This window comes from Solirubrobacter soli DSM 22325, assembly GCF_000423665.1.
In the GTDB taxonomy this organism is placed as follows: Bacteria; Actinomycetota; Thermoleophilia; order Solirubrobacterales; family Solirubrobacteraceae; genus Solirubrobacter; species Solirubrobacter soli.
The window spans coordinates 224000-281163 of the sequence record NZ_KE384069.1; the positions used below are offsets into that span (position 1 = coordinate 224000).

55 protein-coding genes and 1 tRNA gene (2 of these 56 running past the window's edge) are annotated in these 57164 nt (G+C 71.9%); 45 read left to right on the plus strand and 11 right to left on the minus strand.

Annotation, left to right across the window (positions count from 1 at the left end; all coding sequences use genetic code 11):
• The 3 genes in view from G569_RS0130590 to rsfS are tightly spaced (each overlapping or abutting the next) and all read left to right on the plus strand, a layout consistent with a single transcriptional unit that may run on beyond the window.
• Positions 1–565, plus strand: partial view of a glutamate-5-semialdehyde dehydrogenase gene (locus tag G569_RS0130590; RefSeq protein ID WP_028066240.1) — the final stretch only. It extends 698 nt beyond the left edge of the window; only the last 565 of its 1263 coding nucleotides appear in the window; the start codon falls outside the window, past its left edge; it ends in the stop codon at positions 563–565.
• Entirely contained in the window at positions 562–1155 is a 594-nt protein-coding gene (gene nadD, locus G569_RS0130595; RefSeq protein WP_028066241.1) for a nicotinate-nucleotide adenylyltransferase, read from the plus strand. Before G569_RS0130590 ends, nadD begins: the two co-directional genes overlap by 4 nt.
• Positions 1152–1514, plus strand: a complete 363-nt coding sequence (rsfS, locus tag G569_RS0130600) for a ribosome silencing factor (protein ID WP_037500316.1) — start codon at positions 1152–1154, stop codon at positions 1512–1514. Before nadD ends, rsfS begins: the two co-directional genes overlap by 4 nt.
• A gap of 176 nt (positions 1515–1690) precedes the next feature.
• On the opposite strand, the gene G569_RS0130605 is transcribed toward rsfS, so the two are convergent.
• Positions 1691–1763, minus strand: a tRNA-Ala gene (locus tag G569_RS0130605).
• Positions 1764–1831: 68 nt separating this feature from the next.
• Between G569_RS0130605 and leuS the strand changes: the two genes are divergently transcribed.
• The 4 genes from leuS to G569_RS0130625 all read left to right on the plus strand — a co-directional run bounded on the left by leuS (position 1832) and on the right by G569_RS0130625 (position 10927).
• Positions 1832–4282 (plus strand): leucine--tRNA ligase, encoded by a 2451-nt coding sequence (gene leuS / locus G569_RS0130610; RefSeq protein ID WP_028066243.1) that lies wholly within the window; start codon positions 1832–1834, stop codon positions 4280–4282.
• Positions 4283–4762: 480 nt separating this feature from the next.
• Positions 4763–5368 (plus strand): helix-hairpin-helix domain-containing protein, encoded by a 606-nt coding sequence (locus G569_RS0130615; protein WP_053227206.1) that lies wholly within the window; start codon positions 4763–4765, stop codon positions 5366–5368.
• Positions 5369–5538: 170 nt separating this feature from the next.
• Positions 5539–8031 carry a ComEC/Rec2 family competence protein gene (locus tag G569_RS0130620; RefSeq protein ID WP_028066245.1) on the plus strand — a complete coding sequence of 831 codons (2493 nt, stop codon included), beginning with the start codon at positions 5539–5541 and terminating at the stop codon, positions 8029–8031.
• 202 nt (positions 8032–8233) lie between these two features.
• Complete coding sequence (locus G569_RS0130625) at positions 8234–10927, plus strand: endonuclease/exonuclease/phosphatase family protein (protein WP_157592431.1); 2694 nt, start codon at positions 8234–8236, stop codon at positions 10925–10927.
• Positions 10928–11001: 74 nt separating this feature from the next.
• Here the strand turns inward: G569_RS0130625 and G569_RS52925 are convergent, their stop codons facing one another.
• Positions 11002–12363, minus strand: coding sequence for a cation:dicarboxylate symporter family transporter (locus G569_RS52925; RefSeq protein ID WP_037500319.1), 1362 nt, complete (start codon positions 12361–12363; stop codon positions 11002–11004).
• A 134-nt stretch (positions 12364–12497) separates the two neighbouring features.
• Here G569_RS52925 and G569_RS0130635 point away from each other — a divergent pair, with 134 nt between their 5' ends.
• Genes G569_RS0130635 through G569_RS52930 form a run of 4 tightly spaced genes read left to right on the plus strand, consistent with a single transcriptional unit; the run spans position 12498 to position 17613 of the window.
• A complete protein-coding gene (locus G569_RS0130635; protein WP_028066247.1) occupies positions 12498–14009 on the plus strand; it encodes an ATP-binding protein in 1512 nt (503 codons plus the stop codon).
• Positions 14006–14680: a response regulator gene (locus tag G569_RS0130640; protein ID WP_028066248.1), complete on the plus strand. Its 675-nt coding sequence runs from the start codon at positions 14006–14008 to the stop codon at positions 14678–14680. The genes G569_RS0130635 and G569_RS0130640 overlap by 4 nt, the downstream gene beginning before the upstream one ends.
• 11 nt (positions 14681–14691) lie before the next feature.
• The gene (gene holA, locus G569_RS0130645; RefSeq protein WP_028066249.1) at positions 14692–15657 is read left to right on the plus strand and encodes a DNA polymerase III subunit delta; all 966 of its coding nucleotides are present in this window, start codon (positions 14692–14694) and stop codon (positions 15655–15657) included.
• Between the two features lie 27 nt (positions 15658–15684).
• Positions 15685–17613 (plus strand): glycoside hydrolase family 15 protein, encoded by a 1929-nt coding sequence (locus tag G569_RS52930; RefSeq protein WP_064750489.1) that lies wholly within the window; start codon positions 15685–15687, stop codon positions 17611–17613.
• 51 nt (positions 17614–17664) lie between these two features.
• Here G569_RS52930 and rpsT read toward each other — a convergent pair whose 3' ends face one another.
• On the minus strand, positions 17665–17934 hold the full coding sequence (gene rpsT, locus G569_RS0130655; RefSeq protein ID WP_028066250.1) for a 30S ribosomal protein S20: 270 nt from the start codon (positions 17932–17934) through the stop codon (positions 17665–17667).
• 51 nt (positions 17935–17985) lie between these two features.
• Here rpsT and murJ point away from each other — a divergent pair, with 51 nt between their 5' ends.
• The 10 genes from murJ to G569_RS0130705 all read left to right on the plus strand — a co-directional run bounded on the left by murJ (position 17986) and on the right by G569_RS0130705 (position 28236).
• Positions 17986–19584: a murein biosynthesis integral membrane protein MurJ gene (gene murJ / locus G569_RS0130660; RefSeq protein WP_028066251.1), complete on the plus strand. Its 1599-nt coding sequence runs from the start codon at positions 17986–17988 to the stop codon at positions 19582–19584.
• A gap of 54 nt (positions 19585–19638) precedes the next feature.
• Positions 19639–21447 carry a translation elongation factor 4 gene (lepA, locus tag G569_RS0130665; RefSeq protein WP_028066252.1) on the plus strand — a complete coding sequence of 603 codons (1809 nt, stop codon included), beginning with the start codon at positions 19639–19641 and terminating at the stop codon, positions 21445–21447.
• Entirely contained in the window at positions 21437–21835 is a 399-nt protein-coding gene (locus G569_RS52935; RefSeq protein ID WP_053227207.1) for an FAS1-like dehydratase domain-containing protein, read from the plus strand. Before lepA ends, G569_RS52935 begins: the two co-directional genes overlap by 11 nt.
• Positions 21814–22173 (plus strand): MaoC/PaaZ C-terminal domain-containing protein, encoded by a 360-nt coding sequence (locus G569_RS0130675; RefSeq protein WP_053227332.1) that lies wholly within the window; start codon positions 21814–21816, stop codon positions 22171–22173. The genes G569_RS52935 and G569_RS0130675 overlap by 22 nt, the downstream gene beginning before the upstream one ends.
• A 3-nt stretch (positions 22174–22176) precedes the next feature.
• On the plus strand, positions 22177–23181 hold the full coding sequence (hrcA, locus tag G569_RS0130680; RefSeq protein ID WP_028066254.1) for a heat-inducible transcriptional repressor HrcA: 1005 nt from the start codon (positions 22177–22179) through the stop codon (positions 23179–23181).
• The gene (dnaJ, locus tag G569_RS0130685; RefSeq protein WP_028066255.1) at positions 23181–24314 is read left to right on the plus strand and encodes a molecular chaperone DnaJ; all 1134 of its coding nucleotides are present in this window, start codon (positions 23181–23183) and stop codon (positions 24312–24314) included. The genes hrcA and dnaJ overlap by 1 nt, the downstream gene beginning before the upstream one ends.
• Positions 24311–25294 (plus strand): 50S ribosomal protein L11 methyltransferase, encoded by a 984-nt coding sequence (locus G569_RS64850; protein WP_053227208.1) that lies wholly within the window; start codon positions 24311–24313, stop codon positions 25292–25294. The genes dnaJ and G569_RS64850 overlap by 4 nt, the downstream gene beginning before the upstream one ends.
• Positions 25291–26094 (plus strand): 50S ribosomal protein L11 methyltransferase, encoded by an 804-nt coding sequence (locus G569_RS0130695; RefSeq protein ID WP_028066256.1) that lies wholly within the window; start codon positions 25291–25293, stop codon positions 26092–26094. The genes G569_RS64850 and G569_RS0130695 overlap by 4 nt, the downstream gene beginning before the upstream one ends.
• Complete coding sequence (locus G569_RS0130700) at positions 26091–27044, plus strand: pyridoxal-phosphate dependent enzyme (protein ID WP_028066257.1); 954 nt, start codon at positions 26091–26093, stop codon at positions 27042–27044. Before G569_RS0130695 ends, G569_RS0130700 begins: the two co-directional genes overlap by 4 nt.
• Before the next feature lie 388 nt (positions 27045–27432).
• On the plus strand, positions 27433–28236 hold the full coding sequence (locus G569_RS0130705) for an EamA family transporter (RefSeq protein ID WP_169542281.1): 804 nt from the start codon (positions 27433–27435) through the stop codon (positions 28234–28236).
• Positions 28237–28331: 95 nt separating this feature from the next.
• Here the strand turns inward: G569_RS0130705 and G569_RS0130710 are convergent, their stop codons facing one another.
• The 3 genes from G569_RS0130710 to G569_RS0130720 form a co-directional block, all read right to left on the minus strand.
• A complete protein-coding gene (locus G569_RS0130710; RefSeq protein WP_037500323.1) occupies positions 28332–29024 on the minus strand; it encodes a hypothetical protein in 693 nt (230 codons plus the stop codon).
• 117 nt (positions 29025–29141) lie between these two features.
• Positions 29142–29516 (minus strand): DUF192 domain-containing protein, encoded by a 375-nt coding sequence (locus tag G569_RS0130715; RefSeq protein ID WP_306765295.1) that lies wholly within the window; start codon positions 29514–29516, stop codon positions 29142–29144.
• Entirely contained in the window at positions 29491–30771 is a 1281-nt protein-coding gene (locus tag G569_RS0130720) for a hypothetical protein (RefSeq protein WP_157592432.1), read from the minus strand. Before G569_RS0130720 ends, G569_RS0130715 begins: the two co-directional genes overlap by 26 nt.
• A gap of 77 nt (positions 30772–30848) precedes the next feature.
• Here G569_RS0130720 and G569_RS59335 point away from each other — a divergent pair, with 77 nt between their 5' ends.
• Positions 30849–31790 carry a hypothetical protein gene (locus G569_RS59335; RefSeq protein WP_157592433.1) on the plus strand — a complete coding sequence of 314 codons (942 nt, stop codon included), beginning with the start codon at positions 30849–30851 and terminating at the stop codon, positions 31788–31790.
• On the opposite strand, the gene G569_RS59340 is transcribed toward G569_RS59335, so the two are convergent.
• Together G569_RS59340 and G569_RS59345 are read right to left on the minus strand one after the other, a co-directional pair.
• Positions 31769–32269 (minus strand): hypothetical protein, encoded by a 501-nt coding sequence (locus tag G569_RS59340; protein ID WP_157592434.1) that lies wholly within the window; start codon positions 32267–32269, stop codon positions 31769–31771. The genes G569_RS59335 and G569_RS59340 overlap by 22 nt on opposite strands.
• Complete coding sequence (locus tag G569_RS59345) at positions 32266–33639, minus strand: pilus assembly protein TadG-related protein (RefSeq protein WP_053227211.1); 1374 nt, start codon at positions 33637–33639, stop codon at positions 32266–32268. The genes G569_RS59340 and G569_RS59345 overlap by 4 nt, the downstream gene beginning before the upstream one ends.
• 205 nt (positions 33640–33844) lie before the next feature.
• On the opposite strand from G569_RS59345, the gene cpaB reads away from it, so the two are divergent.
• The 17 genes from cpaB to G569_RS0130830 all read left to right on the plus strand — a co-directional run bounded on the left by cpaB (position 33845) and on the right by G569_RS0130830 (position 49183).
• Positions 33845–34570, plus strand: coding sequence for a Flp pilus assembly protein CpaB (gene cpaB, locus G569_RS52950; protein ID WP_169542282.1), 726 nt, complete (start codon positions 33845–33847; stop codon positions 34568–34570).
• Positions 34571–34780: 210 nt separating this feature from the next.
• Entirely contained in the window at positions 34781–36439 is a 1659-nt protein-coding gene (locus G569_RS52955) for a CpaE/TadZ family protein (RefSeq protein ID WP_053227213.1), read from the plus strand.
• Positions 36439–36783, plus strand: a complete 345-nt coding sequence (locus G569_RS0130760; RefSeq protein WP_037500327.1) for a hypothetical protein — start codon at positions 36439–36441, stop codon at positions 36781–36783. The genes G569_RS52955 and G569_RS0130760 overlap by 1 nt, the downstream gene beginning before the upstream one ends.
• 1 nt (position 36784) lies before the next feature.
• A complete protein-coding gene (locus G569_RS0130765; protein ID WP_028066265.1) occupies positions 36785–38119 on the plus strand; it encodes a TadA family conjugal transfer-associated ATPase in 1335 nt (444 codons plus the stop codon).
• 67 nt (positions 38120–38186) lie between these two features.
• Positions 38187–39119 carry a type II secretion system F family protein gene (locus G569_RS0130770; protein WP_028066266.1) on the plus strand — a complete coding sequence of 311 codons (933 nt, stop codon included), beginning with the start codon at positions 38187–38189 and terminating at the stop codon, positions 39117–39119.
• Positions 39119–40018 carry a type II secretion system F family protein gene (locus tag G569_RS52960; protein WP_053227214.1) on the plus strand — a complete coding sequence of 300 codons (900 nt, stop codon included), beginning with the start codon at positions 39119–39121 and terminating at the stop codon, positions 40016–40018. Before G569_RS0130770 ends, G569_RS52960 begins: the two co-directional genes overlap by 1 nt.
• Positions 40019–40028: 10 nt before the next feature.
• The gene (locus G569_RS66135; RefSeq protein WP_053227215.1) at positions 40029–41297 is read left to right on the plus strand and encodes a sensor histidine kinase; all 1269 of its coding nucleotides are present in this window, start codon (positions 40029–40031) and stop codon (positions 41295–41297) included.
• 14 nt (positions 41298–41311) lie between these two features.
• Positions 41312–41935 (plus strand): LuxR C-terminal-related transcriptional regulator, encoded by a 624-nt coding sequence (locus G569_RS0130785; RefSeq protein ID WP_211233137.1) that lies wholly within the window; start codon positions 41312–41314, stop codon positions 41933–41935.
• A gap of 137 nt (positions 41936–42072) precedes the next feature.
• Entirely contained in the window at positions 42073–42360 is a 288-nt protein-coding gene (locus tag G569_RS52970; RefSeq protein WP_037500330.1) for a hypothetical protein, read from the plus strand.
• Between the two features lie 138 nt (positions 42361–42498).
• Entirely contained in the window at positions 42499–42696 is a 198-nt protein-coding gene (locus G569_RS52975; protein WP_037500333.1) for a hypothetical protein, read from the plus strand.
• A gap of 9 nt (positions 42697–42705) precedes the next feature.
• Positions 42706–44004 (plus strand): vWA domain-containing protein, encoded by a 1299-nt coding sequence (locus tag G569_RS59355; RefSeq protein ID WP_157592435.1) that lies wholly within the window; start codon positions 42706–42708, stop codon positions 44002–44004.
• Entirely contained in the window at positions 44001–44708 is a 708-nt protein-coding gene (locus tag G569_RS0130805; protein WP_028066269.1) for a hypothetical protein, read from the plus strand. The genes G569_RS59355 and G569_RS0130805 overlap by 4 nt, the downstream gene beginning before the upstream one ends.
• A gap of 63 nt (positions 44709–44771) precedes the next feature.
• Positions 44772–45200, plus strand: coding sequence for a GatB/YqeY domain-containing protein (locus G569_RS0130810; RefSeq protein ID WP_028066270.1), 429 nt, complete (start codon positions 44772–44774; stop codon positions 45198–45200).
• A complete protein-coding gene (locus G569_RS0130815) occupies positions 45201–46193 on the plus strand; it encodes a PhoH family protein (protein WP_028066271.1) in 993 nt (330 codons plus the stop codon).
• 168 nt (positions 46194–46361) lie between these two features.
• Positions 46362–46742, plus strand: a complete 381-nt coding sequence (gene ybeY, locus G569_RS0130820) for an rRNA maturation RNase YbeY (protein WP_037500337.1) — start codon at positions 46362–46364, stop codon at positions 46740–46742.
• A complete protein-coding gene (gene era, locus G569_RS0130825) occupies positions 46739–47626 on the plus strand; it encodes a GTPase Era (RefSeq protein ID WP_037500340.1) in 888 nt (295 codons plus the stop codon). The genes ybeY and era overlap by 4 nt, the downstream gene beginning before the upstream one ends.
• An 81-nt stretch (positions 47627–47707) precedes the next feature.
• On the plus strand, positions 47708–49183 hold the full coding sequence (locus G569_RS0130830) for a MopE-related protein (protein ID WP_028066274.1): 1476 nt from the start codon (positions 47708–47710) through the stop codon (positions 49181–49183).
• A gap of 39 nt (positions 49184–49222) precedes the next feature.
• Here G569_RS0130830 and G569_RS0130835 read toward each other — a convergent pair whose 3' ends face one another.
• The 3 genes from G569_RS0130835 to G569_RS52985 are packed head-to-tail and all read right to left on the minus strand — an operon-like array spanning position 49223 to position 52006.
• Positions 49223–50614: a PH domain-containing protein gene (locus tag G569_RS0130835; protein WP_028066275.1), complete on the minus strand. Its 1392-nt coding sequence runs from the start codon at positions 50612–50614 to the stop codon at positions 49223–49225.
• Complete coding sequence (locus G569_RS0130840) at positions 50595–51080, minus strand: PH domain-containing protein (protein ID WP_028066276.1); 486 nt, start codon at positions 51078–51080, stop codon at positions 50595–50597. Before G569_RS0130840 ends, G569_RS0130835 begins: the two co-directional genes overlap by 20 nt.
• Complete coding sequence (locus G569_RS52985) at positions 51077–52006, minus strand: ArsA family ATPase (protein WP_053227216.1); 930 nt, start codon at positions 52004–52006, stop codon at positions 51077–51079. The genes G569_RS0130840 and G569_RS52985 overlap by 4 nt, the downstream gene beginning before the upstream one ends.
• Before the next feature lie 20 nt (positions 52007–52026).
• Here G569_RS52985 and G569_RS52990 point away from each other — a divergent pair, with 20 nt between their 5' ends.
• The 6 genes from G569_RS52990 to trpE all read left to right on the plus strand — a co-directional run.
• On the plus strand, positions 52027–52878 hold the full coding sequence (locus G569_RS52990) for a phytoene/squalene synthase family protein (protein WP_053227217.1): 852 nt from the start codon (positions 52027–52029) through the stop codon (positions 52876–52878).
• Positions 52875–53951 (plus strand): NAD(P)/FAD-dependent oxidoreductase, encoded by a 1077-nt coding sequence (locus G569_RS52995; protein WP_037500676.1) that lies wholly within the window; start codon positions 52875–52877, stop codon positions 53949–53951. Before G569_RS52990 ends, G569_RS52995 begins: the two co-directional genes overlap by 4 nt.
• Before the next feature lie 62 nt (positions 53952–54013).
• Positions 54014–55390, plus strand: coding sequence for a putative bifunctional diguanylate cyclase/phosphodiesterase (locus G569_RS53000; RefSeq protein WP_053227219.1), 1377 nt, complete (start codon positions 54014–54016; stop codon positions 55388–55390).
• Positions 55387–56148, plus strand: coding sequence for a hypothetical protein (locus tag G569_RS0130865; RefSeq protein WP_028066277.1), 762 nt, complete (start codon positions 55387–55389; stop codon positions 56146–56148). Before G569_RS53000 ends, G569_RS0130865 begins: the two co-directional genes overlap by 4 nt.
• A gap of 17 nt (positions 56149–56165) precedes the next feature.
• Entirely contained in the window at positions 56166–56762 is a 597-nt protein-coding gene (hisIE, locus tag G569_RS0130870) for a bifunctional phosphoribosyl-AMP cyclohydrolase/phosphoribosyl-ATP diphosphatase HisIE (protein ID WP_028066278.1), read from the plus strand.
• Positions 56746–57164, plus strand: the beginning of a protein-coding gene (gene trpE, locus G569_RS0130875) for an anthranilate synthase component I (protein ID WP_028066279.1). 1039 nt of this gene lie beyond the right edge of the window; 419 of the gene's 1458 nt are visible here — the first part of the coding sequence; its start codon is at positions 56746–56748; the stop codon falls past the right edge of the window. Before hisIE ends, trpE begins: the two co-directional genes overlap by 17 nt.

The following is a 57164-nucleotide window of genomic DNA, read 5'->3' on the forward strand; positions in this document are numbered from 1 at the left end:
CCACGTCTACGTGGATGCGTCGGCCGACCTGGAGATGGCGACGCGGATCATCGTCAACGCGAAGGTCCAGCGCCCGGGCGTGTGCAACGCGGCGGAGACGCTGTTGGTGCACTCGTCGGTGGCGTCAGCGTTCCTCCCGGGTGCCTTGGAGGAGCTGCGCTCGCGTGGCGTCGAGTTGCGCGGCGACGAGCGCGTCGCCGCGCTCGCGTCGGTCGCGCCGGCCTCCGAGTCCGACTGGGCGGAGGAGTTCCTCGCCTTGATCCTGGCCGTGCGGGTCGTCGACTCGGTGGACGAGGCGATCGACCACATCAACCGCTACGGCACGGGCCATTCCGAGGCGATCGTCACCCGCGACCGCGACGCCGCCCGGGCCTTCCAGCTCGGGATCGACTCGGCCTGCATCTACGTCAACGCCTCGACGCGGTTCACGGACGGCGGCGAGTTCGGGATGGGCGCCGAGATCGGCAATTCCACCCAGAAGCTCCACGCCCGCGGCCCGATCGGCCTGCGCGAGCTCTGCTCGACCCGCTACCTGGTCGACGGCGAGGGCCAAGTCCGAGGATGAAGGTCGGCCTCCTCGGAGGCACGTTCAACCCTCCGCACCTCGGTCACCTCGTGTGCGCCCAGGAGGCGCACGCGCAGCTGGGGTTGGACCGTGTCGTGTTCATGCCCGTCCACTCGCCCCCGCACAAGGAGGTCGAGCAGGACCCGGGCGTCGAGCACCGCGTGGCGCTCTGCGAGTTGGCCGTGGCCGACGATCCACGGTTCGAGGTCTCTCGGTTGGAGGCCGACACGCCGGGTCGGTCCTTCACGGTCGATACCCTCAAACGGCTGCATGAGTCCAGTCCAGAGGACGAGCTGACGTTCATCATGGGAGGCGACATGGCCTACAGCCTGTCGACCTGGCATGAGCCGGAGGCCGTCCTGTCGCTCGCGACGCTCGGCGTCGCCGAGCGCGAGGGCGTCGGCCGCGCCGACATCACGGAACACATCTCCGGGCTCGCCGGCGCCCACCGCATCCGCTTCTTCGACATGCCCCGCCTCGACATCTCCTCATCCCTGATCCGCCGCCGCGCCGCCGCCGGCCAGCCACTGCGCTACTTCGTGCCGGACGCCGTCGCCGAATACATCGTCTCCGAAGGGCTGTACCGATGAGCGCCGCACCCGAACTCGAACCGGCCCGCCTCGCCGACCTCGTCGCCGGCTACGCCTCGGACGTCAAGGCCCAGGAGATCGTCGAGCTCGACCTCCGCGGCGTCCTCGGCTACACCGACTACTTCGTGATCGCCACCGGCGGCACCGACCGCCAGGTCAAGGCCGTCCACGACCGCATCCACGAGAACATGAAGCGCGAGCACGGCCTCCTGCCCCGCCGCGTGGAAGGCGTCTCCGAGTCCCGCTGGATCCTCATGGACTACCTCGACGTGATCGTCCACATCTTCACCCCCGAGGCGCGCGAGTTCTACCGCCTCGAGCAGCTCTGGGGCGAAGCCCCGAAGCGCATCATCGAGTAGCGCGCCGCCCGCCGCACCGCGTCTCGTCGCGCCCGTCCGCGCGGGGCCGCCCCGCGCGCCACCTCTCGCCGCGCACCCGTACGGGTGCGGTCGCTCGGCGTCCCCACAGGGCGCCTTCTGACCTGACCCGTCCGAGAAACGCGAAAGGGCCGCCCTGAGGCGACCCTTTCGTGAAGTGGAGCTAGCCGGGCTCGAACCGGCGACCTCGTGACTGCCAGTCACGCGCTCTCCCAGCTGAGCTATAGCCCCTGGGAAACGCCAGTCTAGCGCCTCGCTCGGAAGGCTGGGCCCGCGCCGGACGCTAACCTCCGCGCCCAATGGCCGAGCATCGTTACGAGCCTCACGAGATCGAACGCAAGTGGCAGGCGATCTGGGAGAGCGAGCGCACCTGGGAAGTTCCGAACGAGGATGACGGGACGCCGCGCTCCTATGTGCTCGAGATGCTCCCGTACCCATCCGGCGAGCCCCACATGGGGCACCTCAAGAACTACTCGGTGGGTGACGCGGTCGCCCACTTCCGCCGCCGCAACGGCATGCGTGTGCTGCACCCGATGGGCTACGACGCGTTCGGCCTGCCCGCCGAGAACAACGCGATCAAGACCGGCAAGCACCCGCGGATCGCCACCGAGGAGTCGATCGAGTCCTTCCAGCGCCAGTTCCGCTCCTGGGGCATCTCGATCGACTGGTCGCGCGAGTTCGGCACCCACGAGCCCCGCTACTACCGCTGGACGCAGTGGATCTTCCTCAAGCTCTTCGAGCGCGGGCTGGCCTACCGCAAGGAGGCCGCGGTCAACTGGTGTCCCAAGGACGCCACGGTGCTGGCCAACGAGCAGGTCATCGACGGCCATTGCGAGCGCTGCGGCACGCTGGTCGAGCTGCGCCAGCTCGAGCAGTGGTTCTTCCGCATCACCGACTACGCGGACCGCCTGCTCGACGACCTCGAGACGATCGACTGGCCGCACCACGTCAAGACGATGCAGAAGAACTGGATCGGTCGCTCCGAGGGCGCCGAGGTCACGTTCTCCTCGCCCGAGACCGGCGTCGACTACTCCGTCTTCACCACCCGCCCGGACACGCTGTTCGGCGCGACGTTCTTTGTGATGGCGCCCGAGCACCCCGACGTGCTGCGCCTGGCCGCCGGAACCGAGCACGAGGCGGCCGTCCGCGACTACGTCAACGGCGTCCTGAGCGAGAACCGCGAGGACCGCGCCGACACCGAGCGCACGAAGACCGGCGTCCCGCTCGGCCGGACCGTGATCAACCCGGTCAACGGCGAAGCGATCCCGATGTACGTCGCCGACTACGTCCTCATGGAGTACGGCACCGGCGCCATCATGGCGGTGCCCGGCCACGACGAGCGCGACTTCGACTTCGCGACGCAGTTCGGCCTGCCGATCCGCCGCGTGGTCGAGGGCGGCGAGGAGCTCCCGTACAGCGGCGACGGCCCACTGGTCAATTCCTCGCCCCAGTTCGACGGCAAGAACAACCGGGCGGCGCTGGAGGAGATCGTCGACTGGCTCGACCGCGAGGGCAAGGGCCACCGCTCGATCAACTACCGCCTGCGCGACTGGCTGCTCTCGCGCCAGCGCTATTGGGGCGCGCCGATCCCGATCGTCTACTGCGACGAGCACGGCATCGTGCCCGTTCCGGAGTCCGACCTGCCGGTGCTGCTGCCGGACGTCGAGGAGTACGCGCCGCAGGGCCGCTCGCCCCTGGCCGCCGCCGAGGACTGGGTCAACACGACCTGCCCGATCTGCGGAGCTCCCGCCCGCCGCGAGACCGACACGATGGACACGTTCGTCGACTCCTCGTGGTACTTCCTGCGCTACGCCGACGCCAACAACGACGACGCCGCGTGGGACCCGAAGGTGCTCGAGCTGTGGGCGCCGGCCGACCAGTACATCGGCGGCGTCGAGCACGCGATCCTGCACCTGATGTACGCCCGCTTCTTCGTGAAGGCGCTGGCGGACCTCGAACTGCTCGACCACCAGGAGCCCTTCAAGGCGCTCTTCACCCAGGGCATGATCACCCGCGACGGGGCGAAGATGTCCAAGTCCAAGGGCAACATGATCAGCCCGGTGCAGTACGTCGAGCGCTACGGCGCGGACACCGCCCGCTCCTACATCCTCTTCATCGGCCCGCCCGACCAGGACGCCGACTGGAGCGACGAGGGCGTCGAAGGCGTCCACCGTTTCCTGGCCCGCCTGTGGCGCCTGGGCATGGACGTCGCCGAGACGACCGGCCGGCAGCCGCTGCTCGGCCCGCTGGAGCCGCCCGAGGGCGACGACCTCGAGCTGATGCGCAAGGCCCACTGGGCGATCGACAAGGTCACCAACGACATGGCCGGCCGCTTCGCGTTCAACACCGCGATCGCCGCCGTCATGGAGCTCGTCAACGAGGCCTACCGCCGCCGCGACGCCGTCCGCCCCGCGACCCTGCACTTCGCCACGGCCACCGCCGCCTCCCTGATCTTCCCGTTCGCCCCGCACACCGGCGCCGAGGTCTTCGAGGCGTTGACCGGCGAGCGCGTGTGGGAGACCGAGTGGCCCGACGCCGACCTCTCCCTGCTCGAGCGCGACGTCGTCGAGATCGTCGTCCAGGTCAACGGCAAGGTCCGCGACCGCGTCCAGGCCCCGGCCTCCTCCTCCCGCGAAGAGCTCGAGTCCCTCGCCCGCGAACGCCCCAACGTCGTCGCCCACATCGACGGCAAGCAAGTCGTCAAGGTCGTCGTCGTCCCGTCGAAGCTCGTCAACTTCGTCGTCCGCTGACCGCGCCGGGCGGGGCAACCCGCCCGCGGTCGCCTAGCCACGCGACGCGCCCTCCAGCGCGACCCCGCTTCGCGTCGCGCTGCCGCTCCGCGCGGCCCCGCTTCGCGTCGCGCTGCCGCTGCGCGCGGCCCCGTTTCGCGTCGCGTCGCCGCTGCGCGCGGCCCCGCTTCGCGTCGCGCTGCCGCTGCGCGCGGCCCCGCTTCGCGTCGCGCCGCCGCTGCGCGCGGCCCCGCTTCGCGTCGCGCCGCCGCTCCGCGCGGCCCCGCTTCGCGTCGCGCCGCCGCCTCGCGCGGCCCTGCTTCGCGTCGCGTCGCCGCTCCGCGCGACCCCGCTTCGCGTCGCGCCGCCGCTCCGCGCGGCACGCCTTCGCGGCGCGCCGCCGCTCCGCGCGGCCCCGCGCGACCGCGCCTCCGCAAACTTGTCGCACTTCCGCGCGCCTTTTGGCACACCCCGCGACAGACACGTAACACGATCGAACCTATGTTCGATCCCATGCTCAACCTCGATCCCCGCAGGGCGGCCGCCTGGGTCGCCGCTGCAGTCCTCCTGGCGCTCCTTTCGGCCTGGTATCTGGCCCGTTCGCGACCCTCGGCGAGCGCCACCCCACCGCCGATCGCCACGATCTCGGTCCGCGACGACGCCGATGACGGCGGCGGGAACGTCACCGTCGACGTCGCAGGCGCGGTCAAGAAGCCAGGCGTCTACCACCTCTCGTCCTCGCAGCGGGTCGAGGATGCCCTGCGCCGAGCCGGCGGCCCGACCCGCCGCGCCGACCTGAGCCAACTCAACCGCGCCGCCAAGCTCGAGGACGGCCGCCAGATCCTCGTCCCGGTCCGGGCATCGAGGACGCGCGTCGCGACCACCACCGCGTCCCCGGCCAAGACCGCCCCCGACCAGCCGATCAACCTCAACACCGCCACCCTCGAGCAACTCGACACCCTCGACGGCGTCGGCCCCGCCACCGCCCAGAAGATCCTCGACTACCGAGCCGAGCACGGCGGCTTCGGGTCCGTCGACGAGCTCGACCAGATCTCCGGCATCGGCGAAAAGCGCCTCGCCGCCCTCCGCGACCACGTCCGGGTCTGACCATGCCGCGCGGCAGGGGAGGGTGGCCAGGATTTCCGTCCCCAGAGGACGGTTTTCCTGGCCACCCCCACCCACCAACGCCGCCCGACCCGCGCCCCACGGCGCCGCCGGCGCCGCCCGGCCCGCACCGCGACGACGAGCGCCCACCGCGTGCCTCGACGGCCCGGAGCGTGCGGCGCGCCGTCGCCGCCCTTCGCGCCCACCCGCGCCACGTCATCCTCGCCGCGGTCGTCGCGGGTCTCCTCACGGCCACGATCGGCGACGCGGCCGTCCTCGCGGCGGCCGCCCTCGCGACGGTCCTCCTCGCGAGCCCGGTCCGCCCGGACACAGCGCCGGGCCGCCACGGCCCGGGCGCCGAGAACGCGTCGCACCATGTCGCCGCCGCGCCGTTCGTCGGCGCCGCGCACCCACCCGGCGCCACACGCCCGCCCGCCGCCCCGCAGCCGCCCGGCGCCCCGCACCCACCCGGCGTCGCGGCCCGCCGCGCACACGCCTCGCCGCTCCTCCTCGCCCTCACTCTCGTCGCCCTCGTGGCGGGCGCGTGCTTCACCCACGCACGCCTCGACGCGCTGGACGCCGGCGTCCTCGAGACCTCGACCGGACACGCGATCGACGGCCGCGCCGTCGTCCTCGAGCCCGTGCGCGAAAGGAAGGTCGGGCCGACCGTGGCTCGCGTACGTCTCCTCGACGGCGTCGGCGCGAAGGAGCAGGCCGTGCTCCGGTTCCAACGGACGATGCGGCCGTGGCCCGAGGTGGGGGACATCGTGGCCGTGCGCGGCACCGTCGCACCGCTCGGTTTCGCCGACGCCTACCAGCGCCGGCGCAACGCCCACGCGGCCATCGCGGCGACCCAGGTCGACAAGACCGGCACGCGCAGGGGCGGGATCGCGGGCACGCTCGACACAGTCCGGCGCCGCGCGGAACATGGGCTCGCGCAAGGTCTCGCCCCGCCCGAGGCCGCGCTGCTGCGCGGAATGGTCCTCGGCGAGGACGAGCGCCTCGCCGACGACGTCCGCGACGACTTCCAGAACTCGGGCCTCGCCCACATCCTCGCGGTCAGCGGCCAGAACGTCGTGCTGCTGATCGTGCTCGTGCTGGCGGCGTGCGCGCTCTTCGGCGTCCCGCTCCGCGCGAGACTGTTGCTCGCGACCGCGGTGGTCGCCCTGTATGTCCCACTCGCGGGAGGCGGCCCCTCGATCCAGCGGGCGGGCGTGATGGGCGTCGCGGGTCTGGTCGCCGCGCTCGCGGGCCGCCCGGCGCAGCGCTGGTACGCATTGCTGCTCGCGGCCGCAGCCACGCTCACCCTCAACCCGCGAACGGCGGGCGAGCCCGGGTGGCAGCTCTCGTTCGCGGCCGTGATCGCCCTGCTCCTCGGCGCCACGCCGCTCAAGCGGACCCTCGCGCGACGCATGCCGGACCCGCTCGCCGAGGCGACGGCGATCACGGTCGCCGCGACCGCCGGAACCGCCCCGCTGATGGCGCTCCACTTCCAGCAGCTCTCGCTCGCCTCGCTGCCCGCGAACCTCCTCGCCGCGCCCGCGATCGCCCCGGTCATGTGGCTCGGCGTCCTCGCCGCCGCCGCCGCGCAGCTCGCGCCCGCACTCGCCCTCCCGTTCACGACCCTGACGGCGCCGCTGCTGGTCTACCTCCAGCAGGTCGCGCACCACACCGCCGCGACGCCGATCTCGACGATCGAACTCCACGCCTCACCCGCGGCGATCGCCGTCGCGACGGCGGCCCTGCTCGCCGCGACGGCCACGGCCACCCGCATGGTCCGCCGCGCACGAGCCCGGGGGACGACCTGGCCGGCCGGCGCGAACACGCGCGGCGCCGCGCCAGGCCGCCGCGCCCGCCGCCTCGCCGTGGCCGCGGCCGCCGCCGCCGCCACCGCGGGAGCGATCGTCGTCGCCGCGACCCTGCACGGAGCACAAGCGGCACCACGCCCCGGCGAGCTCGTCGTCTCCTTTCTCGACGTCGGCCAGGGCGACGCCACCCTGATCCAGCTCGGCGCGACCGCCGTGCTGGTCGACACCGGCCCACCGGACGGCCCGATCCTCAAACGGCTTCGCGAGGCGCGTGTGAAGCGCCTCGACGCGCTCTTCCTCACCCACGCCGAGGCCGACCACGAAGGCGCGGCGCCGCAGGTGATCACCAATTACAAGCCGCGCATGATCGTCGACGGCGGCGCCGGCTGGGAATCGCCCGTTCAACGCGCGCTCAGAACCACACCAACAATCCCACCGAGAGCGGGCCAGCGGATCGACGTCGGCGACCTCCGGTTCCAGATCCTCTGGCCGACACGCGACGACGAACACGAAGGCAACCCGAACGACCACGCGATCGTCGCCCGCCTCACCCACGGCCAGTTCTCGCTGCTGCTCACCGCCGACGCGGAGAGCAACGTCACGAACCCGCTGAACCTCCAACCGGTCGACGTCCTCAAGGTCGCCCACCACGGCAGCGCCGACCCCGGGCTGCCACAGCTCCTCGAGCGCATCAAGCCCCGCGTCGCGGCGATCGAGGTCGGCCGCCACAACCGCTACGGGCACCCCGCGCCGACCACGCTCAAGGCCCTGCAACACGTTCCCACCGTGATCCGTACCGACCAGGACGGCACGGTCCGCCTGCGGGTCGACCACGATCGGATCACCGTCCAGCGATGACGTCCGCAAGCGGACACGCCGGGAACGCACGACGCCCCTCGTTTACGCGGCGGTCACGGAACTGTCACGCCTCAGTCCGCCGCGACGATAGTTTTGCGGCCGTCTTTCAGTCGGATTCCCTCGCGGAAAGGACTCCTGAACCGTGAAATTGCGCGTTCGAGCGGCCGTGGCCGCCGTCGTACTGGCAGTCGGAGCGTTGGTCGTGGCACCGGCCGCGCACGCGGCGACCGGAGTGGTGATGTCGCAGGTGGCCTTCGGCGGCACGGGTGGTGGCAACGACGAAGTGGTCGAGATCCGCAACACCACCGCGGCGACGATCGACATCAGCGGCTGGGCGCTCTGGGGCGTCAACAGCGCCGGCACATCGAGCGCCCGCGCGAACGTGCCCGCCAACACGACGCTGCCCGCCGGCCAGACGTACGTGTTCGCCAACTCCGCGGGCACCTTCACCGCGCAGGCCGACGTGCTCTACGGCACGGGCATCGCCAACACCGGCGGCGCGCAGATCCGCGACGCCAGCGGCGCGGTCCGGGACGCCTTCGGCTCGACGAGCGCGCCCACCGGCTGGCGCGAGGGCCTCGGCATCGCGCAGCCGTCGAGCGGCAACGGCGGGTTCGCCCGCAAGAACGGCGGCACGCAGGACACCGACGACAACGTGGCGGACTTCAACGGCCCGCTGCTGCCGACGCCGACCAAGTGCGGCACGACGTGCTCCGGCCCGGTCGGTCCGGTGCCGTGCCAGGCGGACGCGAACGGCTTCGTGGCGATCACGAGCATCCAGACGCTCGGCCCCAACGCCGCGTGCAATGGCACGACGGTCAAGGTGCGCGGCATCGTCACCGGCATCGACGACCTCTACGGCTCGACGTTCGACGCGATCTATAAGGCCGACTCGGGCATCTGGATCCAGGAGGCGACCCGCGACGCGAATGCCACGACGTCGAACGCGCTGTTCGTCTCGGGAATCCGCCGCAACGCGCTCAACCCGGCCGGCGTGATCGGCTCGGACATCACCATCACCGGCCGCGTCGAGACCAAGTTCGGCCAGGTCGGCATCGTGCCGCCGGGCGTCGGCAACACGAGCAGCCCCGCGGCGCAGGAGGTCGACCTGGCGAGCGTCGCGACGATCAACTCGACCGGCAACGCGCTGCCGGCGCCTGTCGTCCTGGACCGCGCGAGGTCCGAGACGCAGGGCCTGGATCGCGCCTACTACCGCAGCCTTCAGGGCATGCGGGTGCAACTGCCGGAGGGCATCGCCACCGGCGGCGGCACCACGAAGTTCCACGACGTGTTCCTCGAGCCGGGCACGACGGCCCAGCGGCTGTTCCGCAAGAACGACCCCGCCGCGAACGACACGCCGTGGCACGACAAGCCCGCCGAGCTCGGCATCGCGCCTGACGGCGGCGCCGGCAACCCGGCCGATCCGCGCCTGCCGTGGACGAGCACGACGCAGGTCGATCTCGACCTCTTCGACATCGCCCGCAACGTCGTCGGGCCGTTCAGCTACAGCTTCAGCTACTACAAGATCATGCCGCAGATCGGCGGCCCCGCCGTCAGCATCGAGCGCGGCCCGATCAACGCCGCCGCGCCGCCCACGGCCCCGGCGCAGCCCGCCAACTCGCTGCGCGTGGCGAGCTTCAACGTCGAGAACTTCTTCCCGGTCGGGAAGGAGAACGACGGCCACGTCATCACGCAGGCCGAGTACGACGAGAAGACGAACGCGATCGTGAAGGCGATCAAGGACCGCCTGGCGGCGCCCGACGTGGTCGCCGTGCAGGAGGTCGCCGTGTTCGCCGACGGCGCCAACGCTCTGACGGGCCTGGCGCAGGCGCTCGGCAACTACACGCCGTACATCACGACCAACAACGACGGCCGCGGGATCGCGACCGGCTTCCTGGTCAAGGACGGCACGACCGCCACCAACGGGCGCCTGATCGGCAACACGGTCAACGGCCCGTGGGCGAACGCGGGCGTGTGCGACCTCTTCCCGGGCAAGCTGTTCGACCGCGCGCCGTATGCGCTGGACCTCAAGAAGGGCGACCTGTCCTTCACGGCGCTGAGCAATCACTTCGCGTCGCAGTCGCATCAGACGCAGTGCCGCATCGACGAGGCGGCCTACGTCCGCGACGCCGCCGCGCAGTTGCAGCAGGACGGCAAGAACGTCCTCGTGGCGGGTGACCTCAACGACTTCGAGTTCTCCACGCCGCTGGCGACGCTGACCCAGGGCAACGTCCTGGCCAACCTCTGGAACGACGTCCCCGCCGGCCAGGCCTACTCCTACAAGTTCAACGGCCACCTGCAGACGCTCGACCACATCCTCGTCACCGCGGGGATGAAGACGCGCCTGACCGACGTCCGCTACATCCACCTCGATAACGACGTCTACGAGCGGATCCCGAGTAACGGCACGGGTCTCTCGGACCACGACCCGCCGCTGGCGACGTTCAAGCTCGCCGAGGGCGCGAGCACGAGCACGACGGGCGACGTGTCGGGCAACGTGCAGGCGACGCTGGCGCTGACGCTCGGTCCGCCGGCCACGTTCGGGAACTTCATCCCGGGCGTGACGCAGGACTACAGCGCGGCCACGACCGCGCAGGTCACGTCGACCGGCGGCGACGCGGCGCTGAGCGTCCTCGACGCGAGCTCGACCGCGACCGGCCGGCTCACCAACGGCACCTACGCGCTGACCGACCCGCTGCAGATCGCGGCCAACAGCGGGACGTTCGCGCCGCTGCGGACCGATAACGGCCCGCTGTCGCTGCTGACCTGGAACACCCCGATCAGCGCGACCAGCGTCGCGCTGAACTTCAAGCAGCACGTCAACGCCACCGAGGGTCTCCGCACCGGGACCTACTCGAAGACGCTGACGTTCACGCTCTCGACGACCACGCCGTAGAGCGAGACGGGCGCCGCGATGAGCGGCGCCCCGAAGCCGCGCCCGCCCGACCCGGGCGGGCGCGGAGCGGTCGCTCAGGCCAGCGCCGGAACCGGCTCACGGTCGAAGCGCCCGCTCTCCGGCGCGGCGGGCGGCTCCTCGTCGAGCACGTCCGGATCGGCCAGCGACGGGTCGTCCAACACGGCGGCGAACCGCTCGTCGTCACGCTCGCCCTGCCACTTGGCGATGACCATCGTCGCCACGCCGTTGCCGATGCAGTTCGTCAGCGCGCGGCCCTCGCTCATGATCCGGTCGATGCCGACCACCAGGGCGATGCCCACGGCGATCGACTCGGGCGAGAAGAACGTCCCGCCGAACGCCTGCAGCGACGCGGTCAACGTCACGAGCCCGGCGCCGGTGATGCCGGCGGCGCCCTTGGACGTCAGGACCATCAGCGCGCACAGCGCGATCTGCTCGCCGATCGACATCGACTGCCCCGCCGCCTGCGTGATGAACAGCGCGCCGAGCGTGAGGTAGATGCACGTGCCGTCGAGGTTGAACGAGTAGCCCGTCGGCAGCACGACGCCCACGGTCTGCTTCGACGCGCCGGCCTTCTGCAGCTTGGCCAGCAGCCGCGGCAGCACGGTCTCCGACGAGGAGGTGCCGACGATGATCAGCAGCTCGTCCTTCAAGAGCCGCACGAACTTGAAGATGTTGAACCCGCTCCAGCGGGCGACCAGCCCGAGCACGCCGAACACGAACACCGCGCAGGTGCCCCAGAAGGTGACCATCAGCAACGCCAGGTTCGACAGCGCGCCGCCGCCGAACTGCGCGACCGTGTACGCCATGCCGCCGAAGGCGCCCAGCGGCGCGGCCCACATGATCATGCGGATGATCGCGAACAAGATCTTGGAGACGACTTCGAAGACCGCCAGCACCTGCTCGCGCTGGCGCTTCGCCAGCACGGAGACGCCGGCAGCGACGAAGATCGCGATCACCAGCACGCGCAGGATCTCGTTCTCGACGAACGGCTGCAGGAACGAGGTCGGCAGCAGGTCGTCGGTGATGAACCCGGTGAATCCGGTCCCCGAGCCGGCGGCCTCGGCGATCTTCTCCTTCGCCGCCTCGGTGCCGGACGCTGTCGCGGCGCCGTTGAAGCCCGCGCCGGGCTGGATCAGGTTGCCCGCGATCAGGCCGATCGCCAGCGCGACGACGGTCGCGCACAGGAAGTAGCCGAGCGCCCGCAGCGCGAGTCCACCCGCGCGGGCCATGTCGCCCAGCGAGGCGATGCCGATCACGACCGTGACGAAGATCACCGGCGCCGTGACGGTCTTGATGAGTTGCAGGAAGGCGTCCGCGAGCCATTTGGAATCGGTCGCCGGACCCGGGGCGACCAGGCCGAACACGATGCCCGCGGCGATCGCCACGAGCACCCAGAACCACAGCTGCCGCTTCATGGAAGGGTCTCCTCTCTCCTGCCCGCGGCCTCTTCCGCGAACAGTCGCGACGCTAGGAGCGCCGAGACGCCCTGTCTCGGTTGTGGTCGTATTGGTCGAAGACGTCGTTCTGGTCGCGTGAGAACATGCGGCGCATGCGGGTGAAAAGCCTCGCCGGGCGCCTGCTGATCCTGCAGCTGACAGTGGTCGCCGTCACGGTCGCCGCGGGCGCGCTGATCACGGTCCTCGTCGCTCGCGAGCGCACCGAGACCGCCGCGCGCGACCGCAGCCTCACGGTGGCCCGCACCGTCGCCGCGCTGCCCGATCTGCCGCGGGCGCTCCAGAGCAGCGACCCGACGGCGACACTGCAGCCGCTCGCCGAGCGCGTGCGCAAGGTCGCGCACGTCGACTTCATCACGATCATGCGCCCCGACGGCACCCGCTACACCCACCCGAACCCGAAGCTGATCGGCCGCCACTTCGTCGGCACCTACGAGCCGGCGGCGCAGGGCCACACGATCACCGAGACGACCAAGGGGACCCTGGGCAAGTCCGTGCGCGCCGTCGTGCCGGTCGAGGAGAACGGCCGCGTCGTCGCCCTCGTCGCCGTCGGCGTCCTCACCGACGCGATCGGCCAGGAGGTCGCCGCGCTCCTGCCCGGCCTGCTGGGCCTCGCGGCGATCATCCTCGCGATCGGCTGCCTGCTCAGCCTGCTGCTCGCCAGGCGCGTCAAACGCCAGACGCTCGGCCTGGAGCCACAGGAGATCACGACCCTCTACGCCCACCACGACGCGACCCTGCACGCGCTGCGCGAGGGGGTCGTCGTCTTCGACGAGCTCGGCCGCCCCGCGCTCGTCAACGACCACGCGAGACGCCTGCTGGGGGATGAGATCCCGCCGCCCGGGGAACTCAAGGACGACGTGCCGATCATCGCCGGCGACCGCGTCCTGCTCGCATCCTCCCGCGCCGTCGAGCGCGACGGCCGCCGGGTGGGCACCGTGATGACGCTCAGGGACCGCACCGAGGTCGAGACGCTCGCGCGCGAGCTCGGCGCCACCAAGGCGCTCGCCGACGCCCTGCGCGCCCAGACCCACGAGGCCGCCAACCGGCTGCACGTGATCGCCGGCCTCGTCGAGCTCGGGCGTAGCGAGGAGGCGATCGAGCTGGCGGGCAGCGAGGCCGCCAACGCCCAGGACCTGCTCGGCCGCTTGGGGGAGGGGATCGAGGAGCCGGTGCTGGTCGCGCTCCTGCTCGGCAAGACCGCGACCGCCCGCGAGCGCGGCGTCACGCTCACCGTCGAGCCCGGGGCGCGCCTGTGCGCCGGGTTCCCGCCCACCGAGCTGACCACGATCGTCGGCAACCTCGTCGACAACGCCCTGGAGGCGCTCGGCCCTGACCGCGAGGGTCACGTCACCGTCACCCTCGTCGACGACGGCGAGAACGCGACGATCGAGGTCCGCGACGACGGCCCGGGCTTTCCGGACGACGCCGACATCTTCGCCGCCGGCGTGACCACGAAGCCGGCCGGACCGGTGGGGAGAGGCCTCGGCCTGACGCTGGTCAGACGCGCCGTGACCGCGCTGGACGGCACGGTCACCGCGCGCAACGACAACGGCGCCGTGTTCACCGTGACGCTGCCGCACGCCGACCAACCGGCTCTCGCATGACCGTCCGGACCCTCATCGTCGACGACGACGCCCGCGTCGCCGACATCCATAAGAGCTACACGGAGCAGGTGGAGGGGTTCGTCGTCACCGGCGTCGCCAACCGCGGGACCGAGGCACTCAGGCGCGTCCTTGAGGACCAGCCCGACCTCGTGCTGCTCGACATCTACCTCCCGGACCTGAGCGGCCTCGAGGTCTGCCGAAGGCTCAGAGCCGCCAACAACCTCGTGGACGTGATCGCGGTCACCGCCGCCCGCGACGTCGACACGGTCAGGGGCGCGGTCGGCCTCGGCGTCGCCCAGTACCTCGTCAAGCCGTTCACGTTCGCGACCTTCCGCGACAAGCTCGAGCGCTACGCGGCCTACCGCGCGCTCACGCAGCGCAGCGGCGACGCCGAGCAGCAGGAGATCGACGCGATGCTCTCAGAGCTCCGCACCCCCGGTGCCACGCCGCTTCCCAAGGGCCTGAGCAAGGAGACGCTGGACCTGGTGGCGCGGGCGCTGAAGGAGGGAGAGACGCAGAGCGCCGTCGAGGTCGCCGATCGCGCCGGCCTGAGCCGCGTCACCGCCCGCCGCTACCTCGAGCACCTGGTCTCGAGCGACCAGGCCGAGCTCGAGCTCCGCTACGGCGGCAGCGGGCGGCCGGAGCACCGGTACCGCTGGGTCGCCCGATAGCCTCAATCGTCGTGCCCTTCCATCCCGCGTACCTGATCCACGGCGACGACCACGGCCGCATCGCGGAGCGCCGCGCGAGCCTGCGCGCCAAGGCCGAGTCCGAAGCCGGAACGGCCGGGGTGGAGGTCTACGAGGGCGATCAGTGCACGCCCGACGCCATCGCTGGCGCGCTGAGCGCGATGACGTTCGCGATGGGCCGCCGGTTCGTGATCGCCGACGGCGTCGAGCGCTGGAAGGAGTCCGAGGTCGAGCCGGTCGCGAGCGCCCTCAAGAGCGCCGACCCCGAGACGCTGACCGTGGCGTTCTTCGCCCGCGAGGAGGGCCGGTACAAGGCGCCCAACAAGCTCCACGACGCGGTGACGAAGGCGGGCGGCAAGGTCGCGGCCGAGATGAACGTCAAGGGCAAGGAGCTGCCGGCGTGGGTGATCGACCACGCCAAGACCGAGGGCCTCAAGCTCGACCGCAACGCCGCCCGCGCGCTGATCGCCCAGGTGGGTGACCGCCAGCAGCGCCTCACCCGCGAGCTGGAGAAGCTCGCGCTCGAGCACGGCAAGGGCGCGTCGATCACCGCCGACGACATCGAGGAGTCGTGCGCGACGTCCGCCGAGCGCAAGGTGTGGACACTGGCCGACGCGCTGGTCGACGGCGACCGCAAGACCGCGCTCGCGACGCTGCTCGAATTGCGCCAACAAGGCGAGCGCATCACCGGCCTCACCTACCGGATGGCCGGCAAGCTGCGCGAGGCCGCGATGGTCGCCGATGCTCTGGCCGCCGGTCAATCGAAGGCCCAGGCCAAGAAACTGCTCAAGGGCGCGCCGTGGGCGGCCGATCGGACGATCGCGGCGATCGAGAAACGTGACGCGGAGGCACTCAGGCGCGCGGTGGCGGCGATCGCCGACCTCGAGGTCGAGACCCGCGGCGGCGAGCTCAGCGAGGACACCGAGGCGGTTCGGGCGGTACTGATAGCGACCCGTTAGCGGCGGTTTTGAGAGGATCCCGCCTCCATGTCGCTCGAGAACCCCGATCCTCCGCTCGTCTCGCCGTTCCCGCCGATCGCGGACTACGGCTTCCTGTCGGACTGCGAGACGTGCGCGCTCGTCGCTCCGAGCGGCGCCATCGAATGGATGTGCCTGCCGCGTTATGACGGCCCGAGCGTGTTCGGCGCGCTCCTGGACCGCGACGCAGGCACGTTCAGGCTCGGCCCCGCGGACACGATGGTCCCCGCCGCCCGCCGCTACCTGCCCGGCACGATGATCCTCGAGACCTCGTGGGGCACCGACCGCGGGTGGGTGATCGTCCGCGACGTCCTGCTCGTCGGCCCCTGGCACGACACCGAGGAGCGTTCGACGACCCACCGCCGCGCGCCCACGGACTACGACGCCGACCACGTCCTCCTGCGCACCGTGCGCTGCGTCAACGGCAGCGTCGAGGTCCAGCTCGAGTGCGACCCGATCTTCGACTACGGCCGCCGCTACGCGCACTGGGAGTACGTCGGCGACGGCTACGGCGAGGCGGTCGCGACGGCGGACGGCTGGCCGACCAAGCTGACGCTGACGACCGACCTGCGCGTGGGCTTCGAGGGCTCCCGTGTGCGCGCGCTGACGACGCTGCACGACGGCGACACGGCGTTCGTCGCGCTCGCCTTCTCCGAGCATCCCGGCCCGAAGACCTACGAGCAGGCCTACGACCGCCTGGTCAGGACCGCCGACTACTGGCACCAGTGGCTCGCCCACGGCACGTTCCCGGACCACCCGTGGCGCCAGTACCTGCAGCGCTCCGCGCTCACGCTGAAGGGCCTGACCTACTCGCCGACCGGCGCCATGATCGCGGCCGCCACGACCTCGCTGCCGGAGACCCCGGGCGGCGAGCGCAACTGGGACTACCGGTACTCCTGGGTCCGCGACTCGACCTTCATGCTCTGGGGCCTGCACTCGCTCGGCTTCGAGTGGGAGGCCAATGACTACTTCTACTTCATGCAGGAGGTCGCGCAGTCCGACGACCTCCAGGTGATGTACGGCATCCAGGGTGAGCGGGAGCTGATCGAGGACACGCTCGACCACCTCTCCGGCTACGACAACGCCCGCCCCGTCCGCATCGGCAACGGCGCCTACAACCAGCGCCAGCACGACGTGTGGGGCACGATGCTGGACTCGATCTTCCTGCACGCCAAGTCCCGCGACCACCTGCCGGAGCGCCGCTGGCCGCTGATCGAGCGCCTGGTCGAGGCCGCGATCGAGAACTGGAAGCTGCCCGACCGCGGCATCTGGGAGGTCCGGGGCGAGGACAAGCACTTCGTGTCCTCGAAGGTCATGTGCTGGGTCGCCTGCGACCGCGGCGCCCGCCTGGCGCGGCTCCGCGAGGCGCGCGAGCACGCCGAGCGCTGGCAGGCGCACGCGGACGAGATCAAGGCCGACATCATCGAGCACGGCTGCAAGAACGGCGTCTTCACCCAGCACTACGAGACCGAGTCGCTGGACGCGAGCGCGCTGCTGATCCCGCTCACCCGGTTCCTTCCCGCCAACGACGAGCGCGTCCGCAAGACGGTGCTCGCGATCGCCGACAACCTGACGGTCGACGGGCTGGTGCTGCGCTACAAGGTCGAGGAGACCGACGACGGCCTCCAGGGCGAGGAGGGGACGTTCACGATCTGTTCGTTCTGGCTCGTCAGCGCACTGAGCGAGATCGGCGAGCACTCACTCGCCCGCGACCTCTGCCAGAAGCTGCTCGGCTACGCCTCGTCGCTGCACCTGTACGCCGAGGAGATCGACCCGCGCAGCGGCCGCCACCTCGGCAACTTCCCGCAGGCGTTCACGCACCTGGCGCTGATCAACGCCGTGATGCACGTGATCCGCGCCGACGAGAAGATCGCCAAGGGCATTCAGCCGCTCTCGGCGCAGGACCCCACCACCGACATTCTTCCCGACCCGATCTAGGCAACAAAAAAGGCCGGCGTCGCGAGACGCCGGCCTTGGAAGTGGGGCTTGCTAAGCGACCGGGACGCCGCGGCGGATGCGCTCCGCGCGGGACTTCTTGCGCGCGCCGGTGTTGGCGTGCAGGGCGCCGCGCTTGACGGCCTTGTCGATCAGCGACACGAGCTTGCGGTGTTCGGACGTGATCTGCTCGTCATCGCCTGCGGTCACGGCGGTCTCGAGGCGCCGGAAGTACGTCTTGATCTGCGACGTGTAGTGGCGGTTCTCGAAGCGCTCGCGCTGCGAGCGGTTGTTCCGCTTGATCTGTGACTTGATGTTGGCCATGGTGAAGAGATCGCGGTCAGTCCGCGACGGCGGCGTACTATAGCGCGCCGTTTGGCCACACAGGACGCCGCACCTCGCCGCCGCACGGCGGTCAACACCCTGATCTTCTCGCTCGGAACGGGCCTGTCGCGCGTGGCCGGTCTGATCCGCGAGGTGGTCGCCGCATCGTATTTCGGTACGAGCGGCGCCGCGTCCGCGTTCACGCTGGCGTTCCAGATCCCGAACCTGATCCGCGCGCTGGTCGCCGATGCCGCGCTCTCGAGCGCGTTCGTGCCCGTCTTCAGCGAGCTGCTGGAACAGAAGAAGAAGCGCGAGGCCTACCTGCTGGCGTCGGCGCTGGCCGGGCTGCTGCTCGTCGTTTTGACGATCATCACGCTCGTCTTCATCCTGCTCGCGCCGGCGATCATCCCGCTGTTCACGGGTGACGAGTTCACGCCGGCGCTCGACGACCTCGCGGTGGGCCTGAGCCAGGTCCTGTTCCCGATCGTGATCCTGCTCGGCCTCACCGGCCTGGCGGTCGGGGTGCTCAACGTCCACGACCACTTCACGATCCCCGCGATCGCCCCGCTGGTCTGGAACATCGTGATCATCGCGGGGCTCGTCGGGCTCGCGCCGCTGTTCGAGGGCGACGACAAGCTCTACGCCTACGCGATCGGGGTCGTGGCGGGCACGCTGGTGCAGCTGCTGATGATGCTTCCGGCGCTGCGCCGGATCGGGTTCCCGGTCTTCCGCATCAGGCTGCCCAAGCGCGGCGACGAGCGGGTCAAGCGGGTCCTGATCCTGATGATCCCGGTCTCGGTCGGCCTTGGGCTGATCAACATCGACCTGCTGATCAACAGCACGATCGGGTTCATGGTCTCCGAGGCCGTCCCGCGGGCGATCGAGACGGCGTTCCGGATCTACATGCTCCCGCAGGGCATGTTCAGCGTCGCGGTCGCGACCGTGCTCTTCCCGCAGCTCGCCCGGCTGGCCACGCGCAAGGACTACCGCGGGATGCAGGCGACGATCGGCGTGGGGCTGCGCCAGATCGCGCTGCTGCTCATCCCGTCCGCCGCGGCGATGCTCGTGCTCGCGGAGCCGATGGTCCGGCTCGTCTTCCAGCGCGGCGAGTTCGACGCCGAGTCGACCAAGCTGACCGCCGAGGCGCTGTTCTGGTTCAGCTTCAGCCTCCCGTTCAGCGGCTTCCTGCTGATGCTCACGCGGTCGTTCTTCAGCCTGCAGCGCCCGTGGGTCCCGACCACGCTGGCGTTGGGCTCGCTCGTGGTCAACGCGATCGTCTCGTTCGCCCTGCACGGGCCGTTCGGGATCGCGGGCATCGTGCTCGGCACCGTCGTCTCCAACGCCGTGCTGGTGATCGCCGAGTGGTGGTACCTGCGCAAGGCGCTGGACGGCTTCGAGACGGCGCGCACGCTGCGGGCGATCGCCCAGATGCTCCTCGCCGCGGCGCTGTTGGGCGGCGTCACTTACGGCGTGTGGTGGGCGATCGACAGCGCCCTCGGGCGCTCGCTCGGAGCGCAGATCCTGAGCGTCGGGACGGCGCTGGCGGCCGGAGCGGCGGTCTACGCGGCGGCGGTCCTGGGGATGCGGATTCCCGAGGCGAAGCAGATCCTTGACCTTTTCGCTGGAAGACTCAAGCGAGCGAAGCGGTGATGAGTTCGCGAGCTTTGCTCCGCGACGAGGCAGGGCTCGTAACCTAAGAGTGCTTTGGCCGACCAGGCACACATCCGCAACTTCTCCATCATCGCCCACATCGACCACGGGAAGTCGACGCTGGCCGATCGCATCCTGGAGCTCACGCACACCGTCGACCCGCGGTCGATGCGCGCCCAGCTGCTCGATTCCATGGACCTCGAGCGCGAGCGCGGGATCACGATCAAGGCGCAGGCCGTGCGCGTCTTCTACACCGCGCAGGACGGTGAGACCTACCAGCTGCACCTGATCGACACGCCCGGGCACGTGGACTTCACGTACGAGGTCTCGCGGTCGCTCGCCGCGTGCGAGGGCGCGCTGCTGGTCGTCGACGCGTCCCAGGGCGTGGAGGCCCAGACGGTCGCCAACACCTACCTCGCGATCGACGCCGGCCTCGAGCTGATCCCGACCATGAACAAGGTCGACCTGCCGGGCGCCGAGCCCGAGCGGGTGGGGGAGGAGATCGCCGAGCTGATCGGCGAGGATCCGGCCGCGATCCGGCGGATCTCGGCCAAGACGGGCGAGGGCGTCAACGACGTGCTCGAGCAGATCGTCCAGCGCGTCCCGCCGCCCTCTGGCGACCCGGACGCGCCGCCCCGCGCGCTGATCTTCGACTCCGAGTACGACCAGTACCGCGGCGTGATCGCCTACATCCGTGTCGTCGACGGCACCTTCAAGAAGGGCGAGTCGGTCGTCGGTATGGCGACCGGGACGCAGGCCGAGATCGACGACATCGGCTTCTTCACCCCCGCCCAGCTGCCGGCCAAGCAGCTCGGGCCGGGCGAGGTGGGCTACCTGATCACCGGGATCAAGGACGTCGCGGCGCTGGCGGTCGGTGACACGCTGACGGTCAAGTCGCGGCCGGCGAGCGAACCGCTGCCGGGCTACCGGGACGTCAAGCCGATGGTGTTCTGCGGCCTGTTCCCGATGAACAACGACGACTACCCGGAGCTGCGCGACGCGCTCGAGAAGCTCACTTTGAACGACGCGGCGCTGAGCTGGGAGCCGGAGACGAGCGACGCCCTGGGTTTCGGCTTCCGCTGCGGGTTCCTCGGGCTGCTGCACATGGACATCGTCCGCGAGCGCCTGGAACGCGAGTACGACCTCGAGCTGATGGCGACGATGCCGTCGGTGGAGTTCGAGATCACGCTCACAGACGGCAACGTGATCCCGGTCCACAACCCGACCGACATGCCCGACCCGGCGCGCATCGCCGAGGTCCGCGAGCCTTACATCCGGGCGTCGATCCTGACGCCGAAGGAGTACATCGGGCAGATCATGGAGCTCTGCCAGGAGCGTCGCGGCAACCACTCGGGGATGCACTACCTGTCCTCCGAGCGCGTCCAGCTGACGTACGACCTGCCGCTGGCGGAGATCGTGCTCGACTTCTTCGACCAGCTCAAGACCCGCACCAAGGGGTACGCGTCGCTGGACTACGAGCCGATCGGCCTGCGCCCGTCGAACCTGGTCAAGCTCGACGTCCTGCTCGGCGGCGACGCGGTCGACGCGCTGTCGATGGTCGTCCACCGCGACAAGGCGTACGAGCAGGGCAAACAGATGACCGAGCGGCTGCGCAAGCGGATCCCGCGCCAGCAGTACGACGTGCCGATCCAGGCCGCGATCGGCGCCAAGATCATCGCCCGCGAGACCGTCAAGGCCTTCCGCAAGGACGTCACCGCCAAGTGCTACGGCGGCGATATCTCCCGTAAGCGCAAGCTGCTCGAGAAGCAGAAGGAGGGCAAGCGGCGGATGAAGCAGGTGGGTCGGATCGAGGTCCCTCAGGAGGCGTTCCTGGCGGTGCTGGAGCTCGGCGATGATCGATAGGTACCTGGTCGGCCGCGAGAAGATCCGGGAGTACGCGAACGCGATCGGCGAGTTCGCGCCGATCTGCCACGACGTCGAGGCCGCGCGGGCCGCGGGGTACGCCGACGTCGTCGCGCCCCCGATGTTCGCCGCGGTCTACAAGTGGCGGGCGATGGGGCCGGCGGTGCTCGACCCGGAGGTCGGCATCGACTTCACGCGGTTGGTGCATGGCGCCCAGGAGTTCACCTGGGGCGAGCCCGTGGTCGCCGGCGACGAGATCACGACCGAGGCCGCGTTCGTCTCCGAGGCCAAGCGCGCCGACATCACCGTCTACACGTTCAGCTCGCGCTCGACCAACCAGCGCGGCGAACTCGTCTGCGAGGGGACATGGACGAACTTCGTGAGGTGACCGTCACACCCGACCGGTACGTCACGTACCGCTACGCGGGCGCTTCGGGCGACTTCAATCCGATCCATCTCGACGACGAGTTCGCGCGCTCGGTCGAGCTGCCGGGCAAGATCCTCCACGGGCTGTGGACGATGGCGCAGGTCGCCCGCGTCCACGGCGAGGCGGCGGGCGATCCGCTGGCGCTGAAGTCGCTCTCCGTACAGTTCCGCGGTCTCGGCGTGCCGGAGAAGGACATCACGATCACGTCCAAACCGCGCGGTGACGGGGAATTCGACACCGAAGCGGTTCAGGACGGCAACAAGCTCGTCCGCCGCGGTCGGGCAGTTCTTAAACTCTGAGTCGTGCTGACACCGCGACAGGCCCTTCTGCTCGGAAAGGTCGTCGACGGTTTCGCCCAGACCGGTCAGCCGGTCGGCTCGAAGACGCTCGCGGCCGACCCTGAGGTCACCGCGGGGCCGTCGACGATCCGCAACGAGCTCGCCGTGCTCGAGGAGCGCGGGCTGCTCGCGCACCCGCACACGTCGGCGGGGCGGGTGCCGACGGACGCCGGCTACCGCTACTACGTCGACCGCCTGCTGCCGGAGCCGCGCTCGGGGGAGCTCCGGCTCTCGCTGGTGCGCCGCGAGGTCGACGAAGCGATGCGGGTGACCACCGAGACGCTCTCCCAGGTCACGAACCTGCTGGCGATCGTCTCGGCGCCGCCGATCGGGACGACGACGATCCGCCACATCGAGGTCCTGCTGCTCCAGCCGCAGGTGCTGATGGTGGTCGTCATCACGTCCACCGGCGGCGTCTCCAAGAAAGTCTTTACGTTCGATTCACCGCTGGACAGCGGTTTGACCGATTGGGCGGGCTCGTATCTGAACGAGCGGCTCGTGGGTATGGGGCTGGGCGCCCGGATGCTGCACTCAAAGCTCGCGGACCCGTCGCTGGGTGCGCGGGAACGGTCGTTCATCGAAGACCTGGCGCCCGTCTTCACCGAGCTGGTGGAGACCGCCGAGGACACGCTCTACGTCGACGGCGCGCACCGGCTGGTGTCGGAGTACCGGATCCAGGACCTCTCGCAGCTCAACGCGCTGATGGAGATGCTCGAGCGGCGGGTGTCGATGCTCGGCGTGCTCTCCGCCGCGCTCGACTCCCGCAGCTCCTACGTGCGCATCGGGGTCGAGAACCCGCAGCCGGCCCTGCAATCGTTGTCGCTGGTGGCCGCCAACTACGGCTTGCCGCAGCGCAATCTTGGAACCGTGTCGGTGATCGGGCCGACGCGGATGGACTATGCACGCGCGATCCGGTCGGTCCGTGAGGCCGCGTTCGAGCTGTCGCGCTTTATCGAGGAGCTCTACTAGTGCCGCGGGATTACTACGAGGTATTGGGCGTCCCGCGGGATGCCGACGAGGCGACGATCAAGAAGTCGTTCCGGCGCCTGGCGCGGGAGCTGCACCCGGACGTCAACGCGCACGATCCCGACGCCGAGGACAAGTTCAAGGAGGCCGCCGAGGCCTACGAGGTGTTGTCGGACGCCCAGCGGCGCCAGACCTACGACGCCTACGGGCACGACGGGTTGAAGTCCGGCGGGTTCTCGCCCAACTTCGAGGGCTTCGGGTCGATCTCGGATCTGTTCAGCGCCTTCTTCGGCGCCGGCGGCGGGTTCGACACCGCGTTCGGCGGCTCGCGGGGGCGCGGCGGCGCGGTGCAGGGCGGGGACGTCGCGCTGGCCGTGGCGATCTCGCTGGGTGAGGCCGCCCGCGGCACCTCGGTCGAGGTCACCTACGACGCGACCACGCTCTGCGAGACCTGCCACGGCAACGGCGCCGAGCCGGGCACCCCGATCGTCACCTGCGACAAGTGCCGCGGCGCCGGCCAGATCCAGGCCGTCCAGCGCACCCGCTTCGGCCAGATGGTCCGCACCGCGCTGTGCGACAAGTGCGGTGGCGACGGCCGGATCGCCGAGACGCCCTGCCACACGTGCGACGGCCGCGGGATGGTCGCGACCCAGCGCCACGTCAAGGTCGACGTGCCGGCGGGGATCGAGGACGGCCAGCGCCTGCGGGTCACCGGCCGCGGCCACGCGGGCGAGCGCGGCGGCCCTGCGGGCGATCTCTACGTCGTCGTGCGGGTCAAGGAGGACGAGCGCTTCATCCGCGACCGCGAGGACCTCGTCACCGTCGTCGACGTCGCCGCACCGTTGGCGGCTCTGGGAACCAAGATCGACGTCCCGACCTTGGACGGCGACGTGCCGCTCGACATCCCCGCCGGCACCCAGCCCGGCGAGACGATCGTGATGAACGGCCGCGGCATGCCGCCGCTGGGACGCGGCCGCACGGGCGACCTGCGCGTCGTCATCAACGTCGTCATCCCGCGTCGGCTCACCCGCAAGCAGAAGGACCTCCTGCAGCAGTTCAACGAGTCCCTGACGATGGACAACCTGCGCGAGGACGAGGGCATGATCGCCAAGCTCAAGCGGGCGCTGGCAGGTTGAACCGCCTCGGCATCCGGGTCCGCGCGGAGGATGCCGAGCTCGCCTTCGCGCGGCTCGAGCCCGTGCTCGCCGGCGGGGCGGAGGAGGTCGAGCTCGACGACCTCGTCGAGTTCGCGGTCTACGGCGACACGCTGCCGACCGACGAGGCCCTGCGCGCGCTGGCCGGCGACACCCTCGTCGACGTGGTCCGCTCCGAGGTGTCATCAGGCTGGGCCTCGGCCTGGCAATCGCATCTGACCCCGGTGGTCGCCGGCGGCTTCACCGTCCGCCCACCCTGGCTGGACGGCGCGCTCGACGACCTCGTGATCGACCCGGGCCCGTCCTTCGGCGCCGCGTCGCACCCGACCACCCGCCTCTGCCTCGAGTTGCTGCGCGAGTCACCGCCCTCCGCTGTGGCCGACTGGGGCTGTGGGAGCGGCGTCCTCGCGATCGCGGCCGCCCGCCTGGGCTTCGCGCCGGTGTGCGCCGTCGAGCTCGACCCGGCCGCCGCCCACACCGCCCGCCGCAACGCGGCCCGCAACGCCGTCGACGTCGACGTGACCGCCGCCGACGTGACGACGTCGCCCCCGTGGGCGCCGACGATCACCGCCAACCTGACACTCCCACTCCTCGTCGCCACCGCCGCGTCACTGCGCGCCACCGCCTCTCCGCCCGCGGTCCCCGGCGCCGCCGCGCCGCGCGTCGCCGCGCCGCCCGCGGCCCCCGGCGCCTCCGCGTCGTCCGCGGCCCCCGGCGCCTCCGCGCCGCCCGCCGCCGCGCCGCCCGCGGCCCCCGGCGCCTCCGCGTCGCCCGTCGCCGCGGCGTCGCCCGCCGCCGCGTCGCCCACCGCGGCCGTGTCGCCCGGCCCCACGCGCCTCATCGCGTCCGGCTTCCTCGCCACGGCCGCCGACGAGGTCGTCGCCGCGTGGGGCCCGCTCGGCTTCACCGAGCGCGACCGGCGCACGCTCGACGGCTGGGCCGCCCTGGTGCTCGAGCGATGATCCAGCTCACGATCCGCGTCAACCGCGAGGACGCCGGGCTCGTCGTCGCCGAGCTCGCCGCGGTCATGCCGGGCGGGTTCGAGGAGCGACAGGCCGGCGAAGCGATCGAGTACGTGCTCTACGGGGCGGCCGGCGAGCTGCCGGACGTCGGTGACGTGCGCGCGGCGGTCGGCGGGCGGCTGATCGAGGTCTCGACCACCGAGCTGCCCGACGACTGGGGCGAGGACTGGCGGTCCTTCCACAGGTCGTTGGATGTCGGTCCGCTGCGCATCCGCCCGCCGTGGGAGCCTGTCCGCGACGGTGCGCTCGACGTCGTCATCGACCCCGGCCAGGCGTTCGGCACGGGCTCGCACGCCACGACCCGCCTGACGCTCGAGCTGCTGGCGTCGCTGGAGCCGTCCGGCGCGCTCGCGGACTGGGGCTGCGGGAGCGGCATCCTCGCCATCGCCGCGGCGAAGCTCGGCTGGGCGCCGGTGCTCGCGTGCGACGTCGAGCCCGAGTCCGTCGCCGCCACGCTCGACGGCGCCGCGGCCAACGGCGTCACGCTCGAGGTCACCCGCTGCGACGTCCGCCAAGGCGGCCCGCCGGCACCCACCGTCCTCGCGAACCTCGTCCGCCCGCTGCTGCTCGACGTCGCCGCGAACCTCACGACCGTCCCCGACCGCCTGATCATCTCGGGCCTGGAGCGTGACGAGCCGGACGAGGTCGTCCCCGCGTTCGCCCGCCACGGACTGGTCGAGACCCGCCGTCGCACGGGCGACAACTGGTCCGCGATCGAGCTCATACACTCGCGGCCGTGATCACGTTCGACGACGTCCAGGCGGCGGCTCGGCGGCTCGACGGGGTCGCCCACCGCACGCCGGTGCTGACCGGCCGCCACCTCGACGAGGCGACCGGCGCGGCCCGCGTCCTGCTCAAGGCCGAGAACCTCCAGCGCGCGGGCGCGTTCAAGTTCCGCGGTGCGTACAACGCGGTCGCCTCGCTCTCGCCGTCCGAGCGTGCGCGGGGGGTCGCCACGGTGTCCTCCGGCAACCACGCGGGTGCGCTCGCGCTGGCCGCGCGGCTCCACGAGGTGCCGGCGGTGATCCTGATGCCCGACGACGCGCCCTCGGGGAAGCTCGCGGCCACCGCCGGCTACGGCGCCGAGATCGTGAGGTTCAACCGCTACGAGCAGGACCGCGAGGAGCTGCTGGCGGCTCTGGTCCAAGAGCGCGGGCTCGTCCCGGTCCATCCGTATGACGATGAGCGTGTGATGGCGGGCCAGGGCACCGCGGCGCTCGAGCTGCTCGAGGACGCGGGCCCGCTCGACCTGCTGCTCGTCTGCCTCGGTGGCGGCGGTCTGCTCGCGGGCTGCGCGATCACGATGAACGCGCTCTCGCCGCACACCCGCGTCGTGGGCGTCGAACCGGAGCAGGGCGACGACTTCGCCCGCTCGATGGCAGCGGGTGAGCGTGTCCGGATCGAGGTTCCGCGCACGATCGCCGACGGCCAGCAGCTCCCGCTCCCCGGCGAGCTCACGTTCCCGGTCATCCAACAGCTGGTGGACGAGGTCGTCACCGTCACCGATGAGCAGATCGTCGACGCGATGCGCCTGCTCTTCGAGCGCACCAAGACCGTGACCGAACCGAGCGGCGCGTCCGCGTTCGCCGCGCTGCTGGCCGGCAAGGTCGACGCCGCCGGCCTCCGCGTCGGCGTGACGCTGTCGGGCGGGAACATCACCGCCGCCCGCTTCGCCGAGCTCGTGGGATGACCCGGGGCCGCGGGGCGCCGAGGCGCGCGAGCGCCGCGCGGCCCGCGTGCGCCCGGCCGGCGCGCCACGCCGCGGTCCGTCCCACCCGGCGCGCGAGCGCCGCGCGGCCCGCGTGCGCCCGGCCGGCGCGCCACGCCGCGGTCCGTCCCACCCGGCGCGCGAGCGCCGCGCGGCCCGCGTGCGCCCGGCCAGCGAAACACGCCGCGGTCCGTCCCACTCGGCGCGCGAGCGCCGCGCCGCCCGTGCGCCTCGCGGCCACTTCCCGCGCGAGTGTCGACGTTCTCGCGCACAGCTCGACGAACTCGACACTCGCGAACAGTCAGCGCGCCGTGTCGGCGGCACGGCGCCGACGAAGGGCGCGGCCCTGACGCTCGCGGCGCTGGCAATCGTGCTCGGCGCGGCGGCGTTGCATGCTGGGTGGAACGCGCTGGTCGCCGACGCGCGCGACACCCACGCCACGACCGCGGTCGCGCTGCTGGTCGGGGCGGCGGTGTTCGCGATCCCCGCGGCGCTCACCTGGCGCGTCGACAGCGAGGCCTGGCCGTACATCGCCGCCTCCGCGGTGCTCGAGCTGGCGTATTTCGCGCTGCTCGCCGCGGTCTACACGCGGGCGGAGCTCTCGTTCGCCTATCCGATCGCGCGCGGCTCGGCGCCCGTGCTCGTCCTGCTGATCAGCGTGATCGCCCTCGGGTCGGACGTCTCCGCCGCGGCGGCCGTCGGCGTGCTCGCGGTGACCGCGGGCGTGCTGCTCGTGCGCGGGATCGGACGCGACGCGGGCGACCTCGCCTCGCTGCTGCTCGCGCTCGCGGTCGGCGCGTGCATCGCGGGCTACACGCTCGTCGACGACCACGGCGTCCGCCACGCGGCGACGCTCCCGTACTTCGAGCTGATCCTGCTCGGCTCGGCGATCCCGTACGCGGCGACGATCGCCGCCCGCCAGGGCACCGCCACCCTCAAGGCCGCCGCCGACTGGCGCGCCGCCGCCGCCGGCGTCGGCATGGTCACGGCCTACCTCCTCGTCCTCGCCGCCCTCGAGCGCGCCGAGGCCGCCCCGGTCGCCGCACTGCGCGAGACCAGCGTCGTCATGGCCGCGGCCTTCGCGGCGATCGCGGGCCACGAGAAGGTCCCACCCGCCCGCCTCCTCGGCGCCGTCCTCGTGATGGTTGGCGTCGCCGCCGTCGCCCTCGGCTAGCAGAAAGTTACACTCGGTGTACCGCCAGATCCGGGTCAAACCTCAGTTCGCGAGCCGACCGTTTAGATAAAGGAGCCTGACCCCTTAGGTGGGGTTTAGGTTTCTAGGCCGCGGACGAAGCGCCAGCGGCCGTCCTCGTGGGCGAGGGTCACGGTCCAGGTGGCTGGGGCGCGGGCGACGTAGCGGCCGGAAGGGGCGCGCATCGACAGGCGGTAGACGACCTGGGCGAGGGCGTGGCGGCCGGAGACGAAGATGCCGTCGAAGTCGAGGACGTTGACCTTCTGGGCGACCTCGGTGCGGCCGGCGTAGCGTTCCGCGAAGTCGCGCACGCCGTCGGCGCCGAGGGCGGCGAGGACGGGGGCGGAGTAGACCTCGGCGAGGGTCTTCGAGACCTCGGCGGGGGAGGCGCCGCCCTCGGCGGACGAGAGCCGGTTCAGCGCCGCGAAGTCGCGGCGGATGTCGCGCCGGACCGCGCGGAGCTCCGCGCGCGAGCCGACGTCGGCGAACGGGCGCACCGCCGCGGACTTCGCGTTCCCCGAGTCCCCGCCGCCGAGTTTGCTCGCGATCGACCGGATCGAGCCGAGCCCGGGAAGCGCGCCGCGTTGGGTCAAGAGCTGCGCAGGGTCGGGGCGGGCGGCGAGCAGCGTCTGGAACTGCTTCGGAACGGCCCTCGTGTCGACCGCCGGGGCCACGACGGCGCCATTCGCGGTGACGGCCGTGTCAGCCCGCTGCTTGACGACGACGAACCCGACCGCGAGGACCGCCACCACGAGCGCCAACCTGACCATGGCGTGACGGTAGTCCGGCGCACCCGCCGCGGCATGAGGCGGAAGGCCCAAATGCCGCGTGGGCCCGGGCCTAAGCGGGGCCGGCGAGGCGGCGCGAGGGCCCCGTGGGGACGCGGGCTACCCAGGCGACGCGAGGCCCGCGGCGAGGAAGCGGTCGGACGTGCCGGCGCGGGTCTCGATCACCGAGCGGGCCCGGAGGCAGTTCTTCAACCGCCGGGGCGGGACGTTCGGGTCGACGCGAACGACGTGGCCCGCCTTGTCCAGCCAGATCAGGTCGAGTGGGAAGCGCATCGTGAAGGTGTGCACCGAGCGGCACCGGGGGATGTGCAGCGCGGTGGTCGAGGGCATGTCGTCGAGCTTCGCCAGGCCCTTCATGCGGGCGGCGCGGGAGTGCGCCTCCGCGACCCGCAGCCCACCCGGGAGGTCTCGGCCGGGCAGGCCGTCGAGACGCGGGCAGGGCTGCTGATCAGCCGATGCAGAACTCGCAGGCAGGGCGCGGCTTGGACTGGGAAGAACCGGAGCTGCTCGGCGGCGTGTAGGTGTTGGCCGCCGGCGGCGTGTAGGTCGCGGTCGGGCCGGGCGTGGTCGTACGCGACGCGGCCTGCTCTCGCTTGCGAGCCGCGGCGCGCGCCTTGGCCTTCTTGATCGCCCGCTTCTCGGCGGCGACCGCGGCGGTCAGCGCTGCCTTGTGACGACGGTCGGCCGTCGCCCGCTCGCGCAGGAAGTCCGAACGGGCGGCCGCGGCGATGGCCGGGTCAGGCGTCGGCGTGGCGGTCGCGGTCGCCGCGACCGTGGCCGCGACGGTCGGCGCAGGCGTCGCGGTCGAACGCACCGGCTGCGGCGTCGCTGCCGGCTTCGAAGGCGTCTCCGACGACGACGACCCGCCGAGCAGCACCGTGCTGACGAGCACGACGAGCCCGATGCCGATCGCGGCGTACAGCGCCACGAGCAGGACGGGATGCACACGCCGTCCGCCCGGGCGCGGGGCGGCCTTAGAAAGACCAGGCGTGGCCGACGCGGCCGCGGACCGGCCGGAAGGCGCGGCGCCCCACGTGCGCGTGATCGGCGAGCCCCACTCCTCGCTGTCGTCGACGGGCGCGGTCGCGCGGCCGAGCTCGGGGTCCGAGTCCGAGACCGCGGTGACCTCGCCGGCCGCTGCCGCAGCCGCTGCCGCAGCCGCGGATGCCGACGCGAAGGCGGGCGCGGAATCCGCGCCGACGGACGGCGGGTTCCCGCGCGACCAATCATGGCCGCCGAACGACCAGTCATCCGAAGCGGAGCTGTCGCCGTCCACGAAACCCGCTGGCTCGGCGGACGGCGCACGCTCGCCTTCCCACCCGAGACCGTCGTCGTCCTCGTCGACCCACTCGTCCTCGCGCTCGCGCCAGCGCTCGACGCTCGGCAGCTCGCGCACGTCGGGCTCCGACGAAGAAGCAGCAGCAGCATCCATGCCGGAAAGCGCGGACGAGCGCCACTCCTCCCACGCCTCACGGGCGCCCGGAGCAGCCTCAGACGAGGATGACGGCGACGACACGCCCTCCCAGCCCAGGTCGTCCTCCCACACATCTTCATCAGACGACGCGGGCGGCGCCCACGCCGCCGCGGAGGAAGCGGGAACGGCGGCCGCGGCGACGATCGGCGACGAGACACGCTTGATCCGGCGAGCCCCAGCCCTCCGGCGCTGGAGCCGCGGAATCGCGATCAGCGCAACCCCGACGATGGCGACAAGCAGAACTACGACTTCCATTTCGTCTTCCTACATAGTGCCAGCTGAGCCGGCATCCGAGTAGCTCCCGTCCGTATCCCTGGCTCTATTGTGGCCATGTGCCCGCTCGGGAGGAAGAGCATTCCGCCAACTATCTGTCCACCCCGAGCCACCTGGACGCGCCGCCGCCCCAACTGACGCCGGTGATCGTCGCTTTCGGGCTCAAACCCGAACGATTGGTTGGCGCGGAAGCGCGCATCGACGCGGTGCCGGAGCCGCCCACCGCCGAGCAGGTCGGCCTGCTGATCGAAGCATTGAGCTCGGGCATCAAGGCCGGCGGCGCGGTGATCGCGATCGTCCCGGACTGGTTCGCCCCCGAGGCGCTGCAGCGGCTCGAGATGGCGCGCGCGCTGCTGGACACCGGCCGCGTGGCGATCCACAACACCAGCCTGCCGCCACTCGCCGCGACCGCCCTCGCGAGCCTCGCGTCCAGCCTCGGCCCGCGCCTGCCGTCCGCCGGCCTGCTCGCCAGCGCGCTCCCCGGGCTCTCCGAGCAGCTGCACCAGATCACGTGGCTCGGCAGCGTCACCGGCCTCAAGCACCCGGCGCCGACCATCGGCCAGCACGTCTCGAGCCTCACGCCCGGAAGCGCCTTCGGCGTGTCGAGCCATCCCGAGCCCGCGGTGTACAAGCTGCAGTCCGGCCAGCCGTCGGTGCCGCTGCCACGCGTCGTCCGGCCCAGCCGCCTCGCGATCAGCAACCGCAACGGCGACGAGCAGTGGCTGACCGGCCCGGTCAACCAAGCGCTCGGCAACCTCCCGGTCCTGCGCGTCGAGGCGACGCCCCAGGGCCAGGAGTACTGGGGGACCGGCAAGGTGGTCGAGGCGGTCGTGGTCCCCGCCGACCCGGCCGGGCTCGCGCAGGAGCTGCTGCAGACCGTCGACGCGTGGTCGTGCCGCTGGTGCAGCGAGCTGATCGCGCGCTCGCCGTGCCCGCTGTGCGGCCACCGCGCCCGCCCGCGTCGTCGCCCCACGAACCCTCAGCACGGCGCCCGCAAGTAGGTCGCGGGCCGGTTCCCGGCGTCGACAGAGACCTCGCCGTGGTCGAAGTACCGGCGTCCGTCGCAGACCTTCACACCCGAGAGCGAGATCCGCACCGGCCGCTGGTCCACGCCGCCTGTCGCGCATGTGGGCTGACAGTCGGGCATCCGCAGCGTCCCCGCGCCCTCGGCGCCCGAAGCGCCCCAGGACGTCCAGTGCAGATCGATCAGCGTGACGTCGGAGGCCGTGTCGAGCGTCTCCGGCTCGATCGCCACGACGCCGAACGGATCGACGACGCCCACAGCCCCACCGTCGAGCGCCCGGGCGACCGCGCGCCCCGGCGCACGCAGAACAGGCACCGGCACGGCAGGCTGCGCCACGACCGGCCGAGAAGGCCCGTACACCGCCGGGTCCAGCGGCTTGCGCGTCGCCGGCCCCTCGTCGTCGAGCACCCCGCACCCCGCCAGCGCGAGGACGCACACCACGAGCACCCACCTCATACGGCATCCCCGCAGTACTGGTGGAGCATTACCCGCGCCTGCACGGTCACCTGGTCGTAGCGCTCGCCGAAGCCCGAGATCTGGACGGACTGCGAGAGCTGCCCGGCCGTGTACTCCGGATGCTGAGCGTTGTTGATCTTCGCCCGCCGGATGAACTCCCGCGCGGCGCCCTCGGGGTCCATCACCGAGTACCCGCGACCCCAGCCCGTCGAGGTGCGCTGCTGGAAGACGCCCACGGAGTCCCGGTCGCCGTAGGGCAGGTTGCGCACGCCGGACTCGACGATCGCGGTCTCGAACGTCGCCAGGCGGATCTTCGGCGACGCGTCGGTGTCGTCGAGCACGGCGCACAGCGTCGCCGCCACGCGCGGATCGGGGTTGGCGCCGTAGGAGATCCCGGTGCCATACCCGCCGAACCCGCCCGTGAACGGCTCATACGAGGCATTCCAGTCGATCAGCTTGACGTCGAGCCCTGTCTCCTCGAGCGCGCCGACCGCCCCGCCGGCGCCGCCGCCGAGCCCGATCGGGCCGGAGTTGGCGACATCGATGTGGATGTGGTCGAAGTGCCCCGCCGCCTGCCAGATCGTGCGGAACCCGAGCTTCTGCACCTCGCCGACGATCCCGTCGATGATCTGCTTCTCGGTGCCCGGCCCGTTGTCGGCGTTGACGTCGAGCGCGCCCGAGCGCCGGCACTTGTAGTGAAAGCCCTCGGCGGCGTGGACGCCGTCGGCCGGGTTGGAGCCCATCTCGGCGTTCTCGGCGACCGCGAACCCGTGCGCCTGGAGCAGCTTGCCGAGCGTCACCAGGTCGTTGGAGCCGGCGTCATGCCCGCACGTCGGCGGGGAGGAGATCTCGTCCCCGAGGTCCTTCCAATCCCCGGAGGAGATCCGCTTGATCCCACCGCCGCCCGAGGAGCCGATGTTCCCGCCGCCGCCCACAGGCTGCGCGATCGCGAACACGTCGATCCGCGCCCGGGCGCGCGCCGTTCCGCGCGCGTCCTCCTGGTCGAGCCGCTCCGCGTCCTTGCCGAGCGACTGGAGCGTCTGCGTCACCACCTTCACGTCCACGCCGCGGCGCTCGAACTTGATCACGCGCCCGCCGTTCTTGGCCGCGTAGCGATCGGCGGCGGCGCGGATCCGCGTGGGATCGAGCCGCGCGAGGTCGGAGATGCCGTACATGGCGACCTGCGCGGTCAGCTGCGCCTTGATGTCCTCGACCGCGCCGAGCGCCGCGGCGTCGGCCGCCGTCTGCGCCTCGGTGGAGAAGATCGCCGCCCGCCCGACCTGGAAGAACAGCACGCCGAAGGCCAGCAGCGACAGCATCACGACCATCAGCAGCGGAACGATCTGGCCATCCTGGCGGCGAAGATCCACGGTGCGGGAATGTATTCCGGTCGCGGCCCGCTCTCGTAGGTCCCAGGACCCATCTTCAGGCCGGGACCTGGGCTCAACTTTGCCTTGGGACCTTCTCGCGGACCACCGGCAGCGCCTATGGTTTCCGGCGGAGGTCAGACGCGACCTTCATTCGTATTGATCGGCAGGGAGGCGGATGAATCCTCGACAGCGACGTGCGGTGCTGTTGCTCGCACTTGCGGTGGCCGGGCTCCTCGGCGTGTTCGCGTTGATCGTGAACTACGTCTCGGAGGTCGAGACCCAGGTGGGCGACAAGGTCGTCGTGCTCGAGTTGACCCGGCCCGCGAAGGCCAACGAGGCCATCACCGACGACATGGTCACCGAGAAGGCGATCCCGGAGCGCTGGGCGCCCGCCGCCGCGCTGCGCGACCGCACGCGACTGGTCGGCGTCGTCGCCGCCGCCGACCTCGAGCCGAAGTCGATCCTGCAGGAGGGCATGCTCGTCACGCCGCCCGAGATCAGCGAGGGCGAGCGCGAGGTCGCGATCCTGGTCGACGCCGCCACCGGCGTCGCGGGCAAGATCGAGCCCGGCCGCCAGGTCGACGTGATCGCCTCCTACGCGGCGACCGAGGCGGACCCGGACAAGGGCGTGGCGGCCCGGCCCGCCCGCTCGGTCGTGATCGTCCCGGGCGCGAAGGTGATCGCCGTCGGGTCGCCGCGCGAGAAGCCCGCGACCACCGCCCAGGACGCCCAGCAGAACCCGGGCAGCGTCGTGCCGGTCACGTTCGCGCTGTCCAAGAAGCAGGAGCTGCGCGTCGCCCACGCGCAGGTGTTCGCCGCCGACGTCCGGCTCGCGCTGCTGCGCCCCGGCGACCGTCCCGAGCGCACCCTGGGCGAGACGATCTTCGACGGCGAGGACCCCAAGAAGGGCGACGAGGGCGTGACGGGATGAGCGCCCGCCTGCTGATCGCCGTCGCCGACGACGAGCCCGGCCGGCGGGTGTCGCGGCACCATGCTCTCGATTTCGGGCGTCCCGAGGCGGGGGAGACGCTCCGATGAGCGCCCGCCTGCTGATCGCCGTCGCCGACGACGAGCCCGGCCAGCGGGTGTCGCGGCACCATGCTCTCGATTTCGGGCGTCCCGAGGCGGGGGAGACGCTCCGATGAGCGCCCGCCTGCTGATCGCCGTCGCCGACGACGAGACCGCGCGCCGCGCCGCCGCGCAGGCCCGCGAGGCGGAGTTCGAGGTCGCCGACATCGTCATCGAGCCCGACGAGCTGCACCGCGCGCTGCGCCGGCTCGACGTCGATGTCGTGCTCCTGCACGACGCGCTCGGCGCCGTCCCCGTGCTCGACCTCGCCCGCGACCTCGCCGCGCAGTACCCCGAGGTCGGCCTGATCCTGCTCGCCGTCGAGGACTCGCCGGGCCTGCTGCGCGCCGCCATGCAGGCCGGGATGCGCGACGTCGTCGCGCTGCCGCTCGCACTGGAGTCCTTCGAGTCCAGCGTGCGCTCCGCCGCGCAGTGGTCGCGGACGATGCGCGACCGCGTCACGGGCGAGGAGTCCGCCGGGGCCTCGCTCGGCGGCCAGCTCGTCGTCGTCGCCGGCGCGAAGGGTGGGGTGGGGACGACCACGGTCGCGCTGCACCTCGGCATGGCGGCCGCGCGGATGGCGCCCGGCCGGCCCGTCTGCCTGGTCGACTTCGACCTCCAGAAGGGCGACTTCCGCTCGCTCCTGGACACCCCGCACCGGCGCAGCGTCGTCGACCTCGTGGTCGTCTCCAACGAGATCTCCGTCCGCCACCTGCAGGAGACGCTCTATACGCACAAGGACGGCTTCCGGCTGCTGCTGGCGCCCGAGGAGGGCGAGAAGGCCGAGGACGTCGACGCGACCGTCGCCCGCAACGTGCTCTCGGCCGTCAAGGCGCGCCACGCGCTGACGGTCGTCGACATCGGCGCCGTGGCCACCGAGGCGACCGCGATCGCCGCCGAGCTCGCCGGCCAGGTCCTGGTCGTCACGACGCCGGACGTCGTCGCGCTGCGCGGCGTGCGCCGGATGCGCGAGCTCTGGAAGCGCCTCGGCGTGCGCGAGGACGAGGACGTCCGGATCGTGCTCAACCGGACCAGCCGGCGGCGCGAGATCCAACCCGACCTCGCCCGCAAAGTGGTCGGCGAGACGATGGCCGCGACCACGATCCCCGCCGACTTCAACGCGCTCGAGGCCGCCGTCAACACCGGCTCGCCGAGCCGCATGGAGGACAACAAGCTGCGTGGCGCGTTCGAGAGCCTCGCGACCGAGCTGGGCATCGTCCCGCAGGCCGACGAGGGCCGCGAGCACGAGTCGCGCAGCCTCCTCGCCCGGCTGGGCGGCGAGCGCGGCCAGTCCACCGCCGAGGTGATGGGCCTGTTCCCGGTGCTGATCGCCGTGATCCTCGGGCTCTGGCAGATGGCGCTGACCGGCTACACCTACATCGCCGCCGGCCACGCCGCCCGCGAGGGCGCGCGCCAGCTCGCGGTGATCTCCACCGGCCAGCGAGCCGACGAGCGCTGGCAGGAGCGCCGCAAGAGCGGCGACGAGCCCGCCTATCGCCGGGTCGCCCGCGAGGACATCCCGAAGGCGTGGCGCAAGCGCGCCGACATCCGCCTGCGCGGCGACGTGACGGTCTCCGTCCGCCTGCGGGTCCCGCTGATCATCCCCGGCGTACACACGCCGCTGACGGTCGGCTCGACCGCCGACACCGTGCTCGAGGACGGGGCCCTGACCGACCGCCAGGAGACGACGCCGCACTCCAACGATCGCGGCGAGGGCGGGAACTGGAACTGATGCTGCGCCGCCTGCTCACAGAGCAACGGGGCCAGGCCTCGACCGAGCTGCTCGGGATGATGTGGTGGCTGCTGCTGGTCGGCCTCGCCGTCTGGCAGCTGCTGCTCGCGGCGTGGGCGGTCGACCAGGCCGCGAACGCCGCTCGCACCGCCAGCCGGGTCGAGGCGCGCGACGGCAACGCCGACAAGGCCGCCCACTGGGCCGTCTCGGCCAGCCTGCGCAAGGGCATGAAGGTCGTCGTCTCGGGGGACACCGCCACCGTGAGCGTCCGCGTCCCGATCGTGTTCCCCGGGCTGGGCGACGACCGTCTGCGCGTCGAGCGCAGCGCGACCCTCCCGAGCTGACATGGGCCTGCGCGATCGCATCGTCGCCGACCGGGCGCGCGGGGAGGACGGCTCTGCCGACGGCGTCGGGTACTACCGCCGGCGGCTGCTGGAGGAGATCGACCTCTCGGAGATCGCGGTCCTCTCCGACGAGCAGCGTCGCGCGCGGCTGGAGCGGGTGGTCGGGCGCATGGTCTCGCGCGAGGGCCCGGTGCTCTCGACCGCCGAGCGCTCGCGGCTGATCCGCCGGGTCGTCGACGAGGCCGTCGGGCTCGGCGTCCTCGAGCCGCTGCTGGCCGACGACACCGTGACCGAGATCATGGTCAACGGCACCGACGAGATCTACGTCGAGCGCAACGGCCGGATCGAGCGCGCCGACATCGCGTTCTCCGACGAGGCGCAGCTGTTCCAGACGATCGACCGGATCGTGTCGACCGTCAACCGGCGCGTCGACGAGTCCAGCCCGATGGTCGACGCGCGCCTGCCTACCGGCGAGCGCGTCAACGTGATCATCCCGCCGCTCGCGCTGCGCGGGCCGACGATGACGATCCGCCGCTTCCCGCGGCTGTTCACGCTCGACGAGCTGGTCGAGATCGGCTCGCTGGACGGCCAGAGCGCCGACCTGCTGCGGGCGTTCGTGCGCGCGCGGCTGAACATCGTCATCTCCGGCGGCACCGGCGCGGGCAAGACCACGATGCTCAACGCGCTCTCGGCGGCGGTGCCCGACGGCGAGCGCATCATCACCGTCGAGGACAACGCCGAGCTGCGCCTCCAGCAGCCGCACGTCGTCACGCTCGAGGCGCGCCCGGCCAACGTCGAGGGCAAGGGCGAGATCACGATCCGCGACCTCGTCCGCAACTCGCTCCGGATGCGGCCGGACCGGATCATCGTCGGCGAGGTCCGCGGGCCCGAGACCGTCGACATGCTGCAGGCGCTCAACACCGGCCACGAGGGCTCGCTCGTGACGCTGCACTCCAACTCCTGCGACGACGCCATCCACCGCCTGGCGACCTTGGCCTCGATGAGCGAGCTCAACATCCCGTTCGAGGCGCTGCGCGACCAGATCAACTCGGCGATCGACGTGATCGTGCAGGTCGACCGCTTCGCCGACGGCGGCCGCCGCGTGAGCGAGGTGGCGGTGGTTGCCTCCAACCGGCGTGAGACGTTCCGGCTGGCGTCCGTCCTGGAGTTCCTCACCGACCCCGTCGGCGCCGACCGGCGGGTGCGCGGGCGCCATGCGCACCGGCAGCTCCCGGCTCCGATCCTGCGGCGGCTGATGCTGGCCGGGGTGGAGGTCCCGCGCGCGTTCGCCGAGGCGGGCGACGCGGTCGCGATCGAACGATCGGCGGGGGATTGAGCCTGGCCAGCGGTCACAGAGGGCCCGACCGCGGGTTTCAGGCGTCCCATTGCGGCGAGGGTGCCCGATGAGCTCCGCCGGCTGGGCACTCGTGGTGCTGGCGGCCTCCGGGGCCGTCGGATTGGTCGGCCTGTGGCAGCTGTTGGCCGGGACGAGCCGCAGCGCCGAGCTCGCCGCGCGCGGCCAGGCGGGGATGGGCGAGGGGACGGGGCGCAGCCTGATCCGCACGCTCGACGTCCGCTTCCGCCGTACGGCCACGGGGCGGCGGCTCGCCGCCTGGCTCGCCGGGGCGGGCGTGGCGCTCAGCCCGGTCGAGCTGATCGGGCTCGTCACCGGCGCGGCGCTCGTCAGCTGGGCCGTCCTGCTGCTGCTGTTCGCGGGCTGGCTGGCGTTCGTGGTCGCCGTGGGCGGCACGATCCTGGTCACGCGCGCGCTGATCGGCCGGCGCCGCGCGCGCCGCAGCGAGGCGTTCATCGAGCAGCTCCCGGAGATCGGCCGGATGCTGGCCAACGGCGCCCAGGCCGGGCTCTCGATGCCGCAGGCGGTGGCGATGGCGTCCCGCGAGCTCGCCGATCCGGGCGCGGCGGAGCTCAAGCGGGTCGTCGAGGAGCTGCGGCTCGGGCAGTCGATCGAGAACGCGCTCGAAGGGCTGCGGCAGCGGCTGCCCTCGCGTGAGGTGTCGGTGCTGCTGACGACGATCGTGATCCAGCAGCGCGCGGGCGGCGACACCGTGCGCGCGCTCGGCGAGTTGGCGGCGACGCTCGAGGCGCGCAAGGACCTGCGCCGCGAGGTCACGACGCTGCTCTCGGGCGTGGTCTTCACGTCCTACGTCGTCGCCGCGATCGGCGGCGGCACGATCCTGCTCTTGAACGTGATGTCGCCGGGCGTGACGAAGGCGATGACGAGCTCGGCGATCGGCATCGCGGGGCTGGCGGTGACGGCAGTGCTGTGGACGGTCGCGTTCACGCTGATCCGCCGGACGACGAGGATCGACGTCTGATGCCGGTGCTCTTCGGCGCGCTCGTGGTCGTCTTCGCCGCGCTCGCCCTGGCGGCGATCCCGATGCTGCGCGACGCGGGCCCGGTCGAGCGGCTCGGCGGCCGGATCGGCGGGACGGTCGAGACGCCGGAGCGCAGCGGGATGCTCACACGGCTCGTGGAGGGCCTGGCGGGGCGGCTCGGGCCGCGCCTTGCGCCGAGCCTGCGCGCCTCGCGGCGGTCGTCGCTCGAGCACAAGCTCGACATCGCGGGCCGGCCGGCCGGGATGACCGTCCAGCAGTTCATCGGCCGCAAGGCGGCGCTCGCGATCCTGCTCGGCGGCGGCGCGGGCGGGTTCATGCTCCTGCTCGGCGCGGGTCCGGTCTTCATCGTGTTCGGCGGGATCTTCGGCTGGTTCTCGCCCGACATCTGGCTCTCGCGCACGGGCCGGCTGCGCCAGGAGGCGATCGAGCGCACGCTCCCGGACTTCCTCGACATCCTCGCCGTCAGCGTGCGCGCCGGGCTCGGCTACCGGTACGCGCTGCGCCGCGTCGCCGAGGCGCTCGGCGGCCCGGTGGGCGAGGAGATGCTGACGGCGCTGCGGCAGATCGAGCTGGGCGTCGACCGGCGCGACGCGTTCCTGGCGCTGCGCGAACGCAACGACTCCGACAGCCTGAAGTCGTTCGTCTCCGCCCAGTTGCAGGCCGAGGAGCTCGGCGTGCCGCTGTCGGAGGCCCTGCACGACATCGCCGACGACATGCGCCGGATGGCGGCGCAGAACGCCCGGCGGGAGGCGCAGCGGGCCAGCCCGCGTGTCAGCCTTCTGGTGACGACCCTGATCGTCCCGGGTTCGATGATCCTGATCCTGCTCTCCATCTACTTCTCGGTCAGCGGCCAGGGGGTCAACCTCTTTGGTGGGTAGCCCCACGCGGTTGGAGGGACGCGGCGCCGACGGCGCCGGTGGCTGGCTCGCGAACGCCTGCCGGCTGATCCTCAACGTCCGCGCGGGCATCCTGCTGATCACGCTGGTCTCGCTCGGCGGTGAGGAGCATCGCGGGCTGGTCGTCGCCGCGCTGCTCGTCGCGAGTGTCGCGTCGATCGTGCCGGTCGTGCGCTGGGACCGGGTGGGGCCGGCCCTCGTCCGCCACCCGTCCTACCTCGCGGGCGAGCTCGTGCTGGCCGCGCTGATCCTCGTCCTCACGGGGGTCGACAGCCCGTTCTTCTTCTTCACGCTCGGCACCGCGCTGCTGGGCGGGCTCGTGTACGGCTACCCGGGCGCTGGCCTGTTCTCGGTGATGCTGATCGTCGGGTACGCGTACGCGGTCCACATCCGCGCCCCGATCGACGGCACCGCGGTCGACTTCCGCACGATCGTCGTGCTGCCGTCGCTGTACCCGATCGTGGCCGTGGCGGGCGCGGGCGCCCGGCGGCTGCTGGACCGCCAGGCGGAGGCCGAGGCGACGCTGGCCGAGCAGGAGCGCACGATGGCCGCCCAGGCCGAGCGCGAGCGGCTCGCGCGCGACATGCACGACTCGCTGGCCAAGACCGTCCACGGCATCGGCTTCGCGGCGCTGGCGCTCTCGCGCCGCATCCAGGTCGACCCGCCCGGCGCGGTCGAGGACGCCCGCAAGCTGGCCGACGACGCGCGCACGGCGGCGCAGGAGGCACGCGAGCTGCTCAGCGGGCTCCGCGGCCGTGACGACGCCGAGCTGCCGCTCCCGACCGCGATCCGCTCCGAGGCGGCGCGGTGGGGTGAGCGCACCGGGACCCGCGTGGGCGGGTCGCTCGACGACGTCGGCCCGCTGCCGTCGCTGGCCCTGCGCGAGCTGCGGTGGATCTTGAAAGAGGCGCTGGCCAACGTCGAGCGCTACGCGCACGCGTCGCGGGTCGACGTGCACCTGCGGCGACTGGGCGCGCGGGTGGTGCTGACGATCGCCGACGACGGCGTCGGCTTCGAGGTCCCGGACGACCTCGACGAGCTCCCCGGCGGCTCGTTCGGGCTGCGCGGGATGCGCGAGCGGGCCAAGCTCGCGGGCGGCGATCTGAGCGTCGAGTCCGAGCCCGACGACGGCACGGTGATCTCGGTCTGGGTGCCCGCGGGCGCGCCGCCCCGTCAGCCCGAAGGGCCTGAGCCGCCGCCCGCCGCCGGGACTTCCGCTACGGTGCCCGAAGGCGCTGTGGAGGGGTTCACTTGGCAGTGATCCGCGTACTACTCGTGGACGACAACGCAATCGTGCGGCGGGGCATCGCCTCGTTGCTGGCCGATGCCCAGGGCATCGAGGTCGTCGGCGAGGCCGGGGACGGCAAGCAGGCGATCGAGATCGCCCGCGAGGTCAGCCCCGACGTCGTGTGCCTGGACGTGCGGATGCCGGTGATGGACGGCGTCGCCGCGGCCGGCCCGCTGTCGGAGAAGGCCAAGGTCCTGATGCTCTCCTACTCCGAGGACGAGCAGCTCGTCACCGGGGCGATCCGCAACGGCGCCGCCGGCTATCTCGTCCACGGCCGCTTCGAGCCCGACGACCTGGAGGCCCGGATCAAGGCGGTCGCGGCGGGGGAGATGGTGCTCTCGCCCGCGGTCACGCCCGCGGTCTTCGAGGCCCTGCGACGCGCGCCCGGGACCGAGAACGAGTCCGAGGAGCTCGGGATGGGCTCGCTCACCTCGCGCGAACGAGAGGTCCTGAATCTGCTCGCGCGCGGCATGTCCAACGCCGCGATCGCCGAGGAGCTGTTCATCACCAACAAGACGGTGAAGAACCACCTGTCGCGGATCTACGAGAAGATCGGCGTCCACTCCCGAGCCGAGGCGATCGCCTTGTGGCTCGGCGTTCGCGACCGCTGAAAGTCCCGGGGGTCCCACGCGAGATTGGGACCTCTGGCCCGGGTCGAAGTTGAGTCCCGGGCCTCTCGTCGGACCCCTTGGCCGAACGTAGATTGACCCCAGCGTTCGTCAACCGATTTGCCAGGGGGCCAACCCACATGTCCAACATCATCACCTCCACACGGGACGCCGGCCGCGAGGCCACGATCACCATGTACTTTGGTGTCCGCCGCGCCGGCCGCGTCCTCGCCGAGCGTGCCAAGGACCCGACCGGCCAGACGGCCGCCGAGTACATGGGCGTCCTGTTCCTGGTCGCGATGATCATCGCCGCGATCGTGCTGCTGAAGGTGCCGCAGACGATCGCCGACGGCATCAGCGGGCTGGTCAACAACATCAGCACGGGCACCGACCCGAAGGCCGGCACGACGCCGCCCACGAAGCCGTAACCCACCGGCTCTCCTCCAGCAGCACCGTAGGACCCCCGCTGACCACGGGGGTCCTACGCGCGCTTGGGACCTTTGGCCCAGGCCCGAATGAGTCCCGCGGCCCTGGTGCGCCGCGCCGCGCGCACATAGCTTGGTCGCGTGCCCCGGCACATCCTCGAGCTCTGGTTCAGAGTGCGCTCCTGGGCGGCTGCCCACACGGCTCAGACCGGGGCCGAGTACCTGGGCGTGCTGCTCGTCGTGGCGGCGATCATCGCCACGCTCGTCGCGACCGGTCCCGGGCAGGAGATCGGGGACAAGCTCTCCGAGCTGGTGCGCGACATCTCCGGCGGCAAGTAGCCTGCAGGCGTGCTCGGTCGCCTCGCAGTGGTTGTCCTGGCGGCCTGGCTGCTCGGTGCGGGCGTGGCTCGCGCCCAGACCTCGGACACCCGCAACCGCGCGCTGATCGTGCTCGACGCGTCGAAGTCGATGAACGAGGACGCGGGCAACGGCGGGACGCGGCTGGACGCGGCCAAGAAGGCCGTCGATGCCCTCGTCGACCGGCTGCCGGAGGGCGCTCCGCTCGGCCTGCGCGTCTACGGCTCCAAGGTCAGCGAGGTCTCGCGCGCCGAGGGGTGCAAGGACACCGAGCTGACGGTGCCGGTCGGCCCGCTCGACAAGGACGCGCTGCGCTCGACCGTCAACGCGCTCCAGGGAAAGGGCCGGACGCCGATCGGCAGCTCGCTGCTGGCCGTCCCCGACGATCTCGGCAGCGCCGAGGGCCGGCGCAGCGTCGTCCTGGTCACCGACGGCGGAGACAACTGCGCGCCGCCCGACCCGTGCAAGGCGGCCGAGGAGGTCGCGCGGCGGGGCGTCGAGATGTCGATCTCGGTCGTGGGCTTCCAGGTCAACGACCGTGTGCGCCAGCAGCTGCGATGCATCGCCGACGCGGGCGGTGGCTCCTACGTCGACGTGGGCGACGCGGACAAGCTCGGCGACGAGCTCGCCGCGCTGCTCTCGCGCGCCTACCGGTCCTATGAGCCGACCGGGACCAAGGTCGCCGGTGGCCCTTCACGTGAGCAGGCCGCGGCGCTCGGCGAGGGCCTGTTCCTCGACGCGCTGCCCGCGACCGAGGGCGATCGCTGGTTCTCGGTCGACGTGCCCGCGGGGCGGCGGCTCGTCGTGTCGGCCACCGCGATCCCGCCGCAGGGGTCCTCCGGCGCCGGCGGCTTCGTGCTCGGCCTGCTCAAGCCGGGCGCGGATCACGCGAACCCGCTCGAGTCCGGGATCATCCGCGGCGCGCTGCAGGACACCCAGGCGGGAACGACGGTCACGCACAGCGTGCGCATGACCCAGCAGGACCCGCCGGGGAAGTACTTCTTCACGGTCAACCTCGAGCACGGCACCAACGCGGGACTCGGGGTCGACGTGCCGGTCGAGATCGCGGTGCAGCTGCTCAAACCGGGCGCGAGCGTCGGGATGGTGCGCGCGCCGGGAGCGCTGGCGACGCCGACGGCCACCGCGCGTCCGAAGGCTTCGCCCGCGCCGGAGGCGGCGGACGACGACAGCGCGCTCGGCAACTGGCTGGTCGTGATCGGCGTGCTGGTGGGCGGGCTCGTCGTGGGCTTCGCCGCGGCCTCCGTGCTCACGCGCAAGGCGGCGGCATGAGGCGTGCGCTCGCACTCGCGCTCGTCCTGTCGGCGTGGCTCGCGCCCGCCGCGCGCGCGCAGGACACGGGGACGCCCGTCGTCGGCGGCGGGTCGTTCAACAGCGCGCCCGTGCTCGAGCCCGGCACCTACCGCGACACGATCCTGCCCACCGAGTACCTCTACTACGGCTTCCGCTTGGCTGCCGGGCAGCGCCTGGACGTGACCGTCACGCTCCCGGACATCCCGCCCGAGTCCGTGCGTTCGATGGGCGTGATCTGGCTGGCGGGCAACATCCACACGCCGACGCGGACCGAGACCGACGTGTTCGCCAACCGCGACGACGCCATCGGGTTCGACGGCACCGGGCCCAACGAGACGCTCTCGGTCTCCAGCGACGACGTCTCGGCCGAGCAGGACGACAGCGCGAGCGGGGCCTGGCGTGGCGCCGGCGTCTACTACCTCGCGCTGCACGCGGTCGTGGGGGCGGGGACGACCGATCCGGTGCGCGCGGAGATCCCGCTCACGTTCCGCGCGGAGGTGGTGGGTGAGGCCGCGCCGAACGCGACGCCGACACCGACGCCGACACCCACGCCGACCGCTACCGCGACGCCCGCCAAGCGCGCCGAGGCGTCGGCCGGACCTCCAGCGGCCGTGGCGGCCGTCGCCGGGGTGGGCGGCATCCTGCTCGGCGTCTTCGCCGGCATCGCCCGCCGCCGTCGCTGACAGGGTTCGAATTCCTCCATAAGTCCAGTGGGTGCGCCGGTGGCCGCCGTACACTGGATGTAGTTGCAGATCGCCGAACGCATCAGAGCGGACGTGACCGCCGCCATGAAGGCGGGGGAGCGCGAACGTGTCGCGGCGTTGCGGCTGGTGCTCTCCGAGTTGCAGAAGGACGCGAAGGAGGGCTCCGGCGACGAGCTGGCGGTCCTGCGGCGCGAACGCAAGAAGCGCCGCGAGGCCGAGGAGGCCTTCCGGGCGGGCGGGCGTGCCGAGCAGGCCGCCGCCGAGGCCTATGAGGCGGCGACGATCGAGGAGTACCTGCCGGCCGAGCTGTCCGACGAGGAACTCGACGGGCTGGTGGCGGCCGCGGTGGCGGAGACGGGGGCGTCCTCGCCACGCGACATGGGCCGGGTGATCAAGCAGGTGATGGAGGCCGCCGGCGGTCGCGCCGACGGGAAGCGGGTCTCGACCAAGGTGAAGGAAGCGCTCAACTAGATGGCAAGAAGGCAGCTGGAGGTATCCAACGAGGTGGCGGCGGAGCTCGCCGGGTCGCGCGACGCGGCGTTGCGCACGCTCGAGGAGCATCTGGATTGCGAAGTCTTCTTGAGAGGCAACATCGTCACCCTCGATGGCGACGCGGAGGCCGTGCAGGCCGGCGCGACGGTGATCCGCGAGCTCTCGGCGCTCGTCGAGCGCGGGCATGACATCGGCCCGGCGACGATCGAGTCGGTCGCGCGGGTGCTCGAGTCCGCGGAGTCGCCGTCGCAGGTGCTCGAGGACGTCGTGTGGCGCCACCGCAACCTGCGGGTCGCCCCGAAGTCGGTCAACCAGAAGCGCTACGTGGACGCGATCCGCCGCTCGACGGTGACGTTCGGCATCGGCCCGGCCGGTACCGGCAAGACGTTCCTGGCGATGGCGATGGCGACCGCCGCGTTGTCGCGGCGCGAGGTCAACCGGATCATCCTGACGCGGCCGGCGGTCGAGGCGGGCGAGCGGCTGGGCTTCCTGCCGGGCGACCTGATGGCGAAGGTCGACCCGTACCTGCGGCCGCTGTTCGACGCGCTGAACGACATGATGGACCCCGAGCGCGTGGCCACGCACCTGGAGAAGGGCGTGATCGAGGTCGCGCCGCTGGCGTTCATGCGCGGGCGCACTTTGAACGACTCGTTCGTGATCCTCGACGAGGCCCAGAACACCACGCCCGAGCAGATGAAGATGTTCCTGACCCGGCTCGGGTTCGGCTCCAGGATGGTCGTGACGGGCGACATCACCCAGGTCGACCTCCCGCGCGACCAGAAGTCCGGCCTGCTCGTGGTCGGCGACATCCTCAAGGACATCGAAGGGGTCGAGTTCGTGCGCTTCGGCGGCGACGACGTCGTGCGTCACAAGCTCGTCCAGCGGATCGTGGAAGCGTATGACCAGCATGACGCCGGGCAGGCGAGCAACCTGCGCCCGGCCCAGGCGGATCACCGCCGCAGAACGGCCTAAGAGTGATCGTGATCGAAATCACGGCGGATCGCTGGCCAGATCCCCGGTCGTCTCTGCCGGTGACCGGCAGGCGGTCGCATACTGGTGGTACGTGTCTGCCTGCCGGGGCCCGGCAGAGGCGGGCGGGGCCCGCCAGAACCCGTCGTGATTTCGGAAACGGTCACTAGGTTGCTCGATATCGAAGTGATCGGCGGCGCGCTCTCTCGGGAGCGCGTCGAAGAGGCGGTCGGCTACGCGGCCGCCTCCGCCGGGATCGAGGAAGGCCATGTCGCGATCGAGTTCGTCAACGCGGAGCGCATCGCGGAGCTCAACGAGGTGTGGCGGGGAAAGATCGGTCCGACCGACGTGCTCTCTTTTCCGGTTGACGAGGATGAGGTGGATCCTCTCGGCGAGCGCGAATTGGGGGACGTCTTCATATGCCCCGAGTACACGTCGGATCTGGTCGAGGCGGTCGTGCACGGCGTACTGCATCTGACCGGGATGGATCACGAGGTCGACGAGGGCGAGATGCTCGCTTTGCAGGCCGAGATCATGGGGTGGCTGCGATGACGCGGAGCGGGTTCGTCGCGCTCGCGGGCCGGCCGAACGTCGGCAAGTCGACGTTGGTCAACGCCATGGTCGGGCACAAGGTCGCGATCGTCTCCGACAAGCCGCAGACGACCCGGCGGGCGATCCGCGGGGTGATCACGGTGCCGGACGCGTTCCAGCTCGTGCTCACGGACCTGCCGGGCGTGCAGCGGCCGCGCGACGCGCTGACGTCGCGCATGCAGAAGCGGGTGGAGCAGGAGCTCTCCGAAGCCGACGCCGCGCTGTTCGTGGTCAACGGCGACCAGGGCGTGGGCGGCGCCGGCGACCGCTTCATCGCGGAGGCGCTCACGAGCGCCCGCATCCCGATCGTGATCGCGGTCAACAAGGTCGACCGCCTCAACCACGCCCGGACCGTGAAGGCGCTGTCGGTCGCGTCCGAGCTGGGCCTCCCGGAGGCCGAGGTCTTCCCGATCTCCGCACGCACGGGGAAGGGCGTCCCGCCGCTGCTGGACTATCTGAGCGGCCTGCTGCCCGAGGGCCCGTTCTACTTCCCGCCCGAGGACGTCTCCGACCAGCCCGAGGACGTGATGCTGGCCGAGCTGGTGCGCGAGCAGGTCCTGCTGCGCACCCGCCAGGAGGTCCCGCACGCCGTCGAGGTCCAGATCGAGGAGATCGAGCAGACCGAGACCCACACCGTCGTCCGCGCGACGATGTGGGTGGAGACCGAGTCCCAGAAGGGCATCCTGATCGGCCACCACGGCCGCATGATCAAGGCGATCGGCACCGCCGCCCGCAAGGAGATCGAGCGCGAGCTCGCCGAACACGTCCACCTGGACCTGTCCGTGCGCGTGCGCCGCTCGTGGCGCGCCGACGACGCCCTGCTGGACCGGCTCGGCATCACCTAAAGGGGCCTGACCCCTTTATGTTGGTGGCCTAGGGGTTTCCCTGATTTCGCCGGGGGCGGGGCGGGCGACGATGGCGCGACCATGCTCCGCCGCTCCCTCGCCCTCTCCGCCTTCGCGCTCTTCGCGATCGCCGCGCCCGCCGGCGCGGCGACCTACTCCGTCCCCGGCACGACGCTGAGCGTCACCCCGCTCGCCGGGGAGGCCAACCAGGTGCTCGTCGAGATCGCGAACGGCGACTGGCGGGTGACGCGCGACAACGCCGCGGCGGCGCCGGTCGTCGCCGGCTCGTTCTGCTCGCAGCTGCAGACCAACGCGCAGGTCCGGTGCGACATCAGCGGGACGATCAACTTCTCGCTCGGCGACGGCAACGACAAGGTCACGAAGATCACGCCCGGGCACGGCGGGACGATCAACGGCGACGCGGGCAACGACACGCTGGTCGCGATGGACAACACGGTCGCGAACCTCAACGGCGGGGCCGACGACGACTACCTCGAGGCGAGCGGGTCGATGGCCGACGTCTTCAACGGCGGCGACGGCAATGACACGATCCGCGGCGGGGCGGGGGCGGACGTCGTCAACGGCGGCGCCGGCACGGACACGTTCCTGGTCGCGGGCGGCGCGTGGACGGTCTCGCTCGACGACTTCGCCAACGACGGCATCCCGGGCTCGAACGTCGCCAACGTGCGCTCCGACGTCGAGAACGCCACCGGTGGAACGTTCGCGGACGAACTCACCGGCAGCGCGGCGGCGAACGTCCTGCGCGGCGGCGGTGGGGGCGACAAGCTCGACGGCAAGGGCGGCTCGGACTCGATCTTCGGCGAGGGCGGCGACGACACGATCGCCGCCCGCGACGGCGCCGCGGACACGATCGACTGCGGCGACGGCAACGACGCGGTCGCCGCCGACCCGCAGGACATCGTCATCGCCTGCGAGACGGTCACCTACGCGGACGCCGACGGCGACGGATCGCCGGCCAACGTCGACTGCAACGACGCCAACGCGGCCATCCACCCGGGCGCGCACGACATCCCGGGCAACGGCATCGACGAGGACTGCTCGGGCGCCGACGAGCCCAAGGTCGAGCCGACGCCCACCGCCACCCCGACGGTGACCGTGACCGCGACGCCGACCGCCACGGCCACCGCTACGGCGACCGCCACCGCGACCGCGACCGCCACGCCGCAGCCGACCCCGATCGCCACGGTCGCGCCGGCCATCACGCCCACCCCGACCGCGACGCCGTCGCTGGACTCCGTGATCCTCGTGACCTATCGCTACGCGAAGACCTACACGCTCTTCGACGAGGTCATCGTCCGCAACGCCCGCGCCGGCTCCACGCTCACCCTCAAGTGCTCCGGCAAGGGCTGCCCGAAGTCCCTCAAGCCCCGCACGATCGCCAAGGACGCGCACAAGCTGCGCATCCCCAAGCCCCTCGGCAAGGCCAAGCCCAAGGTCGGCGCCCGCTTCGAGGTCCGCATCACCCGCGCCAACTCCACGATCGGCGCCCGCTACACCGTCCGCGCCAACCGCACCCCGTCGCGCCGCGACTTCTAAAGCCCACATAAAGGGTCAGACCCCTTATGTGGGGTTTATCTACAGCGCGGTCCAGGCCGCGCGGGCGTCGGCGGCTTCGAGGTGGCGGATGCGGGCGGTGGTCTGCTTGCCGAAGGCGACCTCGAGGTCGGCGAGGTCGGCGCGGCGTTGGAAGAGGTTCTGGGCGAGGGTGTGGGACTCGCGGTAGCGGGCGGGAGCGAGGATCGTGGTGCGGGCGAGGCGCATCGAGCGGACCGCCAGCCGGCCGTCCGCGAGCCGCCAGGCCGCGGCGCGCCAGCGGGCGTGGGCGTACGCGCCCGCGAGCACCAGAGCGACCAGCGCGGGAGGCCCGACCAAGAACCACGCGGCGACCGTCACGACCACGCCCGCCAGCAGCGGCAGCATCAGGTAGCGGCGTGCGGCGCGCCGCGGGGGAGGGGTCAGGCCGTGCGGGTCGTCGGCCAGCTCGGGCAGGAACTCCTCGAGGAACGCCCGCACGTCGCGCACGCGCACGAGCGGGAACAGCGTCCGCGCGGCGGCGGCCTCGTCGGCGTAGCCCGTGACCTCGACGGTCAGCGCGGCGAGGCCGAACGGGCGCCGGAAGATCCCTTCGACCACCCGCACCGCCCGCACCCGCCCCACCGGCACGGTCGCCTCGCTGCGCTGGACCACTCCGCGCCGGATCCGCAGCCGGTCGCCGTCGCGGGTCACCGTGAAGCCCCCGAACGCGAGGACCGCGCCCGCGATCGAGAGCATCCACGCCAGCACGATCAGACCGGCGATCGCGAGCACGATCACCATCGTCGAGTGCGGCAGCGCCCGCACCGCCTCCTCGCCCTGCCGCTCGTCGAAGAGCTGCTGCACGACCTGGAAGGCGGCCGCCAGGACGGGGACGACGATCCCCAGCTGCCCCGCGGTGAGCGCCGCGAACGCGAGGTCGCGACCCTCCAGGCGCCGGGACGGGCCCGGTGGCGCGTCGACCCGCGGCGTCACGCCGGGCCGCGCGGCGCGCAGCTCTTCGACCGCGCCCGGCGTCAGCGCCGGCAACGAGATCTCCCCGCCCTTCTTGCCCGCCCCCGTCTGGACGTCGACCGAGAACACCCCGAACGCCCGCTGCAGCACGCCCTGGTGGACGTCGATCGCCTGGATCCGGTCCAGCCGGATGTCGGTGACCTTCTTCGACAGCATTCCGCTGACGTAGTGGATCGCCTCCGGCCCGATGAAGTAGCTGGTCGACCGGTAGCGGATCGAGCCCACCACGGCTGCGTAGATCAGGCCCGCGATGCCGTAGATCGCCGCCCGCCGGAGCGCGTCGACGTCCAGCGAGCCACCGAACAGCGTCACCCCGAGCAGGACGAGCAGCGGGACCGCCAGGTTCTTGAACGCGTCGGTCGAGAAGATCACGATCGCCGACGGGTGCAGGCTCCGCTCCTCAGGCGTCGGCGGGCTCAACGGCCTCCTCTTCCTCCTCCTCGGTACGCGCCAACCCGGCGATCCGCGCGCGCAGCTCGTCCGCCTCGGCGGCCGGGAGCATCGGGATCGTGTGGCTGCCGGCCGCCGTGTGGACGACGACGGTCGAGAGCCCGAACGCCTGCTCGAAGAGCCCGCGCTGCGTGTCGACGTGCTGGACCCGGATCCACGGCACGAGCGTGCGCACGAGCGCCAGCGTGCCGTGCTGGATGTCGATCCCCTCGTCGTTGATGTCCCAGCGCCAGCGCGCGTAGCGCAGCTTGGGGATCCCCCACGTGACGATCGCGCCCCCGACGAGCGGCACGATCCACCACAGCGGGCCGAGCACGTCGACCTGCGCCGCCACGACGATCCCGGCGATCGTCAGCCCGAGCCAGCCGATCAGCAGCTGCAGCCGCCAGACCCCGACCGCGGTCTCGGACAGACGACGCGCGGGTTGGGCGCTCACACCAGCTCCGCGGCCAAGCGCTCGTAGTGGGCGAGCTCGAGGTCGGACTCGAAGACGAACGGCAGCGGCGTGATCGGCGCCTCGGTGGCCTCCTTGAGCCGCCGCATGTGCACGCGCTGCGCCTTCACCCGCTCATGCGACGCCAGCGCCGCGTGCACCGCCCCGAGCGATGACGGGTCATGTCCGTCGCGAGCGACCGCGCGCAGCTTGGTGACGTCGTGCGACGAGAAGCGCTCCGGCCACATCGCGTTCATCACGACCGCGTCGAACCCGAGCCCGACCGCGTCGCGCAGCCGCCGCTCGAGCTCGATCGTCTCGTTGACGGGCATCTCCTCCGGCAGCGCGACCGCGACATACCCCGTACGCGCCGGGTCCGTGAGCATTTCTGACACCTTGGTCGCCTGCCGGCGGATCGGCCCGACCCGCGCGATCTCGCCGAACGTGCGCGGCGTGGTCAGCATCCCGATCCCGTGGCCGGACGCCGGCGCATCGACGACCACGAGGTCGTACGCGCGGTTGTGGCGGTCCCAGCGCTGGACCTGCGCGAGCTCCCACACCTTCGCGATCGTGATCAGCTCCTTCGCGCCAGGTGCGGCGGCGACGAAGTACTGGAACGCGTGCGAGTGCCCGAGGATCCGGCCCGCAGGCCCGCCTCCGAGTTGCTTGCCCAGCCACTCCTCGAGCGCCTTCTGCGGGTCGATCGTGATCGCCCACAGGTCCTTCGCCAGCTCGACCTCCTGCTCGGCGCGCACGCCGTGGCGGGCGAACGCGCGCGACATCCGGTCCTGCTCGGCGACCTCGCAGACGATCGTCCGGCGGCCGGTCCGCGCCGCCGCCAACCCGAGCGCCGCGGCCACCGTCGTCTTGCCGACGCCACCCTTGCCGGTCACATACAGAACGGAGCGGTCGCGCAGGAGTGCGTCCATCACGGTCACCCTAGGACAGAATGCGCTTCATGGACCCGGCGCTGCGTGAGGGGTACGAGACGTCGCGGCGGATGCAACGCCGCCACGATCCCACGTACTACTTCGCCACGCGCCGCCTTCCCGCCGAGCTCCGTCCCGCCACACACGCGTTGTACGGCTACGTCCGGACCGCCGACCAGATCGTCGACGGGCCGCGCCGACCCGCCACGCCCGACGGCCGCCGCGCCGCGTTGGACGCGTGGGAGGCGGAGCTGGAAGCGGGGGACGCGTCCTGCCAGCCGATCGTGCGGGCGCTGACCGACGCCGCCGCCCGCCACCGGCTCCCGCTCGGCGAGCTGCGCCCATACATGTCCTCGATGCGCATCGACTGCGCGCCCGTGCGGATCGCCTCGTGGGAGGAGCTCGTGGCGTACATGGACGGCTCGGCCGGCTCGGTCGGGCGGATCATGGCCGCGCTGCTCGGCGTCCCCGCCCGCCACACCGCCGACCTCGGCCGCCTCGGCCACGCGTTCCAGCTGGCGAACTTCATCCGCGACGTCCGCGAGGACCGGCGCCTGGACCGTGTCTACCTGCCCGCCGAGGACCGGGAGCGCTTCGGCGTGAGCGAGAAGGACCTGAGCGCGGACACCGCGAGCCCGGCGGTGCGCGCGCTGGTCGCCCACGAGGTCGAGCGCGCACGCGCCCTGTTCGCCGGCGCCCGCCCGGCGATCGCCGCGGCGCCCACCTCGGTGCGTCCCGGCGTGCGCTTCGCGGCGGCCCTGTACTCGCGCATGCTGGACCGGGTCGAGGCGACGAACTTCGACGTGCTGGGCGCGAAGACGGGCGTGCGCGTGTGGCACATCCCGGGCGCGGCCGCCGAGGCGCTCCGTTGAAGCGCGCGACGTTGCGCGGGGCGGCGCGCACCGACATCTCGCAGCGCGCCGACGTCCTCATCTGCGGCGCGAGCTTCGCCGGGCTGGCCGTGGCGCGCGAGCTGGCCGGGAGCGGGGCGGACGTGCTGCTGATCGACCGCTACGAGATCGGCGAGCGCGCGACGAGCGCGTGCGCGGCCCCGACCCCGTGGCTGCACCGGATGGGCGTGGAGCGCGCGATCCGCCAGGAGATCCCGTGCATGACGTTTCACACGCCGCACGGCTCGACGCGCTTCCGGCTCCCCTGGAGCTGGTCGAGCTTCGACTACAGGCAGCTCTGCCACGCCCTCTACGAGCAGACCGACGCCCGCTTCGAGATCGCGAAGGTGCAGGCTCGCGACGGCGACACCGTCATCACCGACCGCGGGAGCCTCAACAGCCCGCTGATCGTCGACGCGCTGGGATGGCGGCGCGTGCTCGGCCCTGGCGCCAACGTCCAGCCGCCCGAGGCGGCGATCTCACGCGGCCTCGAGGTCCACCCGCACGGCGGTGCGGAAGACCTCGACGTGTGGATCGACCGCAGCCTGATCCGCCATGGCTACGCCTGGTCGGTGCCCGCGGACGGCGAGCAGCGCGTCGGCGTCGGCTCCTACCAGCCGCGCGACCACGTGAAGGAGCCGACCAAGGACATCGCCAACCGGCTGAACCGCGACGCCGTCCGCTACCAGGGCAACTGGTTCCCGCACAAGCTGCGCCCCGCGGCCGAGGACGGCGTGTTCTTCGCCGGCGACAGCGCCGGACACTGCTTCCCGCTCTCGGGCGAGGGCATCCGCACCGCGTTCTATTTCGGCATCGCCGCCGGCCGCGAGATCCGCGACGTGCTGGAGGGAAAGCCGAAGGACCAAGCCCTGAGCGACTACGGCGCCTTCTCGGCCCGACACGCACCCGCCTTCGCCTACGCGCTGGCGCTGCAGCGCACGGTCCCACGCCTCCCGCCGCGGCTCCTGACCGCCCTGCTGCGCGTCATGGGCCGCGAACGCGCATGCCGGCGAGCATTCGACTGGTACCTCAACGTCGCGCCTCCCACGTACTAACTCCCGGACGATCGTCTACCCCGTTCAGATGACGGCAGCCGATGCCGATCACTCGGGGAGTCTTGTCAGCGCTCGTCTTCCATGCCGTTCCGGGACACGACGCCCTCACCGGCCTGCCTGATCGAGCCGCGTTCCTCGCGGCACTGCGCAGCGCTGCCGCGGAACAGACCGCGGTCGCGGTGCTGTTCCTCGACCTCGACGACTTCAAGGTCGTCAACGACGGCTTCGGCCACGAGGCCGGCGATCGGCTGCTGATCCAGGTCGCCCAGCGACTGCGGACCGCCGTCCGCGAAAGCGACCTCGTCGCCCGCCTCGGCGGCGACGAGTTCACCGTCCTGTGCACCGGGCTCGAGGACGCCTCGCAGGCGACCATGACCGCCGGCCGCATCCGCGCCGCGCTCAGCGCGCCGTTCGACGTCGCCGGCCAGCGCCGCCACGTGCGCGTGAGCATCGGCTGTCGCGTCGCCGCGCCCGGCGAGGCCGACCCGGACGCCCTGCTGCGTGACGCCGACTCGGCGATGTACCAGGCCAAGGGCGCAGGCAAGGACCGCGTCGAGCTCTTCAGCGACGAGACCCGCGCCCGGCTGCTGCGGCGGATCGAGATCGAGCAGCGCCTGCGGGTCGCGCTCGAGCAACACGAGCTCGAGGTGCACTATCAGCCGCAGGTGGACGTGGCCACCGGTCGCATGGTGGGCGTCGAGGCGCTCGTCCGCTGGAGCGAGGCGAGCCCGGTGGAGTTCATCCCGGTGGCGGAGGAGACGGGGCTGATCGGCCCGCTCGGCGCGTGGGTGCTCGGGCGCGCGACGCGCGACCTCGCCGCCTGGCACGCGCAGGGCCTGACCCCGCTGACCGTCACCGTCAACGTCTCGACCCGTCAGCTCGAGGACCCGGACTTCCCGAGCGTCGTCGCCTCCGCGCTCGCGACCGCGGACCTCGCGCCGGACACCCTGTGCCTGGAGCTCACCGAGTCCGCGCTGATGGGCGCCGGCACCGCCTCGCTGGATTGCCTGAAGACGCTCAAGGACCTCGGGATCTACGTCGGCATCGACGACTTCGGCACCGGCCACTCCTCGCTGGCGCGCCTGAAAGCGCTGCCGGTCGAGGTGCTCAAGGTCGACCGCTCGTTCGTCGACGGCCTCGGCACCGACGCGGAGGACTCCGCGGTCGTCGCCGCGATCCTCAGCCTCGCCCACGCCCTCGGCCTGCACGTGATCGCCGAAGGCGTCGAGACGCCGCTGCAGGCGCACCAGCTGCAGGCGTTGGGCTGCGCGGTCGCCCAGGGCTGGCTGTGGTCGCCCGCCGTGCCCGCCGGCACGATCCCGGAGCAGGCTGAGCTCGGCACCGGCGCGCACCCGCGCCGCACGGGCTTCCGTGGCGAGCGCAGCCTGGTGATGGAGATGATGCACCAGCTCGGCGTCGCCAAGGAGGCCCGGGCATGATCGCCGGAATCCTCTCGCTCGCCACGGGCATCGCGTACACGGCGCTCGGCGTGATCACGGTCGTCGAGCTGATCAAGCACCGCCGCGACCGCGGCTTCTCGCACTTCGGCCTCTCGTTCGCCGTGATGGCGTTCACCTGCGGGCCGCACCACCTCGTGCACGCCTACCGCCACCTGATCGGAGGCGAGCCCGCCCACGGTCCGATGACGGCCGCGCTGGCACTCGGCGCCGTCCCCGCGGTGGTGTTCATCTCGCTGCGCCTGGAGGCGGCGTTCGGCGGTCGCGGCGACCGCCTCGTCCGCAACAGCCACCTGTTCCCGGTGATCCCGTGGGTGATGGTCGGTGCCGCGGGGGCGACGTCGTACGAGGCCGTTCACCACGCCGCCCAGATGCACGTCGACCTGCGCGCGCTGACGCCGAACATCGTCCTGTTCGTCAACTACGGCCTCGTCGGCTACTTCACCGCCCGCACGCAGCTCGCCCGCCGCCCGCTCCTGGACGGCTGGTCGCTGTCGGGCACGGCGATGGCCGGGGTCTTCGGGACCTGCGCGCTCTCGCACCTGATCGCCGGCCTCCTGACCGGTTCGAACCCTGCGGGCGTGTTCTTCGACAACGTCGGGGTCCCCGCGTCGATCTACTTCATGTGGGCCGTGTACCGGGTCAACAAGGACTCCGAGCGCGACTGGAACCGGCGCCCGCTGGTCGGTCGGGCCGCCCCGCTCGGTCGTCGTTCCCCCTGGGCGGAGGCGAACTCCTAAACTCCCCGGCTCCGTCCATGGAGCCCCCCAGTCCCAAATTCGATGAGCGCGGCCTCGTGCCGTGCGTGATCCAGGATTGGCGGTCGGGAGAGGTCCTCACGCTCGCCTACATGAATGAGGAAGCGCTGAGCCGCACACGCGAGACCGGCGAGCTGCACCTGTTCAGCCGCTCGCGCAATGAGCTGTGGCACAAGGGCGCGACCTCCGGGAACACGCAGGCGGTCAAGGCGCTGCGCTTCGACTGCGACAACGACGCGGTGCTCGCGCTGGTCGAGCCCGCCGGCCCTGCCTGCCACACGGGCGAGCGCACGTGCTTCTTCACGGGCGACATGCAACCGCAGCCCCACGAGGCGCTCCCAGGCCTGGAGCGCACGATCGACGAGCGGATCGCCGAGCCGTCCGGCTACACCGGCACGCTCCTCGCCGACCCGCCGCTCATCGGCGAGAAGGTCCAGGAGGAGGCCGAGGAGGTCGCCCGCGCCGCGCGCGAGGAGTCCGACGAGCGGGTGGCCAACGAGGCCGCCGACGTCCTCTATCACCTGGCCGTGCTGCTCAAGAGCCGCGGCCTCAGCCTCAAGGACGCGCAGGAGGTCCTCATTGACCGCCGTCGCTGAGCACCTGGAGGTGACGCCGAGCCTCGAGGAGGCGCGCGCCCTCACCGGCGACCACAACCTCATCCCGGTCACCCACAGCTTCATCGAGGACTGCGAGACCCCGGTCTCCGCGTTCCTGAAGCTGCGCGGCGACGGGCCGGCGTTCCTTCTGGAGTCCGCCGAGCAGGGCCAGCAGGTCGGCCGCTACAGCTTCATCGGCTGGCGGCCGAAGCGGGTGATCCGCTGGAGCCTCGCGGACGGGGGAGACCCGTACACGATCGCGGGCGAGGCGGTCTCCGAGCTGCGGCAGGCGGAGATCGACGGCCTGCCGCCGTTCGCGGGCGGCGCCGTCGGCTTCTTCGGCTTCGACTGCGTCCGCGCGGTCGAGCGCCTGCCCGAGCCCAACCCCGACATGCTCGGGCT

Excerpts from the sequence above, each read along its gene's own strand:
- nadD (WP_028066241.1), top strand. The coding sequence starts at position 562 with ATGAAGGTCGGCCTCCTCGGAGGCACGTTCAACCCTCCGCACCTCGGT.
- rsfS (WP_037500316.1), top strand. The coding sequence starts at position 1,152 with ATGAGCGCCGCACCCGAACTCGAACCGGCCCGCCTCGCCGACCTCGTC.
- leuS (WP_028066243.1), top strand. The coding sequence starts at position 1,832 with ATGGCCGAGCATCGTTACGAGCCTCACGAGATCGAACGCAAGTGGCAG.
- G569_RS0130615 (WP_053227206.1), top strand. The coding sequence starts at position 4,763 with ATGTTCGATCCCATGCTCAACCTCGATCCCCGCAGGGCGGCCGCCTGG.
- G569_RS52925 (WP_037500319.1), bottom strand. The coding sequence starts at position 12,363 with ATGAAGCGGCAGCTGTGGTTCTGGGTGCTCGTGGCGATCGCCGCGGGC.
- G569_RS0130635 (WP_028066247.1), top strand. The coding sequence starts at position 12,498 with ATGCGGGTGAAAAGCCTCGCCGGGCGCCTGCTGATCCTGCAGCTGACA.
- G569_RS0130640 (WP_028066248.1), top strand. The coding sequence starts at position 14,006 with ATGACCGTCCGGACCCTCATCGTCGACGACGACGCCCGCGTCGCCGAC.
- G569_RS52930 (WP_064750489.1), top strand. The coding sequence starts at position 15,685 with ATGTCGCTCGAGAACCCCGATCCTCCGCTCGTCTCGCCGTTCCCGCCG.
- rpsT (WP_028066250.1), bottom strand. The coding sequence starts at position 17,934 with ATGGCCAACATCAAGTCACAGATCAAGCGGAACAACCGCTCGCAGCGC.
- G569_RS52935 (WP_053227207.1), top strand. The coding sequence starts at position 21,437 with ATGATCGATAGGTACCTGGTCGGCCGCGAGAAGATCCGGGAGTACGCG.
- G569_RS0130675 (WP_053227332.1), top strand. The coding sequence starts at position 21,814 with ATGGACGAACTTCGTGAGGTGACCGTCACACCCGACCGGTACGTCACG.
- G569_RS0130695 (WP_028066256.1), top strand. The coding sequence starts at position 25,291 with ATGATCCAGCTCACGATCCGCGTCAACCGCGAGGACGCCGGGCTCGTC.
- G569_RS0130710 (WP_037500323.1), bottom strand. The coding sequence starts at position 29,024 with ATGGTCAGGTTGGCGCTCGTGGTGGCGGTCCTCGCGGTCGGGTTCGTC.
- G569_RS0130720 (WP_157592432.1), bottom strand. The coding sequence starts at position 30,771 with ATGGAAGTCGTAGTTCTGCTTGTCGCCATCGTCGGGGTTGCGCTGATC.
- G569_RS59340 (WP_157592434.1), bottom strand. The coding sequence starts at position 32,269 with ATGAGGTGGGTGCTCGTGGTGTGCGTCCTCGCGCTGGCGGGGTGCGGG.
- G569_RS52955 (WP_053227213.1), top strand. The coding sequence starts at position 34,781 with ATGAGCGCCCGCCTGCTGATCGCCGTCGCCGACGACGAGACCGCGCGC.
- G569_RS0130760 (WP_037500327.1), top strand. The coding sequence starts at position 36,439 with ATGCTGCGCCGCCTGCTCACAGAGCAACGGGGCCAGGCCTCGACCGAG.
- G569_RS0130765 (WP_028066265.1), top strand. The coding sequence starts at position 36,785 with ATGGGCCTGCGCGATCGCATCGTCGCCGACCGGGCGCGCGGGGAGGAC.
- G569_RS0130770 (WP_028066266.1), top strand. The coding sequence starts at position 38,187 with ATGAGCTCCGCCGGCTGGGCACTCGTGGTGCTGGCGGCCTCCGGGGCC.
- G569_RS52960 (WP_053227214.1), top strand. The coding sequence starts at position 39,119 with ATGCCGGTGCTCTTCGGCGCGCTCGTGGTCGTCTTCGCCGCGCTCGCC.
- G569_RS52970 (WP_037500330.1), top strand. The coding sequence starts at position 42,073 with ATGTCCAACATCATCACCTCCACACGGGACGCCGGCCGCGAGGCCACG.
- G569_RS0130805 (WP_028066269.1), top strand. The coding sequence starts at position 44,001 with ATGAGGCGTGCGCTCGCACTCGCGCTCGTCCTGTCGGCGTGGCTCGCG.
- G569_RS0130815 (WP_028066271.1), top strand. The coding sequence starts at position 45,201 with ATGGCAAGAAGGCAGCTGGAGGTATCCAACGAGGTGGCGGCGGAGCTC.
- era (WP_037500340.1), top strand. The coding sequence starts at position 46,739 with ATGACGCGGAGCGGGTTCGTCGCGCTCGCGGGCCGGCCGAACGTCGGC.
- G569_RS0130830 (WP_028066274.1), top strand. The coding sequence starts at position 47,708 with ATGCTCCGCCGCTCCCTCGCCCTCTCCGCCTTCGCGCTCTTCGCGATC.
- G569_RS52985 (WP_053227216.1), bottom strand. The coding sequence starts at position 52,006 with ATGGACGCACTCCTGCGCGACCGCTCCGTTCTGTATGTGACCGGCAAG.
- G569_RS52990 (WP_053227217.1), top strand. The coding sequence starts at position 52,027 with ATGCGCTTCATGGACCCGGCGCTGCGTGAGGGGTACGAGACGTCGCGG.
- G569_RS0130865 (WP_028066277.1), top strand. The coding sequence starts at position 55,387 with ATGATCGCCGGAATCCTCTCGCTCGCCACGGGCATCGCGTACACGGCG.
- hisIE (WP_028066278.1), top strand. The coding sequence starts at position 56,166 with ATGGAGCCCCCCAGTCCCAAATTCGATGAGCGCGGCCTCGTGCCGTGC.